Raw genomic sequence first — 57671 nt, 5'->3', positions numbered from 1 at the left:
GTTTCAAACGGAATACGGTCAGGGTCTTAACGGAGTAGCTCCTACCACACAGCAGGAAGCACTTGACGCAGGTATGCAATCCTGGGGAGCCAGATTGGGTAGTGTAGCTTCGGCGGTTCAGTTTGACGGAGTGAGCCGTCCTTATAGCTATACCGGTGATAACATCGACAAGTATTATGAGACAGGAACTACTGCTATTAATACGGTTGCTATCAGTCAGGCCGGCGAAAATTATAATTTGCGTTTTTCGGCAACTGATTTATCAAACGACGATATTACTCCAAATGCAGGTTTGAATAGAAAATCATTCTCTTTAAACGCAGGTGCTGTTCTTGCCGATAAGCTTACATTAAACGTAAGCGGAAAATACATTATTGAGGAAGTAAATAACCGTCCCCGAACTTCAGACTCTCCGGGTAACGGAAACTTTACTGTAGCCCTTTCACCTCCTAACATTGATGTAAATAACTATAAGCCTGGTTTTAATGAAGACGGTACTGAGTTTAGAATTTCTTCAAACGTGTATCAGCAAAACCCATACTGGACTGCTTTTAGATTTAAAAATGAGAGTGATAAAAACAGATTCATAGGTTCAACCACACTGAAGTATCAATTCACAGAGGGTCTTTATCTCTTAGGGAGAGCAGGTATAGATCAATTTACCGCGCGCATCACTTCTGTAGAGCCATTTGGAACTGCCTACAAACCACGTGGAGGCATGCAGGAGCAAACCTTTAACGTAAAGACTGTTGACGCCGATGTGATTTTAGGGTATGATAAGCAAATAACTGAGGATATATCTACTTCAACCTTGATTGGAGCTAACTCCAATTATGTTAAGAATGAACAAATCAATTTAATTGGTAATGATTTTGTGATTCCAACATTGGTAAATATTGAAAACGTAGCCAATAGAAATTACAGTTATAATTTAGGTCGGGTTAAGAGAAACGGACTTTATTTCTCTTCTGAATTTTCATTTAGAGATTATTTGTACTTAACTGTAACCGGAAGAAATGACTGGTTCTCCACGCTATCAAAAGCCGGTAAAACTGCACCAAACAACTATTTCTACCCATCAGTGAATACCAGTTTTGTGTTTTCAGATGCCTTTGAAATGCCTGAGTGGTTAACCTTCGGGAAATTAAGAGCAGGTTATTCTGATGTAGGTGGTGGTGCTAATGATCCGTATCAACTGGCTCTAACCTATGCGATTACAGACACGTATACAGCTACCGGACCAACCGTTTCATTAGGAGGAATAAATAATTCAGCATTACCTAATGAGAATTTGAAACCTTTTTCTAAGAAAGAATATGAAATAGGTGTTGACCTAAGATTCTTAAGAAGTCGTTTAAATTTAGATCTAACGTATTATGCTAATAAAACGGAGAATGATATCGTAAATATCAATACGTCTACAGCTTCGGGTTATAGCAGCGCCAGTATAAATATTGGAGAATTACAGAATAAAGGGGTTGAGATGTTATTAAGCGGTAGTCCGGTTAAGAACCCAAATTTTGAGTGGAATGTGAGCTATAACCTTACCTATAACGAAAACGAGGTTACCAAAACGGATAATGATGGTAATCCTATTTTTCCAGGAGATGCTGCTTATGGCGTGAACTCACAGTCAGGTTACCTCGTAGGATATCCTGCAGCTACACTTTACGGAACTACATTCGTAAGAGATGCAGATGGTAATATTCAGTACGACAGCAATGGTGCACCTTCTATAGGTCCAAATGCGGTGATTGGTCAGGGTGTTGCACCGTGGACTATGGGTATAACCAATACCTTTAATTATAAAAACTTTGAATTTTCATTCCTGATAGATGGAAAATTCGGAGCTGATATTTTCTCAGGAACCAGTGCGTTTGCTAATTTTTATGGAGCGAGTAATAATACCCTTGTAGGTCGTGAAAACGGACTTACTGTAAGCGGTGTGAATGCTGCAGGAGCTGATTTCAGTACGACAATCGCACCCGAAAATTTGAGCCTCTACTACCAGAGACTCTATGATATAGCCGAAGCAAACGTTCAGGATGCAGATTTTATTAAATTCCGTCAGGTAAGTCTGGGATATTCGTTACCCTCAAGTTTGCTGGAGAGTACATTTATAAGAAGTGCACGAGTTTCTTTCATAGGGCGAAATTTATTCTTCCTGATGAGAAATACCGAAAATATAGATCCAGAGTCTGCGTATAATAATACGTTCGCAAATGGTATTGAGCGATTTGGACTGCCTTCTACCAGAAGTTATGGATTAAGTTTAGATGTTAAGTTTTAAAAAAATAAATATGAAAAGTCTACTAATAAAAGCGACGGTTTTATTCCTCGTATTAATTGCGGGAGTATCCTGCGACAAGGGATTTGAAGAACTAAACGTTGATCCCACTAAATCCAATGAACTCGATCTTCAGTATAAGTTTCCCAAGGCAATTTTATATACCTCAGGGCAGCGTTATGAGTCCTGGAGGGGTAATTTAATCTACTGCTCTACTATGATACAGCATCTTGCCAATACGCAGGGTTACTGGAGCGGAGATAAGTATTTTTACAATGCAGCTTATTCTTCAGCATACTGGGATGCACAGTATCCACAGACGATTAAGTCAATTGAAGACATGAAGTTTCAGCTGGAAGCTGAAGAGCTAACGGCTTCACCTGAATATGCGATGGTGAGAATACTACGCGTTTTTGCTTACAGCCGAATCACAGACTTATATGGAGATGTTCCGTATTCTGAAGCAGGACGTGCATTTATAGAAGGTTTAACCAGACCGGTTTACGATAAGCAGGAAGACATTTATGCAGATATGCTAAGAGAACTGGAAGAAGCTACAACTGCATTGAGCAGTGGAACTTCAAGTTTAGGTGCTGCAGATATTATCTACAACGGCGACCTGTCTAAGTGGAAAAAATGGGGCAACTCGCTAATGCTTCGTTTGGCTTTGCGTATGGTAAAAGTTGATCCTGCTGCAGCTCAGGAGTGGGCCGGTAAGGCGATTTCGGGCGGAGTTATGGAGTCTAATGATGATATTGCCTATATCACGCATCAAACCGGTGGTAATGGTATTATTAGAAACGGTAATGGCGAAGTATTTACGGCTGACCGCTCAGCTCGTATCAGTAAAACCTTCCTTGATATGCTTGAAGAGCGTGACGATCCAAGAATCCGTGTTTATGCAGCCCTTCCGCCAACTGAATCTGGTTTTGTAGATGACGACCCTGCCAGCCAAAAGGGATTACCTAATGGTCTTGATGGGACTACGATTCAATCGTATAGTGGGGGAGATGACCTGAGTACCTATTCAGAGCCAAACTCAAAATACCTGATGAGTGAAGGGGCACCAATGTTCTGGCAAACCTACGCCGAGGTTGAATTTATGCTTGCTGAGGCTGCCGTTAGATGGGGTCTTGCCGGTGGTACTGCTGCGGCTGCAACGCATTATGCAGATGGGGTAACTGCTGCAATGAAATATCTGGAAATGTATGCTCCCGGAGCAGCTATTTCAGATGCTGCAATTGCAGATTATCTGGTAGCTAATCCCTTTAATGCAGCAAATGCTTTAGAGCAGATTAATACGCAATATTACCTGGCCATTTTCTTGAATGAATATGAAGCCTATGCAAACTGGAGACGTACCGGAATTCCGGCACTTACTCCAGTGAATTACGACGGTAATGCAACTGGGGGAACCATTCCGCGTCGTTTGGTTTATCCAACTAATGAAGCGGTTCTCAATGCTGAGAACTACAATGCCGTGATTTCAGATCAGGGTCCTGATTTGCTTACCACGCGTATGTGGTGGGATGCTGAATAAGCTTATTTTTTGATCTAGCCTTATAAAAAAGGGAGAGGAGACTCTCCCTTTTTTTGTATATTTTTAAATCTACAGATGCTTCTTATGAACAGATTTTGTACCCTTAGTTTCTACTGCATTGCTCTGATTTTTAATGGCATACATGCGCAAACATTAACTGAGCAGGTCAAGCAATTCACCCTACTTGAATCTTCAAAAACAGGGATTCATTTTAATAATCTTCTGGATGAAAATACCGAACGTAATATTTTGCTTTACGACAATTTTTACGGCGGGGCAGGAGTAGGTGTTGGTGATTTTAATCAGGATGGTTTGCAGGATATCTATTTCGCAGGAAACCTCGTAAATGGTAAGTTGTATCTCAATACCGGGAATTTGAAGTTTGAAGATGCTTCCGCAAATTCTGGTCTGGTACACGATGGCGGCTGGACTACAGGCGTAACCGTTGCAGATGTAAATAACGATGGCTGGCCAGATATTTACCTAAGCCGCGAGTTGTATGATGAGAAACCTGAACTGCGACGTAATTTATTGTATATCAACAACGGCGATGCGACGTTTACAGAATCTGCAGAGCAGTATGGTGTGGCTGATCAACAGCGCACGCGTCACGCTTCCTTTTTTGATTATAACAAAGATGGTTTTCTCGATTTGATCTTGCTCACCCAGCCACCCAATCCCGGGAGCTATTCCAAGTATTCCGGCACTAACCTGTTAAGGCCTGAATATCATATTAAACTCTATAAAAATCGGGGTGGAAATTCTTTTGTTGAGGTTTCATCTCTTGCAGGAGTGGCTAAATCAGGTTATCCCAATGCGGTATCTACCAGCGATTTTAACAACGATGGCTGGACAGATATTTACGTGGCTAATGATTTTGATGCGCCAGATTTCCTGTTCATCAATAACCAGGATGGCACCTTTAGTAATGTGATTGATGAGGCCATGAATCACATATCCTTTTACAGTATGGGCGTTGATGTCGCCGATGTGAATAATGATGGCGAGCTCGATATTTTTACCGTTGATATGGCGGCGGAAGACAATTACCGCTCCAAAGCCAATATGAGCGGAATGAATCCGGATGCATTTTGGAAAGTGGTAAACGACGGCGGGCATTATCAATATATGTACAATACGTTTCAGCTTTCTAACGGAAACGGAACCTACAGCGATGTCGCCCAACTTTTTGGAATGGCCAAGACTGACTGGAGCTGGAGTAACCTTATTGCAGATTTTGATAATGATGGTTTAAAAGATACTTATATCTCAAATGGTCTTTTGCGCGATATCCGGAATACCGATGCAGATAAAAAAGTAGCTAAGTATGTAGCCGAAGCCTTGCAGAATTATGCCGCAGAACATCCTGACGACAACTCTGAAGTTAGTGTTTGGGACGTTGTAGAACTCGACCATATTTTAGAACTCATTCCATCTCAACCTTTGAAAAATTACGCCTATAAAAACAAAGGCGATCTTAAGTTTGATAAAGTTACGGAAGCCTGGGGGCTTGATGAGGAATCTTTTTCTAACGGAGCGGCCTATGCCGATCTCGATAACGATGGCGATCTGGATCTTGTTGTGAATAACATCAATGCCGAAGCATTCGTATATCGAAATAATGCAGAGCAACTTAAAAATACCAATTATCTGAGAGTAAAGCTTACCAGCAACGCTCATAAGCCGGTTTTGGGTTCGCGAATAGTAGCTTACAATCCAGGTCAATCTCAATTGTTGGAAACAACTAACGTAAGAGGAATCTACAGCACCAGTGAGCAAACCGCTCATTTCGGATTAGGAGCAGCGAGCGGTTTAGACAGTCTTGTGGTTATTTGGCCAAACAGTCAAAAGACAACTCTTAGAAATCTTCCTGCAAATCAGCAACTCACTTTGGTAATGGAAGAAGCAGATGGTGTTTTAGAGCCGGTGGCAGATCTAAAGGATTCGACATTATTCGAGAAAATCGAGGGCGCTCCCATTCAATTGGTTCATACTGAGAATGACTACGACGATTACATCAATCAGGTACTGCTTCCACACAAAATGTCACAGTTTGGTCCGGCACTGGCTAAGGGAGATGTCAATAACGACGGACTCGAAGACATGTTTTTTGGAGGTGCAAGCGGTTACGCTCCCCGACTTTTTATTCAGGATGAAGAAGGAAAGTTCGAATCAGTAAATGCTGATTTCTGGGATAAGGAAAACGCTTTTGAAGATGTAGATGCCCTGTTTTTTGATGTAGATGGCGATGGTTTTCAGGATTTGTACGTGGTAAGTGGCGGAAATGAATATCCCGTAAACGATTTTCATTATGTAGATCGAATATATCTCAATGACGGAACAGGAAATTTTAAAAAAGGCGCTATTCAGGATATTGGTCGCGATAGCGGTTCTGCAGTAAAGGCGATGGACTATGACAATGACGGGGATATCGACTTGTTTGTGGGCGGAAGGCACTGGCCACATCAGTACCCGCTTCCGGCAAGCAGTATGTTACTAGTTAATGAGAATAATCGTTTGGTCAATAAAACCAAAGAACTGGCACCCGAATTAGAAAATATCGGGATGGTTACCGATGCAGTTTGGTCTGACATCGACGGGGACAGCGATTCAGATTTGATGCTGGTAGGGGAATGGATGCCGATAACGGTCTTTATAAACAGAAACGGTACCTTGGAGCGAACAGATATGTCAGGTTTAGAGAAATCTACCGGATGGTGGTTTGCTATGGAATCAGGAGATTTTGACCGGGATGGTGATATGGATTTTATAGTTGGAAATCTAGGTTTAAACTATAAATACCAGACCTCTCCGCAAGAGCCCTTCGATATTTACTATAACGATTTTGATGGGAATGGTTCTTACGATATTGTACTCAGCTATCACGATGATGATAAACACTTTCCGCTAAGAGGTTTTTCGTGCTCTTCTCAACAGATTCCCGGGCTCAAGGCTGAAATAAAGCAGTACGATATTTTTGCTTCTCTGGAACTCGACGCAATTTATGGCGAGAAGAAGCTCGATAAATCTCTGCATTACGTGGCAGATACGTTTGCTTCGGTTTATCTTGAGAATACCGGTGATGGGAGCTTTGAAATGCATGAATTACCAAGAATGGCACAGCTTTCAAGCATTAATGATTTGCTGGTTGAAGATTTCGACAGCGATGGTAATCTCGATGTTTTAGCAGTGGGTAACCTTTTTGTCTCAGAGATAGAAACGCCACGTAATGATGCCGGTACGGGGCTGATGCTTTTAGGTGATGGCGCAGGCGGTTTTGAGCCCGTTTCGGTTTTAGACTCCGGCTTTTTTGCAAACCGGGACGCCAAGAAAATCACGGAGATGCAAATAGGTAAAGAGCGTTACATTCTTGTCGCTAACAACAACGCTGCGGTACAATGGTTTAAAGTGAAAAACAACCAGACTCAAAAGTCTTTAACTAACCGATAACTGATGATGCGCTGGTTCTTCCTGCTTTTTACACTGGTCAATTTTGCTCAGGAGCAACAGTTTAAGTATACCAATTCTTTAATTGAAGAGGAGAGCGCGTATTTACTGGATCACGCACATAATCCTATTAACTGGCAAGCCTGGAGTGAAGCGGCCTTTAAACAGGCTCAGGAAGAATCAAAACTGGTAGTAATTAGTATAGGATACGCATCATGCCACTGGTGTCATGTTATGGCTAAAGAGTCTTTTGAGGACGAAGAGGTGGCACAGGTCATGAATGCCAACTTTGTAAGCATTAAAGTAGACCGGGAAGAACGCCCCGATATTGATCAGGTCTATATGACTGCCCTGCAATTAATTAAAGGTGAGGGTGGCTGGCCATTGAACGTGATTGCTTTGCCTGATGGTCGTCCACTCTATGCCGGTACTTACCACAGCAAATCCCAATGGATTCAGGTGCTCGACAAATTGAACCAACTCTACAAAAATCACCCTGAAAAAGCCATTGCTTTTGCTGATAATATTACCAAAGGTGTGCGGCGGGCGGCTTTAATTGAACCTGATATAGAATCCACATCTTTTGTAAAATCTGATATAGCGCAAGCTCTTGATACGTGGAAAAAGCAATGGGATTCCGAATACGGCGGGAACACGGGCGATCAGAAATTTATGCTCCCGGCCTCCCTATCTTTTTTAATGGATTATGCAGTGCTCTCCAATGATGCTGAGGCTTTACGGCATTTAGAACGTACCTTAGATGCAACGGCTTCAGGTGGGGTTTACGATCACGTGGGAGGCGGTTTCTTTAGATATGCTACAGATCGAAAATGGCAAATTCCGCACTTTGAAAAAATGCTCTATGACAATGCACAGCTGGTAAGTGTGTATGCCAGGGCATACCGCCTTTTTAAAAAGGAAGCATACAAAAACGTTGCTGTCCAGACCCTTCAGTTTATGGAAAACGAACTGAAAAGTGAATCCGGCGGATTCAAATCTTCAATTCGCGCAGATACTGATGAGGGCGAAGGTGCATTTTATACCTGGACCAAAAATGAACTTGAAAGTGTATTGGGAAGTTTTGCGGAAACGGAAGACTATTTTGAATTGTATCCCTTTACTGCGGAAAGCCACGTATTGGGTATAAAATCATCTGCTCCCGGGACTCAACTTCAGAACAAGCTTTCTAAACTCTATAAGACTCGTGCAGAAAGATCCAGACCGCTGACAGATGACAAAATTATCACTTCGTGGAACGCCTTACTGATTACAGCCTATACCGAAGCTTACAAGGCCTTTCAGGAAGATCACTATTTGACGAAAGCGGAGCAGCTATTTACTTTTTTAGCCCCGTCTGATACAAAAGAATTAAGCCATATTCCCGCGTCTCAGCAAAACGGAGTCTATCTGGAAGATTATGCCTACCTCATACGTGCAGCTTTAGACGTGTATTTGACGAGTGGAAAAATGCTTTATTCAGAAAAAGCAGCGGAATTGTATAACCAGGCTCAGGATTTATTTTTTGAACCTTCGATAGGGTTATTTCGTTTTGGTCAGAGCCAAAATCTATTAACTCCAATCTATAAAACCGACGATGATGTAATGCCTTCTCCCAATGGATTAATGGCATTAAGCGCTTTTGAATTAAGCAAAATAACCGGTCAGGAACACTACCGGAATAGAGCGGAAGATATGCTCAAAATCATAAAGCCCAAAGCATTTCAATATCCCGCAAACTACACTTCAGCGCTTCATGTTCAGTTGGGTTATGTGTACCCGTATTATGAATGCGTGGTGGTGGGAAATGAGGCTGAAACCCGAACAAAGGAGATTTGGAATACCTATCTACCGAATGTTTTGATTGCTTTTTCGAAAACCGGAAAAGACGGACCTTTATTTGAAAACCGCTACGATCCGGAAGAAACGTATATCTATGTCTGTCAGGAGACTTTCTGCAAGCTTCCCACAACCACAGTTTCGGAAGCTTTAAAACAGCTCGAAACGCCTCAATAATCGGTATTCTTCTATATAGGTTATAACAGGCATAGTTCTAACTGACTCAGCAAGCGACTAATTTTCATATCTTTAAGATTCGCCAGAGATTTCAATCCATAGGTTTCAATTTTGACCAGGCGGCTAACCAAAATTCAAAATTCATGAAAGATAAAGAGGGAAAATGGTCTAAAGAAGAATTGCAGACCTATGTATTGTTGTTATGCGCCAATGTTGACAAAGAAGAAACGGAAGAAGAACTCGAGATGATTCGGTCAAAGGTTTCTTTAAAAACCTTTGCAGAGCTTTATGCCCAGTTTAGAAACGATTCAGAAAAAAAGCAAATTAAACGTATTCAGAAAGCAGTTCAGGCTAATGACTACAGCCAGATGGAGCTTGCAGCTTTCCGTAAAGAGATTCAGGAAATTTTTCTCTCAGACAAACGCTATAAACTTAGCGAGCAGCGTTTACAGTCGGTACTTGACAATATTTTGTATTAAGTTTTACTGCATCGCGCGGTAGCTGAACGGTCAGGATCAAGAGTGTGTTTTTTGTGGAAGATGCCTTTCTGATCTTTATTCTAAAAAACGAATTCCGATAGTTTATATATTTTCGGTGGGTGATAGCGTCTTCTGACTCATTTAACCTGTTGTTTGAATTTGAAGTACCCCCTGTGCACAATAGATCTAAGTTAATTTGGGACTATGTTTAGACCACTATTATTTTGGATATTCCTTCTGGGTTTTTCAAATTTTCTGGAAGGCCAAACCCCTGATTCTTCTTCGCGTCCCAACATTCTTTTCATTCTTGCAGATGATTTGGGCTATCACGACCTGAGCATTACGGGTAGCCGGTATTATGAGACCCCCAATATTGACCGCATTGCTAACGAAGGAACCGTTTTTACTCAGGGTTATGCCGCCAGTCGGGTTTGCAGTCCATCGCGGGCCAGTATTATGCTGGGGCAGTTTACCGCCCGTCACGGAATTACAGATTGGATAGGAGCACCTGAAGGCGAAGCCTGGCGTGATTTAAACCGATATGACAAAACACTTCCTCCAACTTACAGGCATCAGTTGCCGCAGCAGGCAATCACACTACCTGAAGCTTTAAAGGCCGGTGGCTATGCTACTTTTTTTGCCGGTAAATGGCACCTGGGCGATGGTGATTCTTCCCCTGAAACAAATGGATACGATATTAACCAAGGAGGCTGGGAAGTAGGCAGCCCCAAAGGAGGATATTTTTCTCCCTGGGATAATCCCAAACTCCCGAATACAGAACCGGGAGAGAATCTTTCCCTGCGTCTGGCTAAAGAAACTTCGCAATTTATTGCCGGGCATACTGACACTCCTTTTTTTGCCATGCTTTCCTTTTATGCCGTGCACGGACCAATTCAAACCACAGAGCAAAAATGGGCTAAATATCGAAATAAGGCAGATTCGCTGGGGATTTCTCAAAGCGCTTTTGTAATGGAGCAAATGCTGCCCATTCGTACAGAACAGGATAATCCGGTTTATGCAGGCCTCGTAGAGCAAATGGACGATGCGGTTTGTTTGGTTATCGAGCAGCTGAAGCAAAGCGGATTATATGAAAATACCATTATCATATTTACCTCAGATAATGGAGGTGTGGCTTCCGGCGATGCTTTTTCAACTTCAAATCTTCCCTTGCGGGGTGGTAAAGGCTATCAATGGGAGGGAGGTATCAGAGAGCCATTTTTCATCAAATTGCCCAGGAACTATAACGCCGTAAAAAGTTCTGATGTTCCGGTTACGGGGACTGACTTTTATCCTACGCTGCTCGATTATGCAGGCATACCTCAAATCCCACAGCAGGCAGTTGATGGTAAAAGTTTGAGACCGCTCATAGAAGGCGAGAATTTTGAGGAGCGAGCGCTGTTTTGGCACTATCCGCATTACGGTAATCAGGGAGGTCTGCCTTCATCTATAATTCGAAGAGGAGCGTACAAGCTTATTCACTATTGGGAAGATGATCACGACGAATTGTATAATCTGGAAGATGATTCCCGTGAACAACGGGATCTTTCCGCAGTTGAACCTGAACGGACTCGTGAACTAAAGGAAGAATTGATGGCTTTTCTCGAAGAAACCAACGCGCTTCGGCCTCAGAAAGACCCGCAGTTTGATCAACATAAACGCAATGAACTTGATCGGGAGCGATTAGAAGTGCTGCTGCCAAAACTGGAAGAGCAACGTCTTCAGATGTTATCTAAAACCTATACTCCTAATCCAACCTGGTGGGGAAGTAAAATAACGCGTGATTAATTTTTTTCAGGTAATTCGGGAGGGTTCCCTAAGCTTTCCCGTTCTGAAATTGGAAAGTAAACCGTTTTTACTCTGATTCTTTTAAATACTTACTTAGACACCAAACGTATCTCAAACTATTATGAAAACCCTTTCGATTACCTGTTTTTTGGCTATTTGCGTGTTTCATACTTCCTGCAAAACACAAACCGAAAAGCAGCAAAATACACCTATCACCGAAAGCCCTGCTCCACCTAATGTCATTGTCATCCTCATTGATGATGCAGGTTATGCCGATTTCGGATTTATGGGTTCTGAAGATTTAGAAACTCCGCGTATTGATGAGCTGGCGGCAAGTGGCGCTGTGTTTACCGATGCCCACGTGAGCGCTACCGTATGCGCACCATCCCGTGCCGGGCTTATGACGGGTAAATACCAGCAACGCTTTGGTTTTGAGGCTAATAATACCGGTGGCATTGGCCTCAGTGATGAGGTATTTACTATGGCTGATGTTTTTCAGGACAATGGTTATACGACCTACGCGTTGGGCAAGTGGCATTTAGGTGAAGAAGAATCAGATCATCCCAATCAAAGAGGCTTTGATGAATTCTATGGTTTTTTAAGCGGAAGCAGGTCGTATTTTCCGCTTAAAGATCCGGGCGAAAAAAATATGCTTCAGCACAACGGGGAGCGGGTGGTTTTTGAAGGCTATCTCACCGATGTTTTAGGGGACCAAAGTGTACGATTTGTTGAAGAGTCAAAAGAGACGTCGTTTTTTATGTACTTGGCCTACAACGCGGTGCATACTCCAATGGAAGCGAAACCGGAAGATCTGGAAAAATACAGGAACCATCCCCGTCAGGATTTAGCCGCTATGACCTGGTCATTAGATCAAAATGTAGGTAAGCTTCTCGATAAATTAGAGGCTTTAGGACTGCGTCAAAATACGCTGATTTACTTTTTAAGCGATAATGGTGGGGCTAATAACAACCAGTCTGAAAACGGTGTGCTCAAAGGATGGAAAGGCAATCACTTTGAAGGTGGGCACCGGGTTCCTTTTATTCTGAGTTATCCCTCAAAGATAGAGCCGGGTAAAACTTTTGACGGACTCAGCTCTTCGCTCGATATTTTTAAAACCTCGGCAGCTGCTGCATCTCTTAAAATACCGAAAGACCTTCAGCTTGACGGAGTTGATCTATTGCCCTATCTAACCGGGGAACTACAGGGAGACCCACATCAGCAATTATTCTGGCGAAAACTGGAGGAGTCTGCGGCACGTGTGGGCGCATTCAAAACCGTGAGGCTTGAAGGTGTAGAGACGGTGCTGTATAATCTTGACGAAAACATTCAGGAAACAGAGAATCTGGCTGGTTCTAATTTGGCAATGCTCAATGAACTGGAAGAGGCCTACCACAACTGGGAAGAAACCCTTGTTGCTCCGCTTTGGGACGAAGGAGATGAGTGGATGGATGTCACGTATGAAATTCAGAAAAGTCTCATGGAAAATAAACAACCGCTTTACGAGGACATTCACAGTGATGCCTTCAAGAAAAATCGGATTCGCATAAATCAGGATTAGGAATTTTTCAGCAATGATTGGGGAATGAATGATATATCCCTCGTGTTGAATGATTTAAACCAGAACAAATCTGCCTGAAACCCTAGTTTTAGGCAGATTTTGTTTTTAGGAACTAGAGACAAAATCGGGGCAATTTCACCAACACTAATCCTAAATAATTCCGAAGATGAAAAAAAATTACCTTCTCTTATTTTGCCTGAATTGCTTTTTAGGGCAATTCCTATTTGCAGGCGCACCTCCTGCAGACGATTACAACTGCAATCAAACTGCGCAGTACCTGTACTGGACAGGTGAGGAAAATCAGGACTTTTTCAATGAAAATAACTGGAGAATAGCAAAACAGAAACCCATTAACCCGTCAGATCCTATTGAAAATCACCGTTGTTTACCTGGGGCCAACAAAGAGGATTATCAAATCTGTCTGGGAGATCATGATCCGGGTTCTGATAAACACCCCGCTGCCGGAACGATCGAGCCCGGTCTTCCCATCGCTTACAATCTGTATGCCTCAGGGGCTCAGATTCAGGTAAGCGGAGCTATTCATTTTAGCTGTGATACCAAAGGCTTGACGGTATCGCAAAGCGATTTAAATGTTAACGGGCAGTGGTCAAACGGGGTACTAAGTCTTGATAACCGAAGCACTGTAAAATTCAACGTAAAGCAGGAGTCTTTACTTCAGTCGCGCTTTAACCTGCTTGATTCGGAAAGCTGGGTATATTTTATTAAAAATGATCCGATAATGCTGGAGGCTGAAGCGCTAAATCAGATTTATGTAGCCGATCTTCCGGGTGTTTATAAAGCCAATTTCAGATTAGATCAATACTATCAGCAGGGTACTTTATTGCGTCAGCAGGATGATGCTTATGAGCCGCTCGAGATTTTTGAGGGTTCGGGTCTTAGTGGTAATTCGGCTACCGTAAAACCGTTCCAAATACATTCGGGCGCGGCAATTCCCGGTGGTCTGGATAACAGTATTTCTTCTTTTGTGCTTAAAAGAGGTTATCAGGTTACCATAGCGGTTCAGGAAAATGGTACGAGTATGAGTAAAGTGTATATCGCTTCCGAAGAAGATTTAATCGTTGAAGAGTTGCCTGCTGCTCTTAATAATACGGTAAGTTTTATTCGGGTACTTCCCTGGGAGTGGATTGTTAAGAAAGGTACCGGCGGTAATATAGCAGTTGTAAATGCAGGCTGGTTTTACAACTGGAATAACAATCAGGAAACCCAAACAAATTATAAGTACGTCCCAATGGCCTGGGGAGCGAGTGGCGCTACGGCAGATGCGGTTAAACGTATGACCGCCAAGGCCGAAGTGAACCACATTCTTGGTTTTAACGAGTCTGACAACTGCGAGGATCAATCGGGGCAATTTAATAACCTCTGCGAGCCAGAAGTTGCAGTGGCGTATTTTGAAAACCTGATGAAAACCGGCTTGCGTATAGGCACGCCTGCACCTCGTGAGAACGGTCCGTTTGGCTGGCTGGCTGAATTCAGCGAGCTTGCTACTGCCCAAAACATTCGTTTTGACTATGTTGCTGTGCATTGGTATGACTGGGCCAGCAATCCCCAAAACACGCCAAACGCTTCAGCTCAGGATATTTTTAACCGATTTAAAGCTTACTTAAAACGGGTTCACGATGCGTATCAATTACCCATCTGGATCACCGAGTTTAATGCCAATCCCAACCGAACCAATTCGATTCAGGATGCATTTTTACGTTTGGCTTTGCCCTATCTCGAAAGTCTTGATTATGTAGAGCGCTACGCCTACTTTCAACCCAATTCAAACCTGTCTAGCAATCCTGTAGAATCTGCAAATTATCAGGATGAGGCTGGTAATTTAACCAATATAGGATTGCTCTACCGGGATCATATTTCGAGCCCGTCAATCGCAGTTGCTACCTATGCAGCACCAAATAATCTTGAGGGTCTAGATCTTAATTTTGAGGAGCAGGAGCCGGTCATTTTGGTTTATGAAGCCGAATGCACCTCGTACATCGGCAATCAATTAGTAGTTGTTGAAGATACCAATGCCTCAAACGGATATTATCTTAAGTTAGATTCCGGTCGCGAAGGTGCTACAGTATTGGCTAAACAGCTGCATTTTGACATCAGCATCCCCGAGGCACAAAGCTACCGGATCTGGTTGCGATATAAGTCTTCAAATGCTGCAAATACCGGCGTGCGTATGTACATTGATGAGGCCGAAGTAGCCGAAAATATAAGCGGTTTACGCAATGCGCACTTTGACTGGGAACAACTTCCCCGTTTTGTTGATCTCACTGCGGGCACACACAGAATTACCCTGGAACCGGCTAATGAGCGTATGCTTATTGATGGAATCGCACTTACTACGGGCAGTGAGACTATTGATTTTGCTGGTGCAGCAGCAGATACCTGTGTACCTGCTGAAGAGCGTTGGGGAGCTACCGAAACCACAGCCATGTATTTTGCGGAAGCCGAACAGGCCAGTTTGGGAAGCGACTGGACTGTTAAAACCAGCACCACAGCAATAAACCAGGCATATATAGAAAGTAATTTGAATGCAGCGAGTACTCCTCCGGCAGGAACGGGATTGGCTGTTTTTGAGATCGATGTGACCGAAGCAGGTCGTTTTAATCTTTGGGGTAAGGTACAGGCGCTCACCGAAGCTTCTGACGCATTCTGGGTAAGCGTAGACAACGGTCCCTTCTTAAAATGGGACGGACTCAAAGCCAGTGCGTTTATGTGGAAATGGAGTAAGGTTTACAATGCGATAGCAGATGAAGAACAGGCTTTGAGCTATTTCTTAACCGCGGGGAATCATCAGATAAGTGTTGCTTATGCCGAAGCGGGAACCAAATTAGACCGTATCGCACTTGCCGGTTTCAATCAGAATCCCGCTACCGTTGATCCCGATGTTTTGTTTCCAAATACGGCATTAGAATTTGAGGCAGAAGATGCGATTATCATTGGGAATGCAGCGTTTCAGAATTGTGAAAGTTCATCAAATGGGCAGCAGGTACGCCCGGCTGCATTCAATTCTAACCGCATTCGTTTTGAAGGCATTGCCGTGGCTCAGGGAGGGACCTATACACTCAAGGTACATTATATGAGTAAAAACATCCGCAATTTTGGACTGCGGGTCAATGAAGAAAATTTGGGTAACCGCCCCATCCCGTCATCAGGCTTATGGTGCTTTGAAAGTGGAGTGCCCGCTGTTTATGAGGTGGAAATTAATCTTGTAGCCGGTGAAAATAGTATTGAGCTAACCGGTGCTTCAGGTGATGCTCCCTTCTTCGATAAAATTGTTGTAGTAAAAGAACTGATTTATGAGCTGGAAGCCGAAGACGCGAGACTTACCGGAGGCAGTTTTGTACAATATTGCGATGCCGCTTCGCAGGGAGCTTATGTAAATACGCGTGAATTTAATGGAAACGCTATCGTTTTTGAAAACATAACCACTACACAGGCCGGGGAGTATGATTTGAAAATCGATTACGTAAGTGCTGTGCCCAGATCTATGGGCCTTAAACTCAATGACGGTCAGGTTGAATCGCTTGATTTTGCAGATTCCGGAGAATGGTGCTTTAATGGCGGGCAGCCTAGCCAACTGGTGCATCGTGTAAGCCTTAATGCCGGTGTTAATCGTATAAGTCTCGTAAATGCAGGTGTTGTAGCTCCATTAATTGATAAAATAAGCATCAGGCTGATAGAGGCAAGTGCTTCGGCGATATCCAAATCAAAGGCAGGGAAAACCACTGCACCAGCCGTTGCATCAACTTTCGAAACTCCTGAAGCAGCGATACTCAATTCAGAGTTCAGAATATATCCCAATCCGTTGAGAAGTGGTGCTTTACTTCGTATTCAGTTGCCGGTAACCTGGGATTCGGCTGTAAAACTGGAGGTTTTAGACGTTTCCGGAAGGCTGCTGTATAAGGAAGAGAACAAGAGTGCTAACAATTTGGGCTTACAGGCATCTCAGTTTGCCTCGGGAATGTATTTGTTAAGGGTATCTACTGAAAAAGATCAACTCGTTAAGCGATTTGTGATTCAGTAAGTCTTAGCTTATTATCAAAGCAAAAACCGGTTCTAAACATAAGTTTTAGAACCGGTTTTTAGTTTTTAGAAGGGTAGCCTATAGAAAACTTTTAACCTTTTTAGTTAAGCTCATTTAGTTAATCTTCCACCTCAATTAAAGGCCAGTCATCGGTTCTAAAAGGCGAGGCGGGAATGCCTTCGGTATTAATTATTTTAACTTCTCCCAGATTATCAAAACCCACCCGTAAAGCAACCGGTTCCTGAACCTTTTCGCTTTGCACAATTAAAATGGAATCTTTGATTTGTGCCTGAGCCGGGTAGAATTTGCGATCAGCTCCTGCCAGTTTGATAGAACTGGTCTCGTTGACCCTGCCTGTAAGACCGCCTGAAGCATATTTAAATGAAACATAAGCCTTTCCTTTTTTAAAGATTACGGTATCCGGAACGGGACCCATGTCATTTACCGCAGTTCTGTTGTAGGTTCGCGACAAGGCCAGTTTGGCAAGACGTTCTCCTACCGGGCGTTTGTTTCGGGGGTGTATATCACCGGCTTCACCCACATCATTGGTTATAGCCATACCGGTAAGTGAAATGTCTAAAGCCTGAAGTTGTGCTTCCCGTAAATAGGGAGGTTTTGTGCGTTTTCTGTAAGAAAAGGGAGCAATTTGGGTAAAATAAAATGGAAAATCGATTTCCCACTGGTTACGCCAGCTGTTGATCAGTTTTTGCATCAAAGGATGATAGATCTGGTAATTTTCAATATTGGCCTCGCCCTGATACCAAATCACTCCCTGAATGCTGTAATTCTGCAGTGGTGCAATCATCGCGTTAAAAGCCAGTCCTGGCTCTGTAGGCCGGGCTCTTCCTTCGCGCTGCAGCTTATGGGTATTCAGGATCGAATCGCTGATTATAAAGTCTTTACGAACCCAGGTTTCGGCATTGGTGCCGCCCCAGCTGCTGTGCAAAATCCCAATAGGTACCTCTAAATTCAGATGCAATTGTTCCGCAAAAAAGTAAGCCACTGCGGAAAAATTTCGGGCATTTTCAGGTGTACATACAATCCAGACTCCCGGGGTATCGTCCTGAGGGGTTTCCGCCATTTTTCGATATACATCAAAAAACCGAATCTTCGGGTAATTTGCTTTTTGCAGTTCGTTGCGAAAATGCGTTACTCCACGATAGCCCTTAGAAACCGAATCAAGTGGCATTTGCATATTGCTTTGGCCCGAAGCAAGCCAGACCTCCCCAATATAAACATCATTAATTTGCAGTTTTTCATGACCCCTGATGTGAAGTGTGAAGGGCCCACCGTACGCGGGTGTTTTAAGTCTTACCATCCAGCGGCCTTTGTCTGCAAGTGTGCTTACCGTATCCGTATTCCAGGAACCCCAGACTTCAATTTTCTCGGAAGTATTGGTCGTCCAGCCCCAAATTTTCACTTCCGTATCTTGCTGTAACACCATATGATCTGAAAGCACCTGAGGCAGGATGATTTTGGAAAAACAGAAGGAGCTTTTCAGTAGTAAAACAAATGTGAGGAGAACTAGTTTTTTCATAAGTACTTGTCATTAAAAGCAGGGGTGATTTATAGGTTGGCCGAAACTATTCGGGTTTGATAGCTCCCAGAAATACAGCGTCTTTGCTGGTTTTTCCTAAAAGATCTTGAGACATTTGAAGACCTCCTGGCAAACTTTGAGTATCTTCGGGGAGCTGAGGTATGTTAATTCCTGTATTAATCAGGCTTGAGTCTAAAGGGATATAATCTGAGGCATTCAGCCCACCCGGATTTTTAAAAACCGGATCGCCATATTTCGGGTTGGTATCCTGAAGGCTTAGTTCTGCAGGCCAGCTTTTGGAATTCCAGAACAGGTTGTTTTCAAAAACTACATTAGATGCGATTTGTGAATCTTCAATCTCAGGACGGTATTGATCCCCGAGAACCAGTTTGGTTTCGCCATTGATGCAGAAAATATTATTGGCAATCAGAATTCCACTGCTTGTTCTTTCGATCGCCACTTTGGGCTCGTAGGAGCCATCGCTGTAAATCGTATTGTTGTAGAAGTAGGTGTTAACCGGGCCTTTTCGTTTTTTGCTGGTTCCTTGATAACCACTCAGCCAAAAGATCTTACCTTCCTGAAAAGCGCCGTCTTTACCTTTGGTACGATTACCGTCATTAATGCTGAGGTTAAAACGGTAGGAACAGTTGTAGTTATTACCCAAAATCTCACAAAATCCGCCGGCGTTGTATGCCGAGATGTTGTACTGCAAAACAATGTTATCACAATTGAAGTCAATATGCGCACCGGCCGAGTCGCCTGGACCGTTAGCGTGTAAAAATTTGTTTTTTTCGATGAGTACGTTTGACGATCCCCAGGTCCACAGACCGCTGCCGCGACCCCATTTACGGCTGTCGTCATCGCTTCCCGAATGGGAAACAAAATTGTCAGCAACGTAAACCGATGCGACTTCAGACATCTGAATGCCGGGCCCGCCGGTTTTGTAAACCAGATTGTTTAAGATTTCTACATCGCTAATATTCTGATTGTTGCCGGTAAGCTTAATACCGGTATGACTTACATCGATAACACTGCAGCCGGTTATACGCACCCTGCTGATGCTTGCTCTTGGATTATCGCTAATGAGGCGTATACCCCAGCCGTAGGCCTGCGTGCCATTTGCAGTGTTTACTTCATCAGCGCCACGCGTAAAGCCTTTGTTTTCGTGAAAAATTCCTTTCAACGTCAAATTTTTCAATATAATATTACTGGTGCTAACCGCGCCCTGCGTATGAATCAAGACCCCGCAGGTCATATTTTCATTGGGTTTTGAGCCGGTATAACCCTCGCCGGTGATATTCAGGTCATCAAGTTGTAAATAAGAGCAATTTTGAATTTGAATACCGTAGCTGTAATTCTTAAAGTCGATTAGCGCAGGAGCATCTAGCAAATTAGCGTCCCAATTTTTTGAGCCGATGTAAATGGGGTTTTGCTCCTCACCAATTAAATTATTTAGAATCAGGCTTCCGTAAAACACTTCACCTTTTGCCAGAAAGACTGAGTCACCTGCTTTGAGATTTAGTTGATTGATTTTTTCCAGACTTTTAAAGGCTTCTGCCTTACTTAAACCGGTATGCGTATCATCACCCAGAATGGGGTGTACGTAATAGGAATGAGAATAGGTCTTGAAAAAAATCAGGACTGCGAAAGAAAACAAAAACTTTTGGTTAAACGGAAGATTCATAGTTGAAAAGGGGAATAAAAATTACTTGATAGCGCTTCAAGGAAATTAAGAATTTACGCAGGCTTTGAACTAGCTGTATCATTCAGTTGCGGGTATAAAACGTTCAATAGCTGTATTTTTCAAAAAATAAGCCCGTAATCAGTTATCTGATAGTACAAATGACTAAAACGCCCTTTTTACCCCCTCTGCTGAATTAATGATACCCCTCAAGCCTGAATGGCTAAACTAAATTTGATTACCAGATCCAAAAAATCAGATTATGTCAAAGTATTGTATCGGCCTTTTAGGTTTTATGCTGTTTCAGCTTTCCTGTAAACATGTCCAGGAACCCAGTACTACCCGAACTAATGCCTCTCCAGATGCCCTGCCCAACATTGTCATTTTTTATGTTGATGATTTGGGTTATGGTGATTTAGGCGTATACGGTGCTCAGGGCGTTAGTACTCCTAACGTAGATAAGCTTGCCGCAAATGGGGTGGTGTTTACCGATGCGCACAGTACTTCGGCTACTTGTACGCCTTCGCGATATTCTTTACTTACCGGGCAGTATGCTTTTAGAAATAATGCTTCGGTTTTACCGGGTGATGCTCCTTTAATAATTGATCCCGATCTGGAAACTTTACCAAAAATGCTGAAGCGGTCCGGTTATCGTACGGGAGTAGTGGGTAAATGGCATTTAGGTCTGGGTAACGGGGATGTAGATTGGAACACGACGATCAAACCGGGCCCCTTTGAAACCGGTTTTGACTATAGTTTTCTAATTCCCGCAACCGGTGACCGGGTTCCTTCAGTATATGTAGAGAATGACAGGGTAGTAGGGCTGAGTAAAAGGGAAGCGCCTCTTGAGGTAAATTATTCCAGGAAAATAGGAAATCTTCCGGATGGTATACAAAACCCTGAACTATTGAGGCAACCGGCCGATCCCGAACACAGCAATACCGTTGTAAATGGAATAAGCCGCATTGGGTTTATGACCGGGGGAGATAGTGCATATTGGAACGATGAAGATTTTGCAGATGTTCTTACGGCAAAAGCAGACACTTTTATAAGCAAAAAAGCAGAGCAGCCTTTCTTTTTATATTTCTCCTTTCATGACATTCACGTTCCGCGTCTACCGCATCCGCGGTTTCAAGGGAAAAGTACTATGGGCCCCAGAGGAGATGCTATTGTACAAATGGACTGGATCACCGGAAAAGTCATTGAAAGTTTAAAGCAGAAAAATCTTCTTGAAAATACCCTGATCATTTTCACCAGTGATAACGGTCCTGTTTTAAATGATGGTTATGATGACCAGGCTGTTGAACTGTTGGGTAAGCATAAGCCGGGCGGCATATACAGAGGTGGTAAATACAGTGCCTTTGAGGCCGGTACGCGCGTACCCACAATTGTTTATTGGGAAGGAAAGGCTATTGCCGGCGTAAATGAGGCACTTATTAGTCAGGTAGATATTTATGCCTCGTTGGCAAACCTTACTGCATCTCCGTTACAAAAAGGGGAGGCTATTGACAGCAAGGATCTTTCTGATGTTTTACTGGGGAAATCAAACTCCGGAAGGTCTGTTATGGTTGAGGAGTCTTTTACATTGGCGCTTCGAAATAAGCATTGGAAATTTATTGATGCTCTACCCAGAAAAAAGGGCCTTCCAACCTTTATAGCCCGAAAAGGTATCGAAGATGGGGCGAGTTATGAGATGCAACTGTACAATCTGAGTCTCGATCCTTCAGAACAGATTAATGTGGCTCAAGTGCATCCCGAGCTAGTCAAAACGCTCAAAAGTCAATTGGATTCCATCAAAGCGGTGAAACCAATTGTAGCGGAGCGCGTAGTACTGGGTAATTGATTTCGAGATTTTGCCTTTCGGCCCTAACGATCCAATTTTAAAATACTAGATAAAAAATACAGAAGCATTTTTTTGTTAGGATTGATTTAACATTATTTTTACTACAACGTTTTCATTCCGTTTTTCATTCGATTTAAAAAACAACTATGCGTACTCTATTCACATTGGTTATTCTTTTCAAATGTTTTGTAATCTATAGCCAATTAGATGAACGCGAGTATATTTTAGAATATATAACTACCAAAGAGGGCTTATCCAATAATTACGTAACCTCAGTGGTTAGCGATAGTCTGAATTTAAAATGGTTTGGCACCGAAAACGGAATTACAAAATACAACGGTTACGATTTTAATGTTTTGAAACCGGGAGATACCTATCCTGAATTTAAAAATGAAAATATAGAAACCCTGTTCATAGACAGTGCTAATAATCTCTGGATAGGTACAAAAAGTGGCGGACTTTCTAAACTTATTATTGAGACGGACGAAATCGTCTCTTACAATGATATTATAGATCTGAATAATCAGGGTGACCTGCGTATTACTGCTATTGCCGAAGGAAAAAAGGATGAAATCTGGGTAGGTACCTGGGAAAATGGGCTGTTTGTTATCAATTCTGAAACCAATGAACTTGTGGAGCATTATCCACTTCAGGGAGCCGTTTATGCTATTAAAAAAGACGCATACGACAATGTCTGGTTTACAAACAATCGGGTTTTGTCAAAATACGATGCTACAGAGAAAAAAATCGTAAAGTTTAATTTCAACAAAAGTGTTTTTGATATTCTTCCCGATGAACGGCGTAATAAAATTTGGGTGACCGTACCCATGACAAAAAATACAAAGCTTTATTTTCTGGACACTAAGAATCAAAAACTGGATTCTATTGAAACTAATGTGACCAGCGACTTTTCTAAAACACTGCTTTTAGATAACTATCATCGAATCTGGATTGGGACCTGGGGTCATGGTCTTTATGTGAGCAATCCCGAGCTTACACGCTTTGAAAAAGTAGATCTCGTCAATCAGGATTTAAACAAAAAGGCAATTAATTATGCCACTATACTTGATTTACATAGGGATGAAAACGACATAACCTGGGTAACCACTGCCTACGGAGGAGTTGTGAAGTTGATTGAAAACGAAGGCTTTCAGAGTATGGGAAGAATTGCCTCCCTTGGTGCTATTAAGGCCAATTTGAACATACACAGTTTGTATGCAGATGACTCGTCGTTCTGGTTGGGCACTTTAAGCAATGGTCTGTATGTGGGAGATAGCGGCGATAATTTGACAAACATTACCGAATTATCAGACTTAAAAATCAATACCATCTACCGTAAAAACAATCTTATTTACGTAGGCACACAAAAAGGATTACACATTTACGATAGAAATACCCGAAAACGCATTTTTGCAGATGAAAACCTGAACAAAATATCGGCCATCTATATAGATTCTCATAATAATCTTATACTGGGAACCCAGCAACGAGGTTTGATGATCGTAAAAGGCGGAAAGTTCAGAGATAAGACTGCCTATACCTATTATAGGGATTCAGAAGACAAGCAGCACAAATTAGAAAGCGACCGCATAACCGGTATTGTGGAAGACAATCAGGGCAATATTTGGGTAGGTACTTATAATGGTGTTCACCTTTTTGATCCCCGAAAGGAAATTTTTTACCATCAATCTCAATTTCTTGAGGGACAGTTGCCCAGCGTAATTATAAATAATCTGTTGCCGGATACCGATTATTTGTGGCTGGGAACCCCGGGAGGTTTGATTAAGACCAAATACCGGGATAAAAAACTGCAGATCATAGAGGAATTTACATCCGATAGGGGATTAGGTAATGATTTTATAAATGCAATGACCCTTGATGCCCAGGATAACCTGTGGTTCACCAATCAGCGGGAGATTGTACGCTTAAGTCCAAATGGAGAAATCGTTTCTTTCGGAGAACTGAATGGGGTTGTGACGACCTCCTTTAACCTACGCTCGTGCTTTAATTTTAATAATGAGACCATTTATTTTGGAGGAAGCGATAACGTGGTTTTTTTCAATCCCGAAAGCATTGGAAAAATGCAGACTACCAGTGAGGTTATTCTTACTAATCTCAAGGTAAATAACAAGATAGTAACTGCCGGAGATGTTGTGAATGGAGAGGTCATACTTGAAAAAGACTTCAGTTATGTAGATAAGATTGAATTAACTCATAAGGACAAGCTGTTTTCCATAGGTTTTGCAAGCAATGATTACCTGGGGAAATCCAATATTAAGTATCGGTATAAGTTAGAGGGATTTCAATCAGACTGGATAGATCTGCAAAGCACCAATGAGTTATTTTTTACAGGGCTTGATGCGGGTAGTTATATACTTAAAGTTCAGGCAACGCGCAATAATATCAACTGGAGCGAGGCTAAAACCATAGCTATTAAAATTCTTCCGGCTCCCTGGTTTAGTATCTGGGCTTTTATAGCCTATTTTTTAGTGATTCTCGTAATAGCTATAATTCTGATTGATTTTTTCCGAAGACAAAACCGGTTGAAAAATAATCTGGAGATTATCCGCATTGAGAAAGAAAAACAACAGGAACTTAATGAGGCAAAAATTAGTTTCTTCACAAACATCTCCCACGAGCTACGCACTCCGCTAACCCTCATTCTAAGTCCGCTTACCGAATTGCTTGAGGCCAACGATTTTACACCAAAAGTTTCGTATCAGTTAAACGCAATTGAAAAAAATGCGAAACGCCTGCTCAATCTAATTAATCAACTGCTTGATTTTAGAAAAGCAGACCACGGACTTTTAAAACTGCGGGTGGCGCAGGGTAATTTTGTACGATTTGCCAGTGAGGTTTTTCTGTATTTTAAAGATTCCGCAGAGCGAAAAGACATTACCTATACGTTTAAAGCAGAGCCTGAAGAAATAGAATTTCTTTTTGACCGAAACAAGATGGAAATCGTCTTGTGCAATCTGCTTTCTAACGCGATAAAATACTGTGAGCCCAAAGACAAGCTTACCCTTAAAATCAGTAAGAATGATGGCTTTTGTGTTATTCAGGTCAAAGATACCGGGATGGGTATGGATGCCCGGGAACTCAATAACATCTTCGATAAATTTTACCAGATTCAGACTGCACAAACGGCCAAAGTTGTAGGCAGCGGTCTGGGATTGTCCTTTTCAAAAAACATCGTAAACCTGCATCACGGGGAGATTTCGGTAGCCAGTAAGTTGAATGAGGGAACTGTTTTTACTGTAAAACTTCCGCTAGAAAACCGAATGCTGCAAAATGATATAGATACGCAGTTTATGAAGACTGACGATATAGGCGCCTATTCTTCAGACCTTTCAAAAACCTATGTAGATACCCTGCAGGTTAACAGCCAGGAATACACCCTGTTAATCATTGACGATAATGCGGAAATACGCGAATATTTAAAATCCCTGCTTTCTGAAAGCTATACCATTTTGGAAGCGCGTAACGGAGTAGAGGGGCTTGACATCGCAACCAAACAAGTGCCAGATCTTATTGTAAGCGACGTGATGATGCCCGAAAAGGATGGGATTTCCCTTTGTAAGGAATTAAAATCACAAATCAGCACCTCACACATCCCGGTCATTTTACTTACAGCACGCAGTTCTACTGTTTTTGAAATCAACGGCTTAAACACAGGGGCTGATGATTATATAACCAAACCCTTTAATGCCAATGTTGTTAAGGCCCGTATAAACAGCCTTTTGGAAAACCGAAGAAAACTTCAGGAACATCTGCTCAATAAAGTACGCTTTGAACCTACAAAGGCAGATGTAAATGCCACGATAAAAGATCCTGAAGATGATTTTATTGAAAAGGCCATCCTACTGGTTGAAGATAACCTTCAAAATCCGGATTTCGGAATTGAAAATATGGTAGATGAACTCTATATGAGTCAATCTACACTGTATCGAAAAATCAAATCACTCACCGGCTTATCCCTTACCGCTTTTATTCGGTCTATACGACTCAAAAAAGCAGCTCAAATTATTCTTACTTCAAACACCAAACTGAGTCATATTGCCTACGAGGTAGGATTTAATGATTATAAATATTTTAAGAAATCTTTTGTAGATCAGTTTGATTGCCTTCCTTCAGAATACCGGGATATTAAAAAGTCAAAAATAAAGCAGGTATAGCCTGTAAAGCGTTGATTTTACTGATATTGATTGATTTGTACCCTCTCTTGAATGATATGCCCTGCCTTCAAAATAATGTATTTATGAGTTTTGATGTCATAACTAACTCTTAAGATTTTTAACAAATTGATAAGATTCAAATCTATGCTTATGAAGTCACGAAAAATTACTAAAGACAGAGTGGTCAGCACCAAATTTCTGTTTTTGATTTTGCTGGGTTTTTTAGGAGTCCCCAACCTAAGTCAGGCGATTGCACAGGAGCAATTGCGTGTGACCGGTACCATTACTTCGGAAGAAGATGGGATGCCTCTGCCTGGCGTTACAATTATTGACACTAATAATACAACTAATGGTGTCAGTACAGATTTTGATGGAAATTATGAAATCACGGTACCCTCAAACACCTCCCTTACTATAAGTTATGTGGGATTTCAAACGAAAACGATTAAGGTGTCCGGGCGTAACGTGATTAATGTGACTTTATCTACAGATGTAGCCGCATTAGATGAGGTTGTCGTTGTGGGTTACGGTACACAGAAAAAAGTAAACCTAACCGGTGCCGTAGAGACCGTTACCTTTGATGAGGCGGTAAACCAACCGGTAACCCAATCGGGCCAGTTGCTTTACGGAAGATTTTCGGGGGTGCAACTTACGCAAACCTCGGGTAACCCGGGTGCAGATGCTTCTTCTATAAATATCAGGGGTATAGGAACTTTTGGTAATAATACTCCTTTAATAGTGATAGATAATATTCAATATGACAATCTTGCAGCTTTCAATAACCTTAATCCATCAGACATTGCAAGTGTAACAGTTTTAAAAGATGCCTCTGCTGCTGCTATTTATGGTGCGCGAGGTGCTAATGGGGTTATTTTAGTAACTACAAAGCGAGGTAAAGCCGATACCTTTGAGATAAGGTATAATGGATATTATGGAATACAGGAAGCCACTGTTAAACCAGAATTTTTAGGTTCATTAGATTATGCCACCCTAATGAACGAGAAATATAGAAATCAGGATGGCCCCGGTTTTTTACCGCGCTATACTGATGAACAACTAGAAGCCATTAGAACAAGGTCTTTACCTGATCAGTTTTCGGAGACCAACTGGGCAGATGTGGTTTTAACCTCGGCACCGGTAATGAATCACAATTTCTCATTTTCAGGAGGTAGTGAAAAAACCACATACCGGGTTTCATTTGGATATCTGGGGCAGGAAGCTATAGTACGCAGTAAATTTCGCAGTGACCGCTACAACCTCAGTTTGAATATCAACTCCAAGATGAAGGAGTGGTTTAGCATCAGTAGTGTTACAAATGCTTTTTGGAGACATAATGAAGGTCCTACAGGAGGTCAGAATGCCTTTGATGGGGATAATGGGATCATCTATTCCTTTCAGCGCAGCGCACCCACCATTCCATTATATTACAGCAACGGGGAGTATGGTGTTGTTGACGGAGCTTACCTGAATACAAATAACTCCTTCTTAACCCAAAACCCATTACGAAGAGGATTTTTAGGAAATAACGAAAGTGATAATATAAATATCAGTGAACGTATTGGGCTGACCTTTCAATTTACAGAAAATCTATCTTTTGAAACCAGCGGAAGTGCCAATATTATTTATGGTTTATCATCAGATTTCGCTCCAAGACAAATCGTAAATGATTGGGAAGGAAATGTAGTCATCAATAATGAATTGAACAATTTGAATAATTCTACAAACTTTGAATACCGTCTCCTTAACGAGAATATTTTACGGTATGAGAAGACCTTTAATGAAGTACATAACTTCGGAGCCTTACTCGGTCATTCAGTTTCTTATTATAAAGATGATGGCTTCTCAGGCCAGTTAAGTGGTTTTCCTACTGATAATCTGGAGGAATTTAATGCTGGAGGTGTGGTTGACCCCGCAGTATCCGGTAGTGCTCTTGAGGAAGTGTATCAATCTTTCTTTGGAAGAGTGAACTACAACTACAAAGGAAAATATCTTGCAGAATTTAACCTGAGAAGGGATGCCTCTTCAAAATTTGGGCGAGATTACCGTTACGGAACTTTTCCCTCAGGATCAGTCGGCTGGAGGGTATCTGAAGAAGCATTTATGGAAGATGTTGACTTCATTTCAAACCTGAAACTAAGAGGAAGTTGGGGTATAAGTGGTAATGACCGCATTGGTAATTACATCTTTTCTCAGACCTACAATCCGGGGATAGATTATGTTCTGGGTAACGATAATACGGTAGTTGGGGTAGCTATAACCAGCCTGGCAAACCCGTCCATTAGATGGGAAGAAACCGAGCAATATGATATAGGTATAGATTTAGGTCTATTTAATAACAGACTTGAGATTGTCTCTGATTATTTTAAACGAAATAGTACAGATATCCTCTATGGTAATTTTCCCATACCAAACACCCTGGGAATTACAAACCTAGCCGCTCAAAATGCCGCTTCGATGGTAAGTGAGGGGATTGAATTAAATCTTAACTACAGAAACAATATAGGTGGTGTTAAGTTTAGTGTAGGTGGAAACCTGACCAAGTTTTTAAATAATGAAGTAACCGGTCTGGGTGACGGCGGAGAAGAAACCATTACTAACATCAATATCATTCGCGTAGGAGAGCCCTTTAGAGCCTATTATGGTTATCAGGCGATTGGCGTTTTTCAGAGTCTTGAAGAAATAGCTGATGCTCCGGTTCAGTTCAACAATGCGCTTACTGGGCCTGGTGATCTACGTTACGCAGATATATCAGGACCCGATGGAGTTCCTGATGGGGTAGTAGATGCTAATGACCGTACTATTATAGGAAATCCCAACCCTGATTTACTCATCAATTTTAATGGTTCTGTAGAATTTGGTGGCTTCGATTTTAATTTCCTTTTTCAGGGAGTGAGTGGTGTTGACAGGCTTTTACAGGGTAATGGTAACTTACCAATAGAGGACAATCGAAGTAATGTTTTGACTTATTGGTTAGGAAGATGGACTCCTGAAAATCCCAGCGCTAATTTACCACGTGTGGGAGGTCAGAATAACGGCATCGTATCTTCATTTTATATTCAGGATGTTTCTTACTTGAGATTGAAGAATATCGAATTGGGATATTCATTACCCAGATCTTTAACCGAAAGAATACTGGTAGATGATTTACGCTTCTTTGTAGGCGGACAAAACCTCCTAACCTTTACCGGTCTTGAGTATTTTGATCCAGAAGGGGCAAATGGTGCTCAAAGCAATAGAAATGCGCCTCTTTACAAGACATTCACATTCGGCGTTAATTTAAAATTATAACAGAGATGAAAAAGATACTTATAGCATTTATCATAGTTCTCACCACTACAAATTGTAGTCAGGATTACCTGCAGCGCGAGTCCCTAACACAAATAGCAGAAGGTAACTTCTGGCAATCTGAAGCCGATGCTTTTCTTGCACTCAATGCTGTTTATTCAACACTTCAGTCCCGATCGTTATACGGTGGTAATTTAAATGGTTTTCAAGGTATCCCCGGCTACGACGGTATAGGAGATAATGCCTACACCCAATTTGAATATGAAGGTCCGGCCCTATTTATGGAAGGAACTATGGATCCTACTCACGGAATGATTCTCAACCTGTGGAATAACAGCTATCAGGGAATTGCCCGTGTAAACTCTGTAATACAAAATGTAGAAATCATTTCTGAAGATCTGGTTTCAGCAGAAACGAAAGAGGGTTTATTAGGACAGGCCTATTTTCTAAGAGCCTTGTTTTACTTTAACCTTTCAGTCTATTTTGAAGATGTTCCTTTGATTACTGCTCCACAAACTTTAGAGGAAGCGTATGTATCAAAGAACACCTTTGAAGAGGTAACGGCACAAATCGTTGAAGATCTTAAACTGGCGGTTGAATATCTTCCGGAGGCTCAGCCTTCGGGACTAGAGGGTTACGCGACTAAAGGTGCGGCATTAGGCCTATTTGCACGAGTGCAATTATATAATAAAGTATATGAAGGTCCTGAGGGTGTGATTGAGTTGACTAACCAACTTTTAGGTCTTAATTACGACTTGCACCCGGATTACGGAGCGCTTTTCACCCCTGAAAATGAATTGTCTCAGGAAGTTGTTTTCGCTGTGCGGTTTTTGAGAGGAGATGACACCGCAAATGGAGAGAATTTTAGTGCTACTTTCTTAGGTACTCCTAAGGTTGATCAACGGCCTATGCCAAATTTAGTTAATGACTACTATTGCACAGATGGTCAGCCTATATCAACTTCACCCTTGTACAGCGCTGCTAATCCTAGAAATAATAGAGATCCCAGAGCTTTGGCGACTATTTATTTTAGAGGCGACCAATATCTTGTTGAGCCTGCGCGCACATTCACCGGTAACAGTCCTACGGGCTTTGGCATGCGTAAATACATAAGACGTGGACCTGATGCCGAAGGTAACGCCGTTTTTGGCGATGGTTCACAGGATTTTTACGTCATTCGCTTTGCTGATGTACTGCTTATGAGAGCAGAAGCTTTAACTGAAACCGGAAATATAGACGGGGCAGCAGCACTGGTTGACCGGGTACGGGCACGTGTAAATATGCCCAGTGTGGCAGAAGCCGAAGGAACTGTTAATCAGGCGCAAATGAGAGCTATTGTAAGACACGAGCGCAGAGTAGAATTAGCTCTTGAAGGACTGCGTTTTATGGATCTTAAACGCTGGGGAGATATTGAAGGGGGTATTCAGCGGGCCAGTTCAGATCCCGTAGGGCCTTATGCGCCGCAATATTTGGGAAGACGATCGGAGGTATTCCCCATACCACAATCTGAAGTAGATGTAAATAAAAACTTAGTGCAGAATCCTGCATGGCAATAACATAAAATCAAAGAGTTATGAAAAATTATTTAGCAATAGTAATAGCAACCGTTTTACTAGTAAGTTGTGAACCTAATGTCATTGGTGACTTCGAGGATACCGCGACAACACCTCAGGAAACCGATGCGGCTTTAGTTACCAAAAAAGGAGTAGCTTATACCAATCGGGCTAAAGCCTGGTCGCATAGAACCAGTGAGTTAGGAGCGCACTGGATGTATAGCTGGGGTAATGAGTTGCGCGAGGAAATACCTGATAATGTAGAGTATGTACCTATGTTTTGGGGGAAAGGCTCCGTAACTGATGACAATATATCCCGTATTAAAGGCTTGATCGCAGAAGGCAAAGTGAAGTATGTATTAGGGTTTAACGAACCTGATGGCGCAGATCAGGCAAATATGAGCGTTGATGAAGCCATCGCCTTATGGCCTAAAATTGAAGAATTAGGAGTCCCCATCGGTTCACCGGCCACAGTAAATCCTGAAAATGCTTGGATGGTCGAGTTTATGCAAAAGGCTGAAGCTTCAAATTTAAGGGTAGATTTCATTACCGTTCATTCCTATGGGGGTTCTAATGTCCTGAACTTTATCAATAAACTGAAAAATACTTACAACGCATATGGTAAGCGACCTATTTGGGTCACCGAATTTGCCGTGGCCGACTGGAATGCTACTTCACCTGAAACAAACCGTTACAGTCAGGAAGAAGTCATATCATTTATGCAACAAGCCACACAGGCAATGAACAACATTGAATGGGTGCATCGCTATGCCTGGTTTGATGGAAGACAGGCTCCGCTTTATACTTCATCGCTTTTTGACGAAGATTCAAATATCACAACCGTTGGAGAGGTTTATGCAGCCATCAATCGCAATGAAAACATTGGTCCGGGGCAGGATACCGAGTACACCCCACCGGTAGACGATAAAGAATTAATGGTTAATGGAGGCTTTGAAAGTGGTGAGATCGCTCCCTGGGCAGGTTTCAAAAACGGAGTTGTAGGCACTGGTGCGGGACCACGCACCGGTAATTTTGCAGGTAGAATAGAAAATGGAGACGGTTCTTTGGTTTATGTTGCAGCTGCTGAACCCGGTAAAACCTATATCCTGAATTTTTGGACCAAATGGCTTTCAGAACCGGCAAATACCATTTCTGCTAAAATACGAAACGATGCAGGCAATGCCTTGCTATTTTCGGCACCTGACCTTGCAAAAACAACTGAATGGTCTGAGACTTCGTATGAGTTTACAGTCCCCGAAGGAGTCACTACACTAAGATTTGTGTTTTACAAGGCAAATGGCTTTCCACCCTTATTTTTAGATGACGTTTCTTTTAAACTAAAGGAATAAATCAGATATAAAGGCTTCTACTTTAAGGTAGAAGCTTTTTTTAATCGGTTTTAAATGCTTCATTCGTTTATGCGTAAATCATTCCATTTTTTAAGTCTAACTATTTTAGGTGTATTGCTTTTTACACCTAAACTCATTGCTCAGGATGCTGAATCTCAGGCCTTAAAAACGCAGCCTAATATAATCGTCATTCTCGCAGATGACCTGGGTTATGCGGACGTGGGTTTCAATGGCAGTACAGATATCCCCACACCAAACATTGATCGTATTGCCAGAGAAGGTGTAAAATTTACCAACGCCTATGTAAGCTATGCGGTTTGTGGACCCAGTCGCGCCGGTATTTTAACCGGCAGGTATCAGGATCGATTTGGCTTTAGTAGAAACCCATTATTAGCTCCTAATGATCCCAAAATGGGTTTGCCTTTAAGTGAAGAAACTCTAGCCGATGCACTCGGTAGAGTAGGTTACAAATCGGTCGCGCTTGGAAAATGGCATATGGGTGCACACGAATCACTGGTACCTCGCAAAAGAGGCTTTACTGATTTTTTTGGGTTTTTAAGCGGAGGACATCAATACCTTCCGGAGTTGTGGACGCTTAATGATCTTACCGAGGCCCGCACGCAGTATGATGGATACAATACCAAACTGTTGCGCAACGAAACCCGCGTTGAAGAAACCGAATATCTTACTGATGCCCTTTCGCGCGAAGCGGTTAACTATATTCAGCACTATAAGGATGCTCCATTCTTTATGTATCTCGCATACAATGCACCGCACGCTCCCTTACAGGCTACTCCGGAGTACGTGGAACGTTTTGATCACATCAAAGATCCTAAACGCAAAATTTATGCGGCTATGGTAAGCGCGATGGATGATGGCGTGGGCCGTGTTTTAGAGACCTTAGATTCGCTAAAACTTGCAGACAATACCCTCGTCTTTTTCCTTTCAGATAATGGTGGCCCGGAGCACGCTAATGCTTCAGATAACGGCCTATTGAGAGGGGAAAAGGGCGATTTGTTTGAAGGTGGAATTCACGTACCCTTTGCCTTGCGCTGGCCGGCTCGCCTTGAAGGTGGAAAAACCTACGAAAAGGCTATAAGTGCCCTGGATATTTTCGCGACTGCCATAAATCAAACCTCAGAACCTATTCAAACCAAAAATACGCTTGACGGAGTAGATTTAATACCTTACTTGACCGAAGCGAACTCCGGAGATCCGCACCCGTACTTATTTTGGAGAAAATTTGATCAGGAAGAGTATGCGGTTCGGGCTGCTAACGGTTTGAAGTTTGAGATTCAGAAAAACCAATCCTATCTCTTCGATCTTCAACACGATTTGGGAGAAACCAATTCGATTTTAAAGGAGCGTAGCGAAGATTCCCGCTCCCTTAAAAAACAGTACAGCATCTGGAATATGGAGATGAAAGACCCTGTTTTTTTGGGTCTTTTACAGGATAAGCTGTACAGCAGGCAAAATCCTAACCGGTTCACAACGAATTAATAAGCTATATTTATTGACTATGAGAATACCAAAAAAACATCTATTTTATCTGTCAGCCTTTTTCGTAATGCTTACTTTTTTCGGTTGTAAAAACGAAGAGAAAAAGCAGGAAGTAATGCCAGAAACGGTTGCCAAACCCAATATTATCATCATTTATGCTGATGACTTAGGCTATGGCGATCTTACTTCTTATGGTGCCACAGCGCTGCAGACGCCCAATATGGATAGATTGGTGAATGGTGGAGTTAAGTTTACTAATGGCTATGCGTCTTCGGCAACCTGCTCCCCAAGCCGTTTTGCTCTGTTGACAGGAATGTATCCCTGGCGGAATGAGAATGCTAAAATTCTTCCGGGAACTGCTCCTTTACTTATTGACACCGCTCAAATGACCCTGCCCAAAATGCTGAAGCAGCAGGGGTATCAAACCGGCATTGTAGGAAAGTGGCATTTGGGATTGGGTAACGGTAACGTTGATTGGAATGCAGAAATTACCCCGGGGCCTAATGAGGTAGGTTTTGAGTATAGCTATATTATGGCGGCGACTCAGGACCGGGTTCCCACGGTTTATATCAAAAATGGAAGGGTAGAAAACCTCGACCCAAATGATCCTATTCAGGTTGATTATGATAAAAACTTTGAGGGAGAACCCACAGGTCTGGACAATCCGGAACTGTTGAAGATGAAATGGCATCACGGGCATAACAGCTCCATCGTAAACGGCATTCCGCGTATAGGTTTTATGAAAGGCGGAGAGCAGGCAAAATGGGTAGATGAGCAAATGGCCGAAAATTTCTTGTCGAAAGCTCAGGACTATGTAAAATCTAATAAAGACAAGCCCTTCTTCTTATACTACGCGCTACAGCAACCTCACGTACCCAGGACTCCGGCTCCTGAATTTGCAGGCAAGTCTGGTATGGGACCCCGTGGAGATGTAATTCTGGAAGCCGACTGGTGTGTGGGCGAATTTCTCAAAACTTTAGAAGAAGAAGGCCTTTTAGAAAATACACTCATCATTTTAAGCAGCGATAACGGGCCTGTTTTAAACGACGGGTATTACGACGATGCGGTAGAAAAATTAGGCGATCATAAACCTGCAGGTGATTTACGTGGTGGTAAATACAGCCTGTTTGAAGCCGGTACACGTGTACCTTTTGCGACTTACTGGCAGGGGACTATTAAGCCACAAACCAGTGATGCGGTGGTTTCACAGATAGATTTGTTGAGTTCGCTTGCAGATCTGGTGGGCAGTACGATTACCGGGGAAGACAGTCAGGATTTATTGACGACTTTTTTAGGCGAAAGTCAGGAGGGCAGAGACAATCTTATTCTGGAGGCCACAGGCCGTACCGCGTTAAGATCAGGTGATTGGATATTTATTCCTCCCTACAATGGCGTTGCGGTTGCTGAGCAAGTCAATATTGAGTTGGGTAATGCTAAACAGAATCAATTGTATAATCTGTCTGAAGATTTAGGACAGCAAATGAATTTAGCTGAAAGCAATCCGGAAAAGCTGGAGGAGTTGAAAGCGATTTACGAGAGCATACGCGGTAAAACGACGACTGAAGTACAAGAACTGGAGTTAAAATAATGAGTTTACACGTACAGATGAAATACCTTCCCAATCTGTATTTTTTGGTTTTGATTATTCTTTTTAGCCAAACAATTTGCGGCCAGCAAAAGCCGGTGCAAAAGGCCGAAAAGCCAAATATCTTATTTATCCTTGTTGATGATCTAGGCTATGGGGATGTAGGCGTATTTTTTCAAAATGAACGAAGGAATAGAGGAGACGATTCAGAACCCTGGATGGCAACACCTCATTTAGACCAAATGGCTTACGAGGGTGCGATGCTTACCAATCACTACGTGCCTGCACCGGTTTGTGCGCCTTCCCGTGCTTCTCTTCTTAGTGGTTTAAGTCAGGGCCATGCTAACGTTAGGGATAATCAATTTGATAAAGCACTGGCCAATAATCATACTTTGGGAAGCGTCTTGCGGCAGGCGGGATATACCACTGCATTAATTGGGAAATACGGGTTGAAATGCAGCGCTAAATGGTCTGAAAATGGAGATTCGTGGCCTGCACAGCCCTTAAACAGAGGCTTTGATTATTTTTATGGGTATATGCGCCACGGCGATGGTCACGAGCACTATCCCAACGAAGGTATTTACAGAAGCCCTAAAACCGTATATGAAAATACTACAGCGATCAATACCGGTCTTGACAAATCCTACACGGCTGATTTATGGACTGCAAGAGCTAAAAAATGGATTACAGAACAGGTGAAGGAAGATGACAAACCTTTTTTTATGTTTTTATCCTACGATACACCGCACGCGGTACTTGAATTGCCCACTCAGGAATATCCGAAAGGGGGTGGACTTGATGGCGGATTACAATGGCTGGGCAAAGTGGGAAAAATGATCAACACGGCGAGTGGTACACCAGACTCGTATATACATCCTGATTATGCGAAGGCCACTTACGATCACGATAATAATCGAGAAACGCCCGAAGTAGTCTGGCCTGAGACCTATAAACGCTATGCTACCAGTGTTCGCAGAATAGATGATGCACTAGGTGATATTTTTAAATTATTGAAAGATTTGGATATCGATGAAAACACCCTGGTTGTTTTTACATCCGATAATGGTCCGTCCAGAGAATCCTATTTACCCGAGGGATATGTAGAAAATACTCCGGACTTCTTCAACAGTTTTGGTCCTTTTGACGGAATCAAAAGAGATGTGCTTGAAGGAGGTCTGCGAACACCCTTAATTGTAAGATGGCCGGCCCAGATTGCTAAAAATAAAGTAGTAGAATCACCCAGTATCTTTTACGACTGGTTACCTACATTTACGGAAGCGGCAGGATTAACGCCACCAGCAAATACAGATGGAACTTCACTGCTTCCGGCGTTAACCGGCAAGGGAGATCAGCCCGAGAGCTTGGTTTACGTTGAATACTTTCAGGATGGTAAGACCCCGGGATACAGGGAATTTGCACAAAAGAATCAAAACAGGCAGCGTGGCCAAATGCAACTATTGCGAAAGGGGAATTACGTGGGCCTGCGTTATGATGTGAAAGCTGCCGATGCTGATTTTGAGATTTATGATGTGACCAAAGATAAGCAGCAGACACTTGATCTGTCAGGCTTAGATACTCTGGCTTCCCTACAACAGATGATGAAAGAGGAGGTATTGCAGTTGCGAATAAAAGACACGTCAGCCCCCAGGCCTTATGATGATATACCAGTACCTGCTCTAAGGGATTTTGAGGTAGTCAGAGGTTTTATGCTGAAAGAATTTGAAGGAGAATACACTTGGCTTCCCAAGCTCGATCTTATGCATTCTGCTAACCAAAAAAATGTGTCTGATTTTTCAGATTTGCAAAATTTGAAAGCCGGTTTATACCTTATAGAAGCCTATATTCAAATCCCGGAAGAGGGTAGCTATACTTTTAATTTCAAGGTAGCGGGTAAAGGAGTAGTACGACTTCATAAAGCACTGCTTTTTGACGGAGATTTTAATTATGAATCAAATGAAACCCTTGAAACCAAAATTGCACTCAAAAAAGGATTACACCCCATTCGAATTTATTTTAAAACTAACCACAGTTCGGGAATGCCTTTTAATTTTAGCTGGAGCCTAAATACTAAACCCAAAGTGCAAAGGTTGGATGGTTTATTCAGAAAACGATAATTCAGTTGCCAGAACTGGCTTTTTGAGGCTTTTCTTTATCAGTATTTCCCCCAATAGTATTTAAAAGTGAAAGAGAAAGGCGGGACAAAATCAACATCGTGTTGGTCACGCTGACAACCAAAAAAGAAAAGCCCCGTCATCATTGCGATAACGGGGCTTTTTGCGGAGAAAGAGGGATTCGAACTTTTTACTATTATTTTGATGTGAATAACTATAAATAGTGTGCTTAAGCCTTGTTATAACTTATTTTATATATTTACTTATATATGTAAAAAGATAGGGGTTATGACAAAAATATGCCCCTAATTATGCCCCTCAACATTATGAGTTATAGTTGTACTTTCAATCTTAAAGAACCCAAAAGCAACCGACCTACGTTAATATACTTAAGAGCATATTTTAAAAATGAAGGAAAGTATTTAAAGTATTCAACGGGTGAATCAATTCATCCTAAATACTGGAATAATGAAAGTAAGTTTCCTAATCGTTTGCCTGGTAGAAGCAATATTGCAGTGCAAATTAATTCTATTATTAATCAATTATCCCGTTACTCAGAAACTTTTCAAATGATCTGCGGGCGGCTAGAAATGCAAGGTGATGTAGTAAGCCTGGCCGCTGTAAAAAAGGAACTCAATTACGAGTTTAAAAAAAATACACTTGCTCCAAATTCATTTTTTCCTGTATTCGATGATTTTGTAAAAGAGAAAGTAGATCTGGCCAAAATAGCTGGCGGCACAATACAGCGTTATAAAAACATTAAAGAGGTTTTACAGGAATTCGAGAAATCCTCAAATTATAAATTGACATTCTCCTCTATTAATGAAGATTTTTACGTGGCTTTTGTGAAGTATAGTAGGAAGACACTAAAGCATAAGGATAATACCCTAGGCAGAAATATTGGATTTATTCAAACTTTTATGAATTGGGCTGGCGGCAAAGGTTTTCATCATAATTACACCTTTAAAGGCTTTGAAAAACCCAGGAGTGAAACGGATGAAATAGCCTTAAGTATAGATGAATTAAACCAATTATTTGAATTTGATTTATCAAAAAAGCCAAGTCTTGAGCGGGTGCGTGATGTTTTTATTTTTGGTTGTGCTACCGGTATGCGCTATTCTGATTTTTCAAAGATAACCAGTGAGAATATTCGTAATAATCACATTTATCGTAACTCACAAAAGCAAAAAAATAATTTAGGTATTCCACTGAATAAATATTCCAAATTCATTCTTGAGAAATACAATTACGCTTTGCCAAAAATTAGCTCTCAAAAATTCAGAGAGTATATAAAAGATGCCTGTGAGCTCGCAGGTTTCAATAAAGACACTATTAAAACAACATATCGCGGTAATGAGCGAATAGAGGAAAGGATGCCAATGTATAAGCGTATTAGTACCCATACCGCTAGAAGAACTTTTATAACGATCTCTCTTGATAAAGGTATGCGACCTGAAATTGTAATGAGTATTACAGGGCACAAGAGCTATAGTAGTTTTAAAAAGTACATTAAGTTAACTCAAAGTAGCCGTGAACGTGCTATGCAAAATACGTGGAATTAAGATGGAAGGATTAACAGAGGATCAATTTAAAGAGACGCTTATTAAACAAGGAATTTATCAAGAACTAATGAAACACGTAGTTCTACGAAGTGAATACGAGGAATTGAAAAGTAATAAAACTCCCGACTTAATAAATCTTAGAAAAAAAATCGAAAGGCAGAAAGAAGAGATATCATCTTTAAAAATCCAAATCGAAAAAGAGCAAATTGCCAAACAATTAGCAGTATCTAATTTAGAATTTTATCAAAGTAAATATGTCTTTTTTGAAGCAGCCTTATTCCAAGAATATGTTTTCGGAGATAGATTACCGTTTTTCAAAAAGGTTTATGATTTTTTGAAAAGTAATAATGTATACAAAAGTACATTTGGAGATTTTTGTTATTCTATCCAAAACAACTCATCTGAAAGAAAATTAAATTTTAGTTTAATAAATAGTAAACTTTCAAGAGATGATTTAGGCTATTTCCTATCGTGTTTAGGGAATTTCTATGAATATAAATATTTAGAATATAAGAAATGGCTTAAAAACCGGGTGATTATAGAGGTTGAGAAAAATGGCTACATGGATACTACCCAATTTAAAAGACACATTAGAGATTATGAAAGCGCAATAAATAAACCTCAAATGAAAGAGAAAATAGATAAGCTTTTTAGTCAAATAATATAAAAGTGACTTTTTCTTTATTCAAGATTCAATTCAAATTCAATATAATATCATTTTAACCGCTCTTATTTTTATTAAATAATTGATTATCAGTGAATTTTTTAAAATTTAGATTCACTTTATATTCAATTACACCTCCTATAAACTTGCTATATGAAAATTATAGTAACAAATCAGGAGGATCTGGAAGCATTAGTAAAGACCTCTGTAGTACAATCACTAGATCAGTATTACAAACAGAAATCAAGAACAGAAAAACAATCTACTAACCTTTCTGTTAAGGAAGCCGCGCAACTTGTAAAAGTGTCTGAGCTTACCATTAGAAACTACATTAAGAAAGGCTTGATCAAAGCTGACCGTATTGGTAATAGAATTATTATCAACCGGGAAAAGTTCGAAGACTCTATAAAGGAAGTGAAATCTTTAAAATATCGAAGATGAAACAATATGTCACAGTATATCCTTTATTTGAGAAATATCTTGACCAGATGGAGTATGAAATCAACAGATGCGTTGAATTAAAAAATCCATCTAAAAGTATTTTAAGTTCTCTTGAGCATTTATTTCAAATAGTTGAAGGTTTGAAGTTAGTTCTTCGCAAAGAACCGAGTGTTAGCAACGTCAATTTTGAGCAGGCCGTAAATGAAGTATACAAGATGGACAATAGCCTTTCAGGTGTAATTATCCAGGTTCAGTTTAAGGAAAAACTTGATTCTTCAAAGCTTGGTTTTATAAATTTTAAACTGATGGTATGAAATATTTGAGAATAGGAACTGAATATTACAAAGTCGTACAGATGCCAGATTTGAATGAGGAACTGAGCAAAACCATTATACCCTGGAATAAGCAGACCATAATAGATGATCACGATAGAGATTTTCTGAAATCTATAAAAAAATATGAAGGCTTTATTAATATACCCTCACACGTAGATTATAAGCAAGAGGTCAAGGGTTTTTACAATAAATACAAGGCTTTAAATCATACTATACAAGACGGAGTAGACGAAACACAAATACCCAATACGATTTCCTTTCTACATCATATTTTTGGAGAACAAATACTACTCGGTCTTGATTACCTAAGTATATTATGGCACTATCCTACCCAGGTGTTACCCATTTTATGCTTAGTAAGTACCGAACGAGAGACAGGGAAAACCACTTTTTTAAATTGGTTAAAATTAGTGTTTGACGAAAATATGACGATCAATAAGGTCCAGGATCTTAGAAGTAAATTTAATTCTGACTGGTCGGAAAAGTTGATTATTGGTATTGAGGAAGTAATGTTTAATAGCCGCGAGGATTCTGAAAAAATCAAATATTTATCGACCGCAGTATCGTTTAAAACAGAAGCTAAAGGAAAAGATAAAGTTGAATCCCATTTTTTCGGCAAATTGGTGCTTTGTTCAAATCACGAAACAGACTTTGTAGTTACAGATAGGGGAGAAGTACGATACTGGGTTAGAAAAATTCCGGTTTTAAAAAATGCAAACCCCAATTTTATTAGAGATTTAAAAAATGAAGTTGATGGTTTTGTGTCTTTTCTTAATACCAGATCTATTCAACACGAAAAGTCTAGTAGGATGTGGTTTACGGCATCACAGCTTTGGACGGAAGCACTAGATAAATTGATCAATGGCTCCAGGCAACTTTTGGAGAAGGAGCTAATTATTTTGTTACAAGATAAATTTGATGATTTTGAAGAGGAAGAAATCAAGCTCACCTATGGAGATTTACTGACTGAATTGAAAGAAAGTAATATTCGAATCACTAGAAGTGATCTTAAAAGAATAATAGAAGGCAGCTGGGGGCTTTCTACAAAAAATAGCAGTTACTTTTTTTACTTTAAACTGCATTCGCCATCATCAAAAAGTCCTTGGATAAAACAAAGTGAGGCCAGGAAGGGTAGGTTCATTACGTTTGAAAAAGAATTTGTCAATTCCTTGTTGAAAAGTTGATTTAGATTACTGCCTTAGTATTAGTGGGGTATTTATGTTCAACAAGAAATTTCAATAATTGTTGAGATTATTGTTGAATGTATTTATGTGAGAATTCAATGCCTTAGGATAGAATTCAACAATTCAACGCTAAACCCTATACTAAGCCTTCAGAATAAGCTTACTTGTGTGAAAAAGAATGGTGCTTTAAAGACTATAAAGCTACTGTGGGTAAATTTCGCATGATTATCATTTAGACTGGCCGCGGATTATGATACGCGGCGTATTACCAGCGGCTTAACCCTAGATCAGCCGCAGTTATTGCCGCTTGTATATTTAATTAGCACGGGGCTAGCGGTAAATTTAGCCGCGGTACACTATAAAATAACCGCATAGTGCTTGCCGTGAATACTAACCGCAACTTAAATACGTACCGCTGCCTGTCGCTTAAAAACAGCAAACAAGCCGCCGCTTCTACCGCTTGCATTTGATTTAACTTCAAGCTAGCGGCATATAATGCCGCAGAAAAATATTGAATTGTCGCACAGTTATTACCGCAGGTCGTCAGCCGCAGTTTAAATAATTACCACCGCCTGACGCCGACAAGCCGCGGCTATGGCCGCTTTTAAATCTTATTTTATGAAGTTAGCGGCTTGCTCTGTTCCAGTAAAATTTGGAGTTGCGGCACAATGCCTGCCGCAGGTCGTCAGCCGCAGTTTAAATAATTACCGCCGCCTACCGCTTAAAAACTGGAAACAAGCCGGCCCTGATGCCGCAATTTATCAAACTACCGCCGCTAGCGGCCGCCGTAAGAATAGTGTAAACCGCGGCTTAAAAATATACGGGATATTGCAGGTTGCCGCCGGAGTTTAAATAACCGCATTTACCGCTCCCGGTTTCAGCCGCTTGGCTATTGGCTACAACTATTAGATTAACCGCGATATTAAGGTCGTTTTAGTCTCGTCAAGTTTGAATGTTTTCTTTCTTCAACTAAATCAAGAATGTCTTGCTTTTTAAAATACACCCTATTACCTATTCTAATAGGATCTAGTATTTCATATTCCATCCAGTGATGAATTGTAGTGATGCTGACACGAAGGTATTTTGCAATTTCCTTTCTAGTCAATAACAAATCATTCTGAGATTTATTGACATCTTTTAGGTAATGCTCTATTTTATCAATCAACTTGTCAGAAATTAGTTCGATTAATTCATCGATAGAAATTTCAGTAGTAACAATAGTAGTGGTTTTCATTATTAATTACATTTAAAGTTTTATTTTATCACACCGTTATTCAATAATCAAGTCGCCATTTAAAATCTAGAATGAATCCAGTAGAAATAGAAGAGGCAGTATCAGATCTTGCACAACAACCTTTTGAGGCAGAGGAATTTCCTTTTTCTTTTTTAGAAGCGTTCGGTAATAAAAGTACAACGATAAAAAAAATAAAAAGTGGAACTTCGAATAAAACCGATGTAGAAGGAGCTGTTTTACAGCGAAATAATATACACATCCTTGCAAGTAAAGAGGGAAAGGTAATACAATCATTAGAAGCACTTCGTAATAGCCCGGCAACTAAAAAAAATAAGGCGGAATTCATATTAGCTACAGACGGTAAAGATTTTCAGGCTGAGAATATGCTTACTGGGGAAACAGTAGTCTGTGATTATAAGGATTTTCACAACTATTTTGGCTTTTTTCTTTCACTAGCAAATATTACAACGGTAAAGCAAATTCGTGAAAGTGCATTTGATATTAAGGCGACTAGTCGTTTAAATAAACTCTATATAGAGTTATTACAACATAATCCAGAATGGGCAACAATGGAGCGTCGCCCAGATATGAATCACTTTTTAGCAAGGTTAATTTTTTGCTTTTTTGCTGAGGATACAGATATTTTTCAAGACAATCTTTTTACAAATACAGTTCAAAAATTTAGTGCATCAGATGCTTCAGATACACACATAGTAATAAGTGAGATGTTCAGAGCAATGGACACCAAGAAGCGGAATCGGGAAAATGAAAATATAAAAGTCTGGGCCAAAGATTTCCCGTATGTAAACGGTGAACTCTTTTCAGGTTCTATAGAAGTACCAAAGTTCACTAAAATCGCACGATCCTATTTATTACACGTAGGTAGTCTGGATTGGAAGCAGATTAATCCAGACATTTTTGGTTCAATGATACAAGCGGTTGCAGACGAAGATGAACGCGGTTCACTAGGTATGCATTACACGTCTGTACCAAATATTTTAAAGGTTTTAAATCCACTGTTTTTAGATGATCTAAGAGATCAATTAGAAACGGCCGGCGATAACAATCGCAAACTATTAAATCTTCGTAACCGTATGGCTCATATACGTGTTTTTGATCCAGCTTGTGGTTCCGGTAATTTCTTGGTAATCGCATATAAAGAAATGCGGAAAATTGAAAACGAGATTAACATTAAAAGAGGAGAAACTAACAAAGCGAGTGAAATACCTTTAACCAATTACAGAGGTATTGAGCTTAAGGATTTTTCAGCAGAAGTAGCACGTCTAGCGTTAATTATTGCTGAATATCAATGTGATGTTTTGTATAGGGGTCAGCGCTTGGCACTTGCTGAGTTTCTGCCATTAGATGCTGAAAATTGGATAACCAAAGGAAATGCATTAAAAATTGATTGGCTGTCTGTTTGTCCTCCAACTGGAATTGGAGTGAAATTACTAGGAGATGATCTATTCTCGACACCCCTAAAACAGGCAGAGATTGATTTTGAAAATGAAGGTGGTGAAACTTATATCTGTGGTAATCCCCCATATAAAGGCTCATCAGAGCAAACTATAGAAATGAAAAGAGACTTAAGAGATCTTTTATCTTCTAAAATTAAGAACTATAAATCTCTTGACTATGTAAGTGGTTGGTTTATTAAGGCTGCAGAATATGGTTTGATCACACCTTCTAAAAGTGCTTTCGTATCTACTAATTCTATTAATCAAGGGCTACATATACCAATTCTTTGGCCTTACATTTTTAATTTAGGGTATCATATTTCTTTTGCGCATGTATCATTCAAATGGAAAAATCTCGCAGCTCATAATGCAGGTGTTACGGTAGTAATTGTTGGAATTTCTAATGCAAAAGATGATAGATTAAAGATTTATACTCAAAATGATGATGGAAACGTTCAAGAAAAAATCACGGAATATATTAATCCTTATTTAATCCCTGATTTTAAAGTAATTGTTCAAAAAAAGTCTAAAGTTCTATCTTCTGATTTAACCGAAATGCACTACGGAAGTAAGGCAGCTGATGGAAAATTTCTAAATTTTGATTCACAGGAAAAGAGAAAAATAATAAAATTAGACTCTCGCTCTGCTAAATTTATTTACCCTTATTTGAGTGCAGAAGATGCAATAAAGGGTAAGAAAAGATATTGCCTTTGGATTGAAGAGAAAGATTTGAAAACAATTGACAATATTCCATTAATAAAAAAGAGGGTTGATCAAGTTAAAAGCTATAGATTAAAAAGTAAAAAGAAAACTACTAAGGATTTAGCTCTGTATCCTTATAAATTCTCTGAGGTCCGCTTTTATAAAGGGAAAAGAATATTTATCGTGCCAAGTGTATCTTCAGAGAAAAGAGATTACCTAACAGTAATTCCTGCAATTGAAAATTCAGTTTTAACTAATGCTGCATTTGGTTTATATGATGCTCCAATGTGGAATTTTTCTATACTCTCTTCACAAATTCATTTGATTTGGATCAAAACTATTTGTGGACAGTTGGAAACGCGACTAAGATATTCAAATACTTTGGGCTGGAATACATTTCCCTTGCCATCTTTAACCCAAAAGAATAAAGAGGATTTATCAGCTTGTGCAGAAGAAATTTTAATAGCAAGAGAACGACATTTCCCGGCAACTATTGCTGTTTTATACGACCCTGAGAAAATGCCTAAAGATTTAAAACTAGCACACGAACGTAATGATGAGGTTTTAGAGCGAATATACATAGGCCGTAAATTTAAAAATGACACAGAGCGTTTAGAAAAATTGTTTGAACTGTATACCAAAATGACTTCCAAAAACTAAAAATGAGTACGAAAAAAAATATACCTACTATAACTGTTAATTATAATACTAATGGCAGTTCTGTTAAGTCTAATGAATTAGGAATGCGTGCTATGCAAGAGCTTGCCTATGAAAAGCGAGGGGAGCAATATTTGTTGATCAAATCACCTCCTGCATCTGGTAAAAGCCGTGCTTTGATGTTTATAGCTTTAGATAAATTAAATAATCAAGGTGTTAAGCAAGCTATAATTGCTGTGCCTGAACAATCTATAGGTTCCAGTTTTAATGATGAACCATTATCTAAATATGGATATTATTTTGATTGGGAAGTTACACCAAAATGGAATTTATGTAATTCGCCAGGAGAAGATGGAAGTAAGGTAAATTCTGTAAAAGCTTTTTTTGAGAGTGAAGATAAAGTTCTGGTTTGTACACACGCTCTATTTCGTCGTGCGGTAGAGCGTTTTGGTATTGAAGCTTTTGATAATACATTAATAGCTATAGATGAATTTCACCATGTAAGTTCAAATGAAAACAATGTACTAGGTTCGCAGCTAAAAGAGTTCATTGAGAGAGATAAGGTTCATATTGTAGCTATGACGGGCTCTTATTTTAGAGGTGATGCAAATCCGGTTCTAATGCCTGATGATGAGTTGAAATTTCAACCAGTCACTTATACCTACTATGAACAATTAAGTGGGTATGAGCATTTAAAAACGCTGAATATTGGTTACTATTTTTATAGTGGAGCTTATGCTGATGATCTGCTGAAAGTACTTAGCCCGAATGAAAAGACAATCATTCATATCCCTAACGTCAATTCTAGGGAAAGTATGGGTGATAAAATTAAAGAGGTTGAGCATATTATTGAAGAGCTTGGAGAATGGCTAGGAGTAGATACTGCTACTGGTTTTCATCAAGTCAAAACAGAATCGGGTAAAGTAATAAAAGTTGCAGATCTGGTGGACGATGACCCTTCAAAGCGACCGTTAGTACAGGCTGCACTTAAGATGCCAGAAATAAAAACAAACCCCGATTACGTGGACATTATCATCGCCCTGGGAATGGCAAAAGAGGGTTTTGATTGGATATGGTGTGAACACGCTTTAACTATTGGGTACCGTTCCAGTTTAACTGAAATTGTACAAATTATAGGACGAGCAACAAGAGATGCTCCAAATAAAACACAAGCTAGATTTACAAATCTAATAGCAGAAGTAGATGCTTCAGAAGATTCTGTTACCGATGCTGTAAATGATACATTAAAGGCTATTTCAGCCAGTTTATTAATGGAACAAGTTTTGGCTCCAAAGTTCAACTTCACACCTAAAAACTCTCAAAGTAAAGAGAAGGAAGGTTACGATTACGGTGCGGGAGGCTACGATCCTGAGAAAGAAAATGTTGGCTGGAATGAAGAGAAAGGAGAATATCAGATAGAAATTAAAGGTTTAGCAATGCCTGAAAGCGAAGATGCAAAGCGTATTTGTAAAGAGGACTTGAATGAGGTAATTGCAGCTTTTGCACAGGATAAAGATTCAATTGGTCGCGGCTTGTTCGATGAAGAGTTGGTTCCTCAGGAATTAACGCAAGTAAGACTAGGGAAAATCATAAAAGACAAATATCCAGATATAGATGATGAAGATATTGAGGCCATTAGACAACACGCTATCGCTGCTCTTAATATAACTCAAATGGCTAAAAAATCTATAAACAATGACGGAGGGGAAATTTTGAAAGCTAATACGGCCCTAATAGATGGTATTAGGAAATTTACTATGGATGTTAGAGATCTAGATGTGGATTGGATAGATAGTATAAATCCATTCAGCGAAGCTTATTCCATACTTTCTAAAGCAATGACTGAAAAGAGCTTAAAAGCTATGGCGGAGGTTATTTCAAGTAGAAAACCAAATATTACTCTTGATGAAGCAAGAGATCTGGCCAAACGAGCTTTAAAATTTAAAAACGAGCGAGGAAGATTGCCAGATATTAATTCTGCGGACCCTTGGGAACAGCGTATGGCCCAGGGAATTGCTTATTTAGCAAGAAAAAAATCAGAAGAACAAAATGGCTAAGAAGGAGAAATTTACATCTGAGGATGAAGCTTTATTGGCAGCTCTTGGTGTCGATGTTGAGAAAAAAAAGGAAGTTACATATACTGCTTTAGAAGAGCGTGTTATTGCTGGTTTTGAAGAAATACAAAAATTTGTAGAGGAACAAAAGCGACTACCGATTCACGGTGAAGGGAATGACATTTTTGAAAGATTATATGCTGTCAGACTAGAGAAAATTAAAGGGAAAAAAGAGTTCATTGATCTATTAACGGAACTTGATTATCAGGGTATCTTATCTGGAGAAATAAATGAACCAGTTGCTGTTTCAGATGACGTAGATGACGATGAGTTATTAGAACTATTGGGAGTAGAGGAGGATGAATATTCTATTACTAATCTCAAATATGTAAGAACAAGAGCTGAAAAGCGAGCCAATGAGGAATTTGCAAATAGAACTGTTTGCGAAGATTTTGAAAACTTTAAACCGCTTTTTGATAGGACTAAGAAGGAAATAGAAAATGGTTATAGAGAAACTGTTCGTTTTAGGAAAGATGCCGGTTTTACTAAAACTATTATTCAAGAAAATCTTTTTGTTATCGTAAAGGGACAAATGGCCTATATAGCTGAGAAGGGGGAGATATTTAAGGCTCCAAATGGCGAAGAAGATGCTCGTTTACGAGTTATTTACGATAATGGTACTGAGAATGACTTATTGCAACGTTCGCTAATTAGAGCAATGTATAAAGATGAAACAAGTCGTTTTGTTACTCAACCTGGTTTGGGTCCCTTATTTTCAGATAAACTTGAGGATGATGATTTAGAGAGTGGTACTATTTACGTGCTTCGATCTAATTCTAAGAATCCTTTGATCATTAAAAATAGGGAGGTATTCCACAAGATAGGAGTTACAGGTAACGATCTTAACAAGCGAATACAAAATGCAAAAAATGACCCTACCTTTTTGATGGCAGATGTAGAAGTAGTTGCAACTTATAAATTAGCCAATATCAATCGTCATAAGCTGGAAAACCTTATTCAATCGTTCTTCAAAAATGCCAAGTTAAATATTGATATCAAAGACCGTTTCGGCAAACCGGTTAATCCCAGAGAGTGGTTTCTTGTGCCATTATTTGTTATTGATGATATGGTAGATAAGATTAAGGACGGAACTATTGTTGACTATTATTATGATCCTTCTTCGGCACAAATTTACAAATACTAAGAAGTTAAATATCGTAATATGAATAGTGAGAGAATAGAGAAGGACTTAAAAAAGCTGGAAACCTCCATCAAGTGGTTCAAGCGTAGTGCATTTCTTTTAATTTTATTGGGATTTGCTTGTCTGTATGTGGTGCATTGGCAAAATGAGAATGTATATCCCATGCAATGGAATGAAGTTGGGGATTTTTTAGGCGGTACGATGGTAGGTATATGGTCGCTTGCTGGGCTTTTTTTTATTTACGTAGCATTTCTGGGTCAGAAACAGCAAATGATTTATCAGCAACAAGAATTAAAATTAAACAGGGATGATCTTGAATTAAATCGCGAAGAAATAAGGAACACAAATGCTGCATTAGAGTTGCAGCGCTACGAAATGGCTAATCAAAATGAAACAGCAAAACGTCAACAGTTTGAAAGTCTGTTTTTCAATATGATTGATACACATTTAAAGATTGTTGCAGATATTGACATTACAGTTAGTGGTGAGGGTAAAATTACCGGAAGGGATGTTTTTGCTAGATGTCTTACTAAGGAATTGGGAAGAGCTAATGAAGGAAATAGTAAGATTGAGGCATATCGTACGGCTTACGCAAAGTACAGCACAGAATTTGGCCATTATTATCGTTTTTTATATCGAATTATTTCGCGTATCGACGAACAGGTATTTGTTTCTAAATCAACTTTAGATCCTGATGGAGATATAGAAAAGGAATATTTTTTAAGAAATTATGAAGTTAGATACGAATATACTTCAATTGTAAGATCTCTATTGTCTGATGAAGAATTGGAAATGTTATTTTATAATATGATTTTCTTTCATGATTTAAGGTTTAAGCCACTAATCGAGAAGTATTGTTTGCTTAAAAATATTCCCAAACCTGACAAAAAAATATCAAATCCGGATTACGTTTTTGATATCGGAGCTATTCGGAAGAATGAAAATTCAAACCTTTTAAAATTAAGTGAGTTTCTGGAGTAATTTCTTTGATAAATTAAATCAATGAATATGCCCCTAAATATGCCCCTTGAAAAACAAAGCCCCGTTATCAGTGCGATAACGGGGCTTTTTGCGGAGAAAGAGGGATTCGAACCCCCGGAGGTGTGACCCTCAACGGTTTTCAAGACCGCCGCATTCGACCACTCTGCCATTTCTCCTGAGTGTCTCATCAGCTATTTGCTGATTGCGGGTGCAAATATAGAAAGTTTTTTCAATTTCCCGCCAAAAAAATGAGCGGATTTTTAGACTAATTATTCTTTCCGGTAATGGGAATCTTATCTCCTTTAAAATGAGGCTCTTTGTTGATGAGCAATTCGCCCCATGCCTTTAAATTTGCCGCAATTTCCCGGTATCGGTTGCGCGATTCCAGCTCATAAGTTCTTCGGTCTCCAATATACCCATAGTATTCAAGGCCCATACTTCGTGCGATGTAAATAGCCCGAGGCAGATGAAAATGCTGCGTTACCACAATAGCCTTATCCACCTCAAATATATAGGAGGCTCTGTAAACCGAGTCGTAGGTATCAAAGCCGGCAAAGTCCATAAAAATAGCTTCTTCAGGCACCCCGCGTTCCCGCAGGTATTTTTTCATAGCAACCGGCTCGTTATAACTGGTGGTGCCATTATCACCCGAAAGTAAAAAGCGTTTTACTTTTCCCTGCGAATAGAGCAGGAGGGCAGATTCTACCCGGTCGCGTAAGATTGTTGAGAGCTCCCCATTACTGCGCACACTGGCTCCCAGAACCAAAACGGTATAGGTTTCGGGCAATTCTTCAGTGCGTTCAAAAATGTAGTTCTTAGTAGTTTGTTTGATATACAATGACAACCCGGACGTAACAAGTAAAACCAGCAGGAATCCCACGATTAACCAACGCAGCAGTTTTAGGAATACCAGATTGTTTTTAAACATAAATGGATCGTGGTTTTTAGCAGATTTTATAGGGCTTCAGTTGCTAACGTCTTATGTATGGATATTGGTATTAGGACGTGCCTTAAAATTACTAAGCTTTTTGCAATAAAAGCGTGCAAAGCACATTTAAAACGCATTTTGAAAGAATATATCTATAGAATGAAGCTAAGGTCTTAACTTTGGAAAAAATATGCATATGGATGTCATCAAAAGCCTCAACTGGCGCTATGCCGTAAAAAAGTTTAATCCTGATCAAAAACTAAGCGCAGCCAAGCTTGAGGTACTCACCGAAGCCTTTAATCTTACCGCGACTTCTTACGGACTTCAGCCTTTACGACTGGTGGTGGTTTCAGACAAGAATATGCAGCAACAGTTGGTGGGTGCTTCTATGAATCAAACCCAGGTGCGCGACGCTTCTCACGTGTTGGTTATTTGTGTCGAAAAAGAAGTCAGGGCCCCTTACGTGGAGTCTTATTTTGATCGGGTTCGAGAGGTACGCGACACTCCTGAAACGATACTGAAACCTTTTCGCGAGACGCTTAAAAAACAATTTGATACTCAGAAGGCTGAAAAAACCCGGCAGTGGGCAGTAAATCAGGCTTATCTGGCCTTGGGAAATTTGCTTACCGTTTGTGCGCTTGAAGAAATAGATGCCTGCCCAATGGAAGGTTTTGTTCCTGAAAAGTATGATGAACTGCTTAAACTTGATGAAATGGGAATCACCAGCACTCTGGTTTTACCTGTAGGTTATCGCGCAGCAGATGATATGTTTGCCGATTTTGAAAAGGTGCGCCGTTCTACTGAAGACACCATTATCAAACTTTAATCTAAGATTGATCGCGCTGCGAATTTTGCACCGGCTGATCGATAATACGCATCTTATATTCGTAGGCCTTGCTGGGCTTTAAGATCCTCATAGAATTATTATAAATCTCGTCAGGCTGATAAATGGGCAGGGTATAATTGAAACCGGGTTGTATTGCAAGGTTTTTGTCTAAATTGAAAAGCTCAGGATCAAGTGTTAGCGCTTTAAAAGGTTTATTGATGGAAGGGAAGGGTTGCTGCTGCAGTTTTTGTAAAATGCTGTCCTGCTTTTTTTGCGGAAGGATTTGATTTTTTTGAGCACATACCGAAGCGGAAGCGCCCAGAAGCATAAGGCCTAAGAAGTATAGATTTTTCATAATGCGATAGATTATTATATCTAATTACTTCAAAATAAGCTTGTTGTTGCAGTAGAAGGGAAAAAGGATATATTTAATAGGTCACACGCTCCATAATTTCGAGGCCGTAGCCTATCATTCCTACCCGTTTGTGATCTTCGCTATTTGACAGTAATCTGATTTTTGAAATGCCCAGATCGTGAAGGATTTGCGCACCAATACCAAAATCTTTTAAATCCATTTTAGGCGACGAATCAGCAGGCCTGCCTGTGGTTTGTCGTTCTTTTAAATCTGCCAGACGCGAAAGCAATTTGCTGGCTATATTTTCCTGATTGATAAAAACCACTGCACCTTTTTCGGTTTTATTGATCAGCTCAAAGATTTTCTCCAGTTTCTTATCGCTTTCCTGAGTAAGTGTACTTAGAATATCGTTGTTTACAAAAGATGAATTCACCCGTACCAAAACCGGCTCGTCAATGCCCCATGTTCCTTTAGTCAGGGCAATGTGAATCTGATCGTTTGTAGTTTGCTGGTAAGCGCGTATGCGAAAACTTCCATATCGGGTTTTGAGGTTAAAATCTTCTTTCTTTACAATCAGCGAATCGTGCTGCATGCGATAAGCTACCAGATCTGCAATCGAGACAATTTTAAGATCAAATTTTTTAGCCACATCCATAAGTTGAGGCAGGCGCGCCATGGTGCCGTCTTCATTCATGATTTCAACGATGACTCCTGCTGGAGCAAAGCCTGCGAGCCGGGCAAAATCTATAGCAGCTTCGGTATGACCGGTTCTGCGCAGTACACCACCTTCTTTAGCCTTAAGCGGAAAAATATGACCTGGTTTTGAAAAATCCCAAGGTTTAATATCAGGATTGATGAGTGCACGTACGGCTTTTGCGCGATCTGAAGCACTAATACCCGTAGTTACGCCGTGCCCTTTTAGATCTACCGAAACGGTAAAAGCGGTTTCCATCGGGTCACTATTAGTGCCCACCATCATCTCGAGTTTCAATTCTTTGCAGCGATCCTCGGTTATTGGGGCGCAAATGAGTCCACGACCGTGGGTTGCCATAAAATTGATGGTTTCAGGAGTGACCGTTTCTGAGGCAGCCAGAAAATCCCCTTCATTCTCACGATCTTCATCATCTACTACGATGATTACCTTGCCTTTTTTTATTTCGGCAATGGCTTCTTCAATGGTGTTAAGCTGAATATTTTGGGAACGGGTTTGCACGTGCATAAATTCTGTTTAGGACAACAAAGGTACAATTTAGGCTTCTTATAAACTTTCGGCCTTAAAAAAAACGGGTGGTTACTTAAAGGTTTTGAGTAAGGTTTCGGCCGCTTCTTTGAATTTTTCGGAATAGCCGTATTGCTCGTAGTTGGCCACGATATCTTCCAGTTCCCGTTGATTTTTAGTCTTGAGAATGGCCTTTTCAGAATTGGTAAGATCGAAATCAGCCAAAGGCTGCTCCGGGTCAACGGCATCAAGATCTTTTTTCCGGAATAATTTTTTGATGGGATCCAGAAACCCTTCCAGATCGAACAAGCCCTGATCTGTAGTGGCTCTGTAAGTTAGATAAACGCCAAGCGGAAATAAAATCAGCGTACTCAGCCAGCTTGCAAGCCAGGCGGCAACACTTCCGTCTTCGGCACTGTTTTTAGCAAAAATACCGATGAAGTGATAGGTGAGAAAAAGTCCAACCCCAATGACTATAGGCAAGCCCAGTCCACCCTTACGAATGATTGCTCCCAAGGGTGCTCCCACAAAAAAGAGTATGACACAACCAAAGGCCAAAACAAATTTTTCGTGAAGCGCAATCTCGTATTTGCTGAGGGTTTTGATCTTAACCTGATTATTGGTTTTTTGACCCTTAATAGAGGTGATGTTATTTTTTACACTGGTCTCAGCCCCGCGTAATACCTGTGCCTGTGAAGACAGGCTAAAGTTTTTAATAAGCTCTTCTTTAACAACACGGGTGGTATCTACCGGAATATTTGACAGATAGGACGTGTCTAAAGGCCGCAATTGCATTTCCCTAAGCTCTGTAGTACCGCGGGATTTTAAATAATTGCTGTAGTTTTTTGAAATGTCAACCAGGGTATCGTTGAGTTGAGCGACGGTAAGCATGGTATAGGCATTGTCAATGCTTTTTTCGTCCATATCAACATTGTCGAGTTCGCTGAGGTCTATGTTGATGGTGTAGGTCTCAAAATAGCTTTTTACAAAAGGTTCGCGACGCTGCTTGCTGTAATCTTTTTGCTCTACCTCGTCGTAATAGTTACCGTCAATAAGTTTTAAAGACAGGATATTATCGCCTTCCGCGCTGATTAATTCGGCTTCTTTGGCTTTTATTACGGTGAAATTTCCGGTTCGGGAAGGATCTTTTTGGTAGATGATCACATCTTTTAAGAATTGTCCGTTTTCCCCTTCCTTATCAGCGATTTTCATCACATAACTTTCGCCAATGGTGTTGTACTGACCCTTTGTAATCGCCATCGCAGGTTTTACCTGAGCGATATTTCGTCTTAAATTGAGCGATTCAAATTCAGCAGCCGGAATCACATAGTTGGCAAAAAGAAAAGAAGTACCTGCTAAAATTAAAATGAAAACGGTTAGGCTACGCATAGCGCGTTGCAGGGAAATTCCGGTCGATTTCATTGCGGCAAACTCATAGTTTTCCGCAAAATTACCGAAGGTCATGATACTCGTGAGCAAAACGGTAAGCGGCAATACCAGAGTCACCAGCCTGGGTGAGAAATACAGCAGGAATTTTACAATAATAACCAGATCAAGATCTTTCCCGGCCAGTTCTTTGATGTAGAGCCATACCGTTTGCAGCACGAATATGAACATCAGGATGATGAACGTACTGAGAAAGTTCTTGATAAAGGTTATTAATATATAGCGATCCAGTATTTTCAATACCTGTCTAGTCTAAACGGTTGATGTAATAGTCGCCGTATTTGGCTTCATCAAAGACAAACAGATTGCCGGGAAGCGGCTGATTAGTCTTGAATGAATTTACCGTGATGGTAATTTTGCTTCCGTTTTTCTGGGTCATAATCAGGCGGTAGATGTGCTTGGTTTGCACGTCAACACCTAAAAGAGCCGATTTTAATTCGCTGTTAGAGTCAATAGGCGTTAGCTTGATGTATTGTATTTTACGTCCGCTTACATTTTGCTCAATATCCCATTTGTATGAATATCCCTTGTTGAAAAAGGTCAGCATTTTTGAAGGCGTGATGGCGTCGTCATCTCCCGGATCCTGAGTAGAAATGGTGATTTCTTCATCTTCGGGCACGATGGTGTAGAGTTTTTTACCGTCATACATTTGGGTGGTACCCATTAGATTCAGCTTATACTTATCACCATCTAAAGTGACGTCTCCACGAGTTTCCTGATTGATTCCGGCGGCGTCGTTAGAGAGGCCGTATTTGAAATCGATAAACATATTGTCATAGCTCTTCACTTTAGCCGAAACCTGGTCTAAAAGTGTTTTAGCTTTGGTATCCTGAGCAAAACCCGTAGAAAAAGCTGCAAACCAAAATACAAGCGCAGCGATTAAAGGTCTTTTATAAAAATTCATATTATTCATTATTTAATTGTTGATGTAATGCGTTTAAATCTGAAACGAGAACCTGTCTGGCCTTACTGCCTTCAAAGGGACCCACAATTCCTGCGGCTTCCAGTTGGTCGATGATTCGCCCTGCACGATTATAGCCCAGCTTGAGCTTACGTTGCAGTAAAGAAGCGCTTCCCTGTTGTGCGGTCACGATGACTTCGGCAGCTTCCATAAACAAAGCATCCCGGTCGCTTGCATCTATATCAAGACTTGTGCCACCTTCTTCCCCTACATATTCTGGCAGCAAATGCGCGTCAGGGTAGGCTTTTTGTGAGCCGATGAAATCGGTGATTTTTTCAACCTCAGGAGTGTCAACAAAGGCACATTGTACACGTACCAGATCATTGCCCTGCGTAAACAACATATCTCCGCGACCTATAAGCTGATCGGCTCCCTGACTGTCAAGAATGGTTCTGGAGTCGATTTTTGAGGTAACCCTAAAGGCGATACGTGCCGGGAAGTTGGCTTTGATAATACCAGTAATTACGTTAACCGAAGGTCGCTGAGTTGCTACAATAAGGTGAATACCAATTGCCCGTGCCAGCTGTGCCAGTCGTGCGATAGGTGTTTCTACCTCTTTACCAGCAGTCATAATTAAATCTGCAAACTCGTCGATTACGAGTACGATATAGGGTAAAAACTTGTGCCCGTCGTTGGGGTTGAGCTTTCGTCTCCTAAACTTGGCATTGTATTCTTTAATGTTACGCGCCATGGCATCTTTAAGCAAATCATAGCGGTTGTCCATCTCGATACATAAGGAATTCAAGGTGTTGATTACCTTGGCATTGTCGGTGATAATGGCCTCTTCGGTATCGGGAAGTTTAGCCAGGTAATGTCGCTCGATCTTATTGAAAAGCGTGAGCTCTACTTTTTTAGGATCTACGAGAACGAATTTTACTTCAGCCGGGTGTTTTTTGTACAACAGGGAAGTAAGAATGGCATTAAGACCTACAGATTTACCCTGTCCTGTTGCTCCTGCCATCAGGAGGTGGGGCATTTTGGCGAGGTCTACGACAAATGTTTCATTTGAAATGGTTTTACCCAAAGTAAGTGGGAGTTCCATTTCGGCATTTTGAAATTTCGGCGAAGCAATTGCCGAACGCATGGAAACAATACGTGCGTTTTTATTAGGCACTTCAATACCAATGGTTCCTTTTCCGGGAATAGGCGCGATGATACGAATTCCTAGGGCCGAAAGCGAAAGCGCAATATCGTCTTCCAGGTTTTTAATTTTGGAAATACGAACCCCGGCTTCAGGCACAATCTCGTAAAGCGTCACGGTAGGACCTACGGTAGCTTTGATGTGCGCAATATCGATCTTGTAGTTTTTAAGGGTATCTACAATTCGATTTTTATTTTCTTCAAGTTCTTCCTGATCAATGGTAATGCTTTGACCCTGGGTGTAGTCTTTCAGCAATTCGATTGAAGGGAATTTGTAATTGCTTAGTTCGAGCGTGGGATCAAATTCGCCAAAATCCTGAACCAGCTTGGTACTCAGGTTTTCTTCGACCTCTTCTTCCTCAACGGTTTCTTCTATTTCAATCTCAAAATCTTCATCAGATTCCGCTTTTGGAGCTTCACTAACTACCGGTTTAGGTGGGACAGGAGTAGGAGTGGTTTTAAGAACCGGTTCTTCAAGGTCTTCTTCTTCCTCTTCTTCGATTAGTTTCTCAACAGGGAGTTCGATGTTGTCTTTTTCAAAAGCCGTGTCTTCAAAT

The 57671-nt window shown here is 40.7% G+C and carries 36 protein-coding genes and 1 tRNA gene (2 of these 37 cut by a window edge); 27 read left to right on the top strand and 10 right to left on the bottom strand.

All coding sequences use genetic code 11. The annotated features are described in order from the left end of the window. The 8 genes from CJ305_RS13475 to CJ305_RS13440 form a co-directional block, all read left to right on the top strand. Window positions 1-2290 carry the 3' portion of a SusC/RagA family TonB-linked outer membrane protein gene (locus tag CJ305_RS13475; RefSeq protein WP_099646811.1) on the top strand. 809 nt of this gene lie to the left of the window's left edge, so only the last 2290 of its 3099 coding nucleotides appear in the window; its start codon lies off the left edge, out of view; its stop codon occupies window positions 2288-2290. A 10-nt stretch (window positions 2291-2300) separates the two neighbouring features. Then, window positions 2301-3827, top strand: coding sequence for a SusD/RagB family nutrient-binding outer membrane lipoprotein (locus CJ305_RS13470; RefSeq protein WP_099646810.1), 1527 nt, complete (start codon window positions 2301-2303; stop codon window positions 3825-3827). Between the two features lie 84 nt (window positions 3828-3911). Beyond that, window positions 3912-7277, top strand: a complete 3366-nt coding sequence (locus CJ305_RS13465; RefSeq protein WP_099646809.1) for a VCBS repeat-containing protein — start codon at window positions 3912-3914, stop codon at window positions 7275-7277. 3 nt (window positions 7278-7280) lie between these two features. Then, a complete protein-coding gene (locus CJ305_RS13460; RefSeq protein WP_099646808.1) occupies window positions 7281-9287 on the top strand; it encodes a thioredoxin domain-containing protein in 2007 nt (668 codons plus the stop codon). Between the two features lie 143 nt (window positions 9288-9430). Continuing rightward, window positions 9431-9766 (top strand): hypothetical protein, encoded by a 336-nt coding sequence (locus CJ305_RS13455; RefSeq protein WP_099646807.1) that lies wholly within the window; start codon window positions 9431-9433, stop codon window positions 9764-9766. A gap of 204 nt (window positions 9767-9970) precedes the next feature. Continuing rightward, entirely contained in the window at window positions 9971-11551 is a 1581-nt protein-coding gene (locus CJ305_RS13450) for a sulfatase (RefSeq protein ID WP_099646806.1), read from the top strand. A gap of 121 nt (window positions 11552-11672) precedes the next feature. Then, on the top strand, window positions 11673-13109 hold the full coding sequence (locus CJ305_RS13445) for a sulfatase-like hydrolase/transferase (protein ID WP_099646805.1): 1437 nt from the start codon (window positions 11673-11675) through the stop codon (window positions 13107-13109). Between the two features lie 166 nt (window positions 13110-13275). Continuing rightward, window positions 13276-17148: a glycosyl hydrolase gene (locus CJ305_RS13440; protein ID WP_099646804.1), complete on the top strand. Its 3873-nt coding sequence runs from the start codon at window positions 13276-13278 to the stop codon at window positions 17146-17148. Window positions 17149-17266: 118 nt separating this feature from the next. Here the strand turns inward: CJ305_RS13440 and CJ305_RS13435 are convergent, their stop codons facing one another. Together CJ305_RS13435 and CJ305_RS13430 are read right to left on the bottom strand one after the other, a co-directional pair. Beyond that, window positions 17267-18685: a sialate O-acetylesterase gene (locus tag CJ305_RS13435; RefSeq protein WP_099646803.1), complete on the bottom strand. Its 1419-nt coding sequence runs from the start codon at window positions 18683-18685 to the stop codon at window positions 17267-17269. Between the two features lie 46 nt (window positions 18686-18731). Further along, entirely contained in the window at window positions 18732-20369 is a 1638-nt protein-coding gene (locus CJ305_RS13430) for a right-handed parallel beta-helix repeat-containing protein (protein WP_099646802.1), read from the bottom strand. A 259-nt stretch (window positions 20370-20628) separates the two neighbouring features. On the opposite strand from CJ305_RS13430, the gene CJ305_RS13425 reads away from it, so the two are divergent. The 14 genes from CJ305_RS13425 to CJ305_RS13360 all read left to right on the top strand — a co-directional run bounded on the left by CJ305_RS13425 (window position 20629) and on the right by CJ305_RS13360 (window position 42805). Beyond that, window positions 20629-22209: a sulfatase family protein gene (locus CJ305_RS13425; protein WP_099646801.1), complete on the top strand. Its 1581-nt coding sequence runs from the start codon at window positions 20629-20631 to the stop codon at window positions 22207-22209. 146 nt (window positions 22210-22355) lie between these two features. Continuing rightward, window positions 22356-26384 (top strand): two-component regulator propeller domain-containing protein, encoded by a 4029-nt coding sequence (locus tag CJ305_RS13420; RefSeq protein ID WP_099646800.1) that lies wholly within the window; start codon window positions 22356-22358, stop codon window positions 26382-26384. Window positions 26385-26534: 150 nt separating this feature from the next. Beyond that, a complete protein-coding gene (locus tag CJ305_RS13415; RefSeq protein ID WP_189319450.1) occupies window positions 26535-29672 on the top strand; it encodes a SusC/RagA family TonB-linked outer membrane protein in 3138 nt (1045 codons plus the stop codon). Between the two features lie 5 nt (window positions 29673-29677). Continuing rightward, on the top strand, window positions 29678-31225 hold the full coding sequence (locus CJ305_RS13410) for a RagB/SusD family nutrient uptake outer membrane protein (protein ID WP_099646798.1): 1548 nt from the start codon (window positions 29678-29680) through the stop codon (window positions 31223-31225). Between the two features lie 17 nt (window positions 31226-31242). Then, entirely contained in the window at window positions 31243-32571 is a 1329-nt protein-coding gene (locus tag CJ305_RS13405; RefSeq protein ID WP_099646797.1) for a glycosyl hydrolase, read from the top strand. A 54-nt stretch (window positions 32572-32625) separates the two neighbouring features. Beyond that, window positions 32626-34071, top strand: coding sequence for a sulfatase-like hydrolase/transferase (locus tag CJ305_RS13400; RefSeq protein ID WP_223248874.1), 1446 nt, complete (start codon window positions 32626-32628; stop codon window positions 34069-34071). A gap of 67 nt (window positions 34072-34138) precedes the next feature. After that, the gene (locus CJ305_RS13395) at window positions 34139-35659 is read left to right on the top strand and encodes a sulfatase family protein (protein ID WP_099646795.1); all 1521 of its coding nucleotides are present in this window, start codon (window positions 34139-34141) and stop codon (window positions 35657-35659) included. Then, window positions 35659-37770 (top strand): sulfatase-like hydrolase/transferase, encoded by a 2112-nt coding sequence (locus CJ305_RS13390; protein ID WP_099646794.1) that lies wholly within the window; start codon window positions 35659-35661, stop codon window positions 37768-37770. The genes CJ305_RS13395 and CJ305_RS13390 overlap by 1 nt, the downstream gene beginning before the upstream one ends. A 308-nt stretch (window positions 37771-38078) precedes the next feature. Beyond that, the gene (locus tag CJ305_RS13385; RefSeq protein WP_189319448.1) at window positions 38079-39329 is read left to right on the top strand and encodes a site-specific integrase; all 1251 of its coding nucleotides are present in this window, start codon (window positions 38079-38081) and stop codon (window positions 39327-39329) included. A gap of 1 nt (window position 39330) precedes the next feature. Next, the gene (locus CJ305_RS13380; RefSeq protein ID WP_099646792.1) at window positions 39331-39996 is read left to right on the top strand and encodes a hypothetical protein; all 666 of its coding nucleotides are present in this window, start codon (window positions 39331-39333) and stop codon (window positions 39994-39996) included. Window positions 39997-40146: 150 nt separating this feature from the next. Next, complete coding sequence (locus CJ305_RS13375) at window positions 40147-40434, top strand: helix-turn-helix domain-containing protein (protein ID WP_099646791.1); 288 nt, start codon at window positions 40147-40149, stop codon at window positions 40432-40434. Next, the gene (locus CJ305_RS13370; RefSeq protein ID WP_099646790.1) at window positions 40431-40748 is read left to right on the top strand and encodes a hypothetical protein; all 318 of its coding nucleotides are present in this window, start codon (window positions 40431-40433) and stop codon (window positions 40746-40748) included. Before CJ305_RS13375 ends, CJ305_RS13370 begins: the two co-directional genes overlap by 4 nt. Continuing rightward, on the top strand, window positions 40745-41953 hold the full coding sequence (locus tag CJ305_RS13365; protein WP_099646789.1) for a primase-helicase family protein: 1209 nt from the start codon (window positions 40745-40747) through the stop codon (window positions 41951-41953). The genes CJ305_RS13370 and CJ305_RS13365 overlap by 4 nt, the downstream gene beginning before the upstream one ends. A 618-nt stretch (window positions 41954-42571) precedes the next feature. Then, complete coding sequence (locus CJ305_RS13360; protein WP_143469386.1) at window positions 42572-42805, top strand: hypothetical protein; 234 nt, start codon at window positions 42572-42574, stop codon at window positions 42803-42805. 70 nt (window positions 42806-42875) lie between these two features. Here the strand turns inward: CJ305_RS13360 and CJ305_RS13355 are convergent, their stop codons facing one another. Beyond that, window positions 42876-43187 (bottom strand): helix-turn-helix transcriptional regulator, encoded by a 312-nt coding sequence (locus CJ305_RS13355; RefSeq protein ID WP_099646787.1) that lies wholly within the window; start codon window positions 43185-43187, stop codon window positions 42876-42878. Between the two features lie 71 nt (window positions 43188-43258). Here CJ305_RS13355 and CJ305_RS13350 point away from each other — a divergent pair, with 71 nt between their 5' ends. Genes CJ305_RS13350 through CJ305_RS13335 form a run of 4 tightly spaced genes read left to right on the top strand, consistent with a single transcriptional unit; the run spans window position 43259 to window position 50239 of the window. After that, window positions 43259-46006: a class I SAM-dependent DNA methyltransferase gene (locus tag CJ305_RS13350; protein ID WP_099646786.1), complete on the top strand. Its 2748-nt coding sequence runs from the start codon at window positions 43259-43261 to the stop codon at window positions 46004-46006. 2 nt (window positions 46007-46008) lie between these two features. Continuing rightward, window positions 46009-48060: a DEAD/DEAH box helicase gene (locus tag CJ305_RS13345; protein WP_099646785.1), complete on the top strand. Its 2052-nt coding sequence runs from the start codon at window positions 46009-46011 to the stop codon at window positions 48058-48060. Next, window positions 48053-49261 (top strand): GIY-YIG nuclease family protein, encoded by a 1209-nt coding sequence (locus CJ305_RS13340; protein ID WP_099646784.1) that lies wholly within the window; start codon window positions 48053-48055, stop codon window positions 49259-49261. The genes CJ305_RS13345 and CJ305_RS13340 overlap by 8 nt, the downstream gene beginning before the upstream one ends. An 18-nt stretch (window positions 49262-49279) precedes the next feature. Next, a complete protein-coding gene (locus tag CJ305_RS13335) occupies window positions 49280-50239 on the top strand; it encodes a putative phage abortive infection protein (RefSeq protein ID WP_099646783.1) in 960 nt (319 codons plus the stop codon). Window positions 50240-50330: 91 nt separating this feature from the next. Here the strand turns inward: CJ305_RS13335 and CJ305_RS13330 are convergent. Both CJ305_RS13330 and CJ305_RS13325 read right to left on the bottom strand, forming a co-directional pair. Then, window positions 50331-50415 (bottom strand) — tRNA-Ser (locus CJ305_RS13330). An 89-nt stretch (window positions 50416-50504) separates the two neighbouring features. Next, on the bottom strand, window positions 50505-51167 hold the full coding sequence (locus tag CJ305_RS13325; protein ID WP_099646782.1) for a SanA/YdcF family protein: 663 nt from the start codon (window positions 51165-51167) through the stop codon (window positions 50505-50507). A gap of 196 nt (window positions 51168-51363) precedes the next feature. On the opposite strand from CJ305_RS13325, the gene CJ305_RS13320 reads away from it, so the two are divergent. Then, window positions 51364-51993, top strand: a complete 630-nt coding sequence (locus CJ305_RS13320) for an NAD(P)H-dependent oxidoreductase (RefSeq protein WP_099646781.1) — start codon at window positions 51364-51366, stop codon at window positions 51991-51993. A 1-nt stretch (window position 51994) separates the two neighbouring features. Here CJ305_RS13320 and CJ305_RS13315 read toward each other — a convergent pair whose 3' ends face one another. From CJ305_RS13315 to CJ305_RS13295, 5 genes are all read right to left on the bottom strand, one after another. After that, window positions 51995-52348: a hypothetical protein gene (locus tag CJ305_RS13315; protein WP_143469385.1), complete on the bottom strand. Its 354-nt coding sequence runs from the start codon at window positions 52346-52348 to the stop codon at window positions 51995-51997. 73 nt (window positions 52349-52421) lie between these two features. Beyond that, window positions 52422-53567, bottom strand: a complete 1146-nt coding sequence (gene ribB, locus CJ305_RS13310) for a 3,4-dihydroxy-2-butanone-4-phosphate synthase (RefSeq protein ID WP_099646779.1) — start codon at window positions 53565-53567, stop codon at window positions 52422-52424. Window positions 53568-53639: 72 nt separating this feature from the next. Continuing rightward, a complete protein-coding gene (locus CJ305_RS13305; RefSeq protein ID WP_099646778.1) occupies window positions 53640-55253 on the bottom strand; it encodes an LptF/LptG family permease in 1614 nt (537 codons plus the stop codon). 7 nt (window positions 55254-55260) lie between these two features. Beyond that, the gene (locus CJ305_RS13300) at window positions 55261-55926 is read right to left on the bottom strand and encodes an outer membrane lipoprotein periplasmic chaperone LolA1 (protein ID WP_099646777.1); all 666 of its coding nucleotides are present in this window, start codon (window positions 55924-55926) and stop codon (window positions 55261-55263) included. Then, window positions 55919-57671 carry the 3' portion of a DNA translocase FtsK gene (locus CJ305_RS13295; protein WP_099646776.1) on the bottom strand. Its footprint extends 638 nt past the window's final position, so 1753 of the gene's 2391 nt are visible here — the last part of the coding sequence; its start codon lies beyond the right edge, outside the window; the stop codon is at window positions 55919-55921. Before CJ305_RS13295 ends, CJ305_RS13300 begins: the two co-directional genes overlap by 8 nt.

Source organism: Leeuwenhoekiella nanhaiensis (assembly GCF_002744755.1).
In the GTDB taxonomy this organism is placed as follows: domain Bacteria; phylum Bacteroidota; class Bacteroidia; order Flavobacteriales; family Flavobacteriaceae; genus Leeuwenhoekiella; species Leeuwenhoekiella nanhaiensis.
The sequence above is the reverse complement of the archived record's forward strand: the minus strand, read 5'-3'. Positions and strand labels throughout refer to the sequence as shown.

What these genes read in the sequence shown, in the direction of transcription:
- CJ305_RS13350 (WP_099646786.1), top strand. Translation starts at nt 43,259, where the DNA reads ATGAATCCAGTAGAAATAGAAGAGGCAGTATCAGATCTTGCACAACAA.
- CJ305_RS13450 (WP_099646806.1), top strand. Translation starts at nt 9,971, where the DNA reads ATGTTTAGACCACTATTATTTTGGATATTCCTTCTGGGTTTTTCAAAT.
- CJ305_RS13380 (WP_099646792.1), top strand. Translation starts at nt 39,331, where the DNA reads ATGGAAGGATTAACAGAGGATCAATTTAAAGAGACGCTTATTAAACAA.
- CJ305_RS13430 (WP_099646802.1), bottom strand. Translation starts at nt 20,369, where the DNA reads ATGAATCTTCCGTTTAACCAAAAGTTTTTGTTTTCTTTCGCAGTCCTG.
- CJ305_RS13445 (WP_099646805.1), top strand. Translation starts at nt 11,673, where the DNA reads ATGAAAACCCTTTCGATTACCTGTTTTTTGGCTATTTGCGTGTTTCAT.
- CJ305_RS13405 (WP_099646797.1), top strand. Translation starts at nt 31,243, where the DNA reads ATGAAAAATTATTTAGCAATAGTAATAGCAACCGTTTTACTAGTAAGT.
- CJ305_RS13460 (WP_099646808.1), top strand. Translation starts at nt 7,281, where the DNA reads ATGATGCGCTGGTTCTTCCTGCTTTTTACACTGGTCAATTTTGCTCAG.
- CJ305_RS13410 (WP_099646798.1), top strand. Translation starts at nt 29,678, where the DNA reads ATGAAAAAGATACTTATAGCATTTATCATAGTTCTCACCACTACAAAT.
- CJ305_RS13400 (WP_223248874.1), top strand. Translation starts at nt 32,626, where the DNA reads ATGCTTCATTCGTTTATGCGTAAATCATTCCATTTTTTAAGTCTAACT.
- CJ305_RS13415 (WP_189319450.1), top strand. Translation starts at nt 26,535, where the DNA reads ATGAAGTCACGAAAAATTACTAAAGACAGAGTGGTCAGCACCAAATTT.
- CJ305_RS13315 (WP_143469385.1), bottom strand. Translation starts at nt 52,348, where the DNA reads ATGAAAAATCTATACTTCTTAGGCCTTATGCTTCTGGGCGCTTCCGCT.
- CJ305_RS13420 (WP_099646800.1), top strand. Translation starts at nt 22,356, where the DNA reads ATGCGTACTCTATTCACATTGGTTATTCTTTTCAAATGTTTTGTAATC.
- CJ305_RS13470 (WP_099646810.1), top strand. Translation starts at nt 2,301, where the DNA reads ATGAAAAGTCTACTAATAAAAGCGACGGTTTTATTCCTCGTATTAATT.
- CJ305_RS13335 (WP_099646783.1), top strand. Translation starts at nt 49,280, where the DNA reads ATGAATAGTGAGAGAATAGAGAAGGACTTAAAAAAGCTGGAAACCTCC.
- CJ305_RS13345 (WP_099646785.1), top strand. Translation starts at nt 46,009, where the DNA reads ATGAGTACGAAAAAAAATATACCTACTATAACTGTTAATTATAATACT.
- CJ305_RS13395 (WP_099646795.1), top strand. Translation starts at nt 34,139, where the DNA reads ATGCTTACTTTTTTCGGTTGTAAAAACGAAGAGAAAAAGCAGGAAGTA.
- CJ305_RS13340 (WP_099646784.1), top strand. Translation starts at nt 48,053, where the DNA reads ATGGCTAAGAAGGAGAAATTTACATCTGAGGATGAAGCTTTATTGGCA.
- CJ305_RS13425 (WP_099646801.1), top strand. Translation starts at nt 20,629, where the DNA reads ATGTCAAAGTATTGTATCGGCCTTTTAGGTTTTATGCTGTTTCAGCTT.
- CJ305_RS13355 (WP_099646787.1), bottom strand. Translation starts at nt 43,187, where the DNA reads ATGAAAACCACTACTATTGTTACTACTGAAATTTCTATCGATGAATTA.
- CJ305_RS13375 (WP_099646791.1), top strand. Translation starts at nt 40,147, where the DNA reads ATGAAAATTATAGTAACAAATCAGGAGGATCTGGAAGCATTAGTAAAG.
- CJ305_RS13325 (WP_099646782.1), bottom strand. Translation starts at nt 51,167, where the DNA reads ATGTTTAAAAACAATCTGGTATTCCTAAAACTGCTGCGTTGGTTAATC.
- CJ305_RS13300 (WP_099646777.1), bottom strand. Translation starts at nt 55,926, where the DNA reads ATGAATAATATGAATTTTTATAAAAGACCTTTAATCGCTGCGCTTGTA.
- CJ305_RS13455 (WP_099646807.1), top strand. Translation starts at nt 9,431, where the DNA reads ATGAAAGATAAAGAGGGAAAATGGTCTAAAGAAGAATTGCAGACCTAT.
- CJ305_RS13320 (WP_099646781.1), top strand. Translation starts at nt 51,364, where the DNA reads ATGGATGTCATCAAAAGCCTCAACTGGCGCTATGCCGTAAAAAAGTTT.
- CJ305_RS13440 (WP_099646804.1), top strand. Translation starts at nt 13,276, where the DNA reads ATGAAAAAAAATTACCTTCTCTTATTTTGCCTGAATTGCTTTTTAGGG.
- CJ305_RS13385 (WP_189319448.1), top strand. Translation starts at nt 38,079, where the DNA reads ATGCCCCTCAACATTATGAGTTATAGTTGTACTTTCAATCTTAAAGAA.
- CJ305_RS13365 (WP_099646789.1), top strand. Translation starts at nt 40,745, where the DNA reads ATGAAATATTTGAGAATAGGAACTGAATATTACAAAGTCGTACAGATG.
- CJ305_RS13360 (WP_143469386.1), top strand. Translation starts at nt 42,572, where the DNA reads ATGAAGTTAGCGGCTTGCTCTGTTCCAGTAAAATTTGGAGTTGCGGCA.
- CJ305_RS13435 (WP_099646803.1), bottom strand. Translation starts at nt 18,685, where the DNA reads ATGAAAAAACTAGTTCTCCTCACATTTGTTTTACTACTGAAAAGCTCC.
- CJ305_RS13465 (WP_099646809.1), top strand. Translation starts at nt 3,912, where the DNA reads ATGAACAGATTTTGTACCCTTAGTTTCTACTGCATTGCTCTGATTTTT.
- CJ305_RS13390 (WP_099646794.1), top strand. Translation starts at nt 35,659, where the DNA reads ATGAGTTTACACGTACAGATGAAATACCTTCCCAATCTGTATTTTTTG.
- CJ305_RS13370 (WP_099646790.1), top strand. Translation starts at nt 40,431, where the DNA reads ATGAAACAATATGTCACAGTATATCCTTTATTTGAGAAATATCTTGAC.
- ribB (WP_099646779.1), bottom strand. Translation starts at nt 53,567, where the DNA reads ATGCACGTGCAAACCCGTTCCCAAAATATTCAGCTTAACACCATTGAA.